Consider the following 57,671-nt stretch of genomic DNA (forward strand, 5'->3'; position numbering starts at 1 on the left):
TGCCGTGCTGGCGGGCGATCGCTGCGAGCGTACGGTCGTCCTTGACCCGCCCTTTGGCGATCGGCGTGTGCGCGACGACCGCGAGACCCAGGCGGCGGCACGCATCAAGCAGCTTGGTCTGATCAAGGTACGGGTGATACTCGACTTGGTCGCACACGAGCGGCTCGCGTGAGAGTGCGACCGCCTGTTCAATCAACGCGACCGTGAAATTCGAGATGCCGATGTGTCTGGTCATGCCCGCCTGCTTGGCCGAGGCAAGCGCATCCAGCGTCTCGTTCAGCGGCACGCGCGTACTCGGCCAATGCAGCAGTAGCAGATCGACCTCGGTCAGCCGCAGCTTCGCGAGACTGTCCTTGACCGAGCGGATGAGCTCGTTCGGCGCAAAGTGCGTCGGCCATATCTTGGTGGTGAGGAAGATCTCGCCGCGCGCGATGCCGGAGGCGCGCATGCCGTCACCCACGTCGCGCTCGTTGTCGTACATCTGCGCTGTATCGAGATGCCGATAGCCGAGCCGCAGCGCTTGCTCGACCACGCGCGCACAGGTGCGGCCGCGCAGCTCCCAGGTACCGAGCCCGATCGCCGGAATACGCGCGCCGTTCGCTTCGATCATCTGCATGACGATGTTCCCTGCCATCAGCCAGGCTCAAAGCATAGGCCGGCGGTCGCCCCGGCGTAGCAGGATCGCTCAGCACCCGGCGCAACCGACCTGTCTGCAAACGTCGATGTCAGTGCGCCGACGACGCCTTGGCAAGCAATGCGAACGTCAGATCGGGCGCCCGCGCGATCAGTGTCAGCAGCGCTCTGGCCGGCCCCCGCGGCTCCCGCTTGCCCTGCTCCCAGTTGCGAATGGTCTCGAGCGGCACACCGAGCCGCGCAGCGAACTCGACCTGAGTCAGCTGCGAGCGGCTGCGCAAGGCGCGAACGTCCAACGCAGGTGTGGTGAGATCCGCACCGGGAGGAATGGCTGGCGCAAGCGGCGCTTCGTGGCCATCCTGGATTTCGACGATACGCCCGTCAGCTTTCAACCTTAGTCGCAGCATGGGGATCTCTCCGATTCGTCCCATGCTCGGAATTTATGGTTAACAGATGGTTAATGGGCATATCGAGACTAGGAGAGCCCAAACCAGAGCGTGGCGATACCAAGAAACGACAGGAAGCCGACGACATCGGTCACCGTGGTCACGAACGGCCCGGAGGAGACCGCCGGATCGACGCCGAGCCGGTTCAAAAGCAACGGGATCATCAGCCCCCCGAACGCGGCGCTCGTTAGCACCGTCACCATGGCAAGTCCGATCACGACGCCCAATTGGGCGATNTCGNATGCCGTCTNCTGCNTNAAACCNANAATGCAGGCGAAGCCGATCCCGTTGAGCATGCCGACCAGCAATTCGCGCCGAAGCACCCGCCCGGTGTTGGCGCGGCCGAGTTCCCGCGTCGCCAGCGCGCGCACCGCGACCGTCATGGTCTGCGTGCCGGCGTTGCCGCCCATGCTCGCCACCACCGGCATCAGCACCGCCAGCGCAACCATCTTCTCCAACGAGCCCTCGAACCGGCTGATCACGAACGCCGAAAGGCATGCGGTCAACATGTTGATGAAGAGCCACGGAAAGCGCCCTTTGGCGATGGTCCAGACACTGTCCGACAGCTCTTCGTCGGTGGTGACGCCACCGAGCGCCTTCAGGTCCTCCTCGGCCTCCTCCTCGATCACGTCGACCACATCGTCGATGGTGATCACGCCGACCAGCCGGTCGCGCGCATCGACCACGGGCGCTGCCACCAGATTGTACTTGCCGAACAGGCGGGCGACCACCTCCTGGTCGTCGGTGGCGAGGACCCTGCGCCGCTCTTCGTCCACGAGGTCCGCGATCGGGACGGGGCGACGCGCCCGCAGCAGCTGATCAAGGGCCACCGAACCACGGAGCTGCCGCTCACCGCCGACCACATAGAGTTCGTAGAACCGCTCCGGCAGATCAGGCGTCTCGCGCATGTAGTCGATCGCTTGCCCAACCGTCCAACCCGGCGGGATCGCGATCAGATCGGTCTGCATCCGCCGTCCGGCGGAATTCTCGGGATAGAGCAGCCCGCGCTCGATCGGCAGGCGTTCCAGCACCGGAATGCGCTCGAGAATTTCCTCCTTGTTCTCGTCGGGCAGATCCTGCAGCAGTTCGATGGCGTCGTCGGATTCCAGTTCACGGACGCCCTCGGCCACCGTTTCGGGCGGCAGCTCCTCCAGGATTTCCTCGCGCACCGAATCGTCGACTTCGTTCAGGGCGGCGAAATCGAAATCACTGCCTGCAAGCTCGATCAGGCGCGGCCGCAGCTCCGGCTCAAGCGCCTCGATCAGATCGCCGAGATCGGCCTCGTGCAGTTCACCGACCAGCGAGCGCAGGAACGCGGCGTTGCCGGCGGCGATACAGCGGGCCACCTCCTCGACGAACGGCTCACGAAGGCCCCCCTCGTCATCACGCATCGGCACGCGGTCGAGGAAGGCTTCGCCTTCATTCGGTACGGGCGCGTTCGCCAGGTCCTGATTGTCGGCCATCGCCTGCGCCCGCAGCTTTCGTGTTGTCCTGCGACCGCCATACCCAATCGATACGCGTCGTGGCAACATCAAACATCAACGCGCGCGACGCGCTCGCGTTTCGCTCACGCGCTGGTGGCGAACTGCCATGCGCACAAGCACGTCTGGGTGCCGAAATCCGGAGCGAGGTTGGCGGGGGAACAAGCAATGACATCGCCGCGCGGCTCGCCGATGAGGAGCGACGTTCCAGAGGCGATCGGTGGCCCGATCAAGGGATCTGCGCAATCTGCCCGACGGCCGACTGCGCAAACAAGCCGGATCAGCTTAGGCGGCCCGTACCGTCGCCAGGAACTTCTCCACTTCGCCCCGCAACTGATCGGACTGGCGAGCCAATTCGCTTGCGGACGACAGCACCTGTGAAGCGGCGGCACCGGTCTGGTCGGCAGCCTGGGTGACCCCCGAGATGTTGGAGGAGACCTCGCTGGTGCCCTTCGACGCCTGCTGGATATTGCGCGCGATCTCCGTCGTCGCGGCGCCCTGCTCCTCAACCGCGGCGGCGATGCCCGTGGCGATCTCGTTCATCGACTTGATGACGGTCGTGATGTTGCTGATTGCGCCCACCGAGTCGCTGGTGGACGCCTGGATACGGCCGATCTGCGTGCTGATCTCCTCGGTCGCCTTCGCAGTCTGCGCGGCCAGCGCTTTGACCTCGGTCGCCACCACCGCAAATCCCTTGCCCGCATCACCGGCGCGAGCGGCCTCGATGGTGGCGTTCAGCGCCAGCAGGTTGGTCTGGCTGGCGATATTGTTGATCAGGTCGACCACGGTGCCGATCTTCTGCGCGCCTTCGGCCAGTTCTTGAACCTTCTGACCGCTGGCGGCGGCATTCTGCACCGCTTCGGCAGCGATCCGCGCGGAGTCGTTGACCTGCCTGGAGATTTCGGTGATCGACTGCGTCAGCTGCTCGGTCGCGGAGGCGACCGACTGAACGTTGACCGAGGCTTCGCCCGAAGCCGTCGCCGCCGCGTTCGACTGGCTCGCCGTCTCTTCGGCCGCCGCGGTCATGGTCTGTGCTGCCTTCTGCAGGTCCGCAGCCGCCGACGATACGACATTGACGACCGTGCCGATCGCCTTCTCGAAATCGCCTGCGATCCGCACCAGCGTTGTCTGCCGCTCGCGTTTGCCGGCTTCGAGGTAGACGGCGATGGCAAAATCCATGTCCAGCATTGCCGCCTTGACGACGGCCTGCTGCAATTCGAGTTTACGGTGGGCTCCGGTCCGATCGAATTTCGAGACGGGCAAATGATAGGCGATCGCCTCGATCACGCCCGAAACCAGGAAGTTGTAGCCTCCGATGTACCAACGCGGCTCCAAGCCGAGCCGGCTGTGCACTTCGCCGATCTTCGTGACGGAGGCTTCATAACTCTCGTCGAAGTGCCCCTCGGTGATCAGCGCCCAGTGGTTGAGCTGCATCTTCTTGGCATGCATCATGTGATCGCGGCTCTTGAAGAAGGCCGCCGTTTCGCTGAACTTCGCCACGTGATCGTAGAACTTGTCGAGCACCGTCGGCAGCACTTGGAGCACGAAATCCTTGTTCGCTCGCAGTGTCGCGGCCGTCTCCCGATCGATTGTGTTGAAGGCCAGACGAGCCGGTGCTTTGATTGGTCATGAAAATCCCCTGCCAAGAGACTGAATAAGAACGCCGCGCTCGCCGCACGACTTGATTGCGCGTTGGGGCTGAGCTGTGCGTTCACTGCCGGCCGCCCAAACCGACCTGGTGACGTACAAATCAGTCGCGCATGGAAACCGGTGATGCTGTGCCGCCCCGCTCGACACGAATCGTCCTGGAACTATCCAAAACCTAAGGACGATGAGTAAACGAATTCAACCACAGATGGATAATGCGCTAGGGTGACACCATTGCGTGCCGCTGGCACGGCCGACCTGCGCAAGCCCGAAGACACTGCTGCGGCGGCCCGGGTATTTTAGGAATCGATATCCGACGCCTACCTAGGACGGCCAGCGCGGAGAGGCGAGATCGGCAAGACACTCGTTCGCCCTCCTCGAGAAGCGATAGGAGCCTGTGTCGTCAAAGCCGCAACGCGAATCGCCGGCGCGACCACGGCCGACGGGGTCGAAGAGCCTCAGAATCGTGGTGTCGAAGTATCCTAGCGCCAAGCCAGCACGAAGGCGTCCCGGCACCGAGCGTCACCTCGACCGCTTGGGGAATCGCGCCCATATCTGCGAGCGGATGAGAGACCGAATCAGCGACTGCACGCGTCGCGGCGCACATGCCCGGTCAGGGCACCTGCCAAGCACCTCGAAAACCTTGACCCAACGCGTTGATTTGTCAGATGATTTTCAAGTGGTGCGGCCGAGAGGACTCGAACCTCCACGAGTTGCCCCACTAGCACCTCAAGCTAGCGCGTCTACCAATTCCGCCACGGCCGCAGGGGGATAGCACCAATCGCGAGATCGGCGCCTGAGCAACGGCGCCCATGTAACAAATCGCCTTGGCAGGGACAAGACCCCGGGAACGACTTACTTCTGACCATTCTCGCGGGGCAGCATGCGCTTGACTTCCACGCCGATCCGGTTGCGGTTCACGACCACCGAGCCTGAGGCAATCGGCATATTGTTGGCCAGCACCTTCACTTCGTCCTGCTCGGTCGCATCGAGTTCGATGATGGCGCCGCGGCTCAGGCGAAGCACCTGATGGATCGGCATCGAGGTGGTGCCGAGCACCACCATCAGATTGACGGAAACTTTGTCGAGGGTCGGCACGAGCACTCCGGCGCGGTTCTGGCGCAAGACTTGAAGCAAGACGGGAAACAAAGACTCGAAAACAGATGCTGGAGTGACGTCACCACGGTATGGTGAACCAATGGTTAACACGCGCGATACCCTCGACCTGACACTTGCCCGGCCTAACGACGATGACGGCGTCGAATGGCGGATCGAAGAGCAACCGGTGGGCTACGATGAGGCGGTGGCCGCGATGGAGGCACGGGCTGCCGCCATTGCCGCCGGCGAAGCGCGCGAACTCGTCTGGCTGCTCGAACATCCCCCGCTCTATACCGCCGGCACCAGCGCCAAGGCCGCGGACCTGCTGAGCCCGCGCTTCCCCGTTTTTCAGACCGGGCGCGGCGGGCAACTGACGTATCACGGACCCGGCCAGCGGATTGCTTACGCGATGCTGAACCTCAAGCAGCGCAAGCCGGACGTGCGCGCTTATGTGGCGGGCTTGGAGGAATGGATCATCCGCACGCTGGATGCCTTCAACGTGCGCGGCATGCGCCGTGAGGATCGGGTCGGCGTCTGGGTTGCGCGGCCGGACAAAGGTCCCGGCTGCGAGGACAAGATCGCCGCAATCGGCGTTCGGCTGAAGCGCTGGGTGTCGTTGCACGGCATCGCCATCAATGTCGAGCCCGACCTGACGCATTTCGACGGCATCGTCCCCTGCGGCGTGGCCGATCCGCGCTATGGCGTCACCAGCCTGGTCGATCTCGGCCTGCCGGTGACGATGCTCGATCTCGACGTCGCACTGCAGCGCGCGTTCGACGAGGTGTTCTGACTTAAGCTGGCAGCCTCCCTCGTTCGGGACGAAGGGATGGCAGGCTCAAATCGCCTCCCGGCAACCCATTTGCTCAGCGCTTCAGGCCGAGGAACTCGGTGCTCCGGCGCTGTACGTCAGCGTTGCGCATATAGCGATCGACGAACTCCGAGGATGGCAGTCCCTTCAGGTCCTTGCGCGACTTGCCCTCGCGCAGACCTTTCAACGTCTCATGGATCGCCTGCGCGGCGGCCATGAACGGCAAATGCCCCTGCCCGCAGATCCGGACGCGGTGGGCGTTGAGCAATGCATCGTCCGCGACCTCACCATCGACCTGCCCCAGCATGATCGGCAGCTTGGTCGCCGACGCGATCGCCGCCAGCTCATCGCGCGTCTTGACGCCGGTCATGAACAGCACATCGACGCCGGTCGCCTCGTAGGCCTGGGCGCGTTTGATCGCATCCTCCAGCCCGTTCACGGCCAGCGTCGTCCGGGCAAAGATCACCAGCGCCGGGTCGATGCGCGCATCCACCGCTGCCTTCATCTTGCCGATGCCCTCCTCGATCGGGATCAGCTGCGGCTTTGCCTGTCCAAACGCTTGCGGCAGCAGCGTGTCCTCAATGGTGACCCCGGCAGCGCCGGCCGTCTCCATCTCCTCGATCGTGCGCCGCACGTTCAGCGCATTACCAAAGCCATGATCGGCATCGACCATGACCGGCAGCTTTCCCGCCCGGGTGATGCGCCGAACCGTCTCGGTCAGCTCCGAAAGCGTGATCAGCATCAGGTCAGGATCGCCCAGCACCGTCAGCGACGCCGTGGAGCCGCCCAGGATGCCGAACTCGTAGCCGATGTCCTCGGCAATGCGCGCAGAAACGGCATCCCAGACCGAGGCAGGCCGGATGCAGACCTTGCCCGAAAGAATTGCGCGTAGGGTCGCGCGCTGCCGGCTCCATTGCATCGCAGCCTCCTTCGGCCATGTTGTTGCTTCAAGCGAACTCCAGGATCGGCGCATCGACGGCGAGCGTGGCACCGGCCTTGGCGTGGATGGTCTTGACCACCCCATCGCGCTCCGCCCGCAGCACGTTCTGCATCTTCATCGCCTCGACCACCGCGAGCGTTTCGCCCGCCTTGACCTCCTGCCCTTCGCTGACGTCGATCGACACCACGAGGCCCGGCATCGGGCACAGGAGCTTCTTGCCGGTATCGGCCTTGACCTCCAGCGGCATCAACCGCGCTGCCTGCGCCTCGAACTCGGTGAACACGTAGGCGGCGACCTCCACTCCCTGGTGCGCTAGGCGGAAGCCATTGGCGAACGGGCGGACCTGCACGGCGACCGGCTGACCGCCGATCGTCCCATGCCAGGTCGGGTCCCCGGGCTTCCATGACGACACCAGCGTCGCACCGACACCCGGCTCGCCATTGGCCTCGATGAAGCGAACGGCGATGCCGTCCCCATCGCGAGCCACCTCGAGCGGGATTTCGACGCGATCGAGCCAGACAGCCCGTCGGCGTTCGCGCGTCACCGGCCGGCCGATCATCTGGCCGGAGATGCGACGCTTGCGCTCGCCGATGACGTGATCGATCGCCGCCGCAACAGCGGCGATACAGCGGGCGACCTCCCCCTCCGGGGCACGCGGCGCAAAGCCTCCAGGAAACTCCTCGGCGATGAAACCGGTGGAGAGCCGTCCTTCCTTCCAGCGCGGATGCTGCATCACCGCCGACAGGAACGGAACGTTGTGGCGGATGCCGTCGATATAGAACGCATCCAGCGCGCGCGACTGCGCCTCGATCGCCGCAGCCCGGGACGGGCCATGCGTCACCAGCTTGGCGATCATCGGGTCGTAGAACATCGAGATCTCGCCGCCCTCCTGCACACCCGTATCATTGCGCACGGTGACGCTCTCGCTCACACCCTCGGCCGGTGGCCGATACTTCACGAGGCGGCCGATCGACGGCAGGAAGTTGCGGAACGGGTCTTCCGCATAGACGCGCGATTCAACCGCCCAGCCGGTCAGCGTCACGTCCTTCTGCGCGATGCCGAGCTTCTCGCCCGCGGCAACACGGATCATCTGCTCGACCAGATCGATGCCGGTGACGAGTTCGGTCACCGGATGCTCGACCTGCAGGCGGGNATTCATCTCCAGGAAGTAAAAGCTCTTATCCTGACCGGCGACGAACTCCACGGTGCCCGCGGAATCGTAGTTGACGGCCTTCGCCAGCGCCACCGCCTGTTCGCCCATCTTGCGCCGCGTCACCTCATCGAGCAGCGGCGACGGCGCCTCTTCCACGACCTTCTGGTTGCGGCGCTGAATCGAGCATTCGCGCTCGCCGAGATAGATGACGTTGCCGTGCTTGTCGCCGAGCACCTGGATTTCGATGTGCCGCGGATCGACAATGAACTTCTCGATGAAGACGCGGTCGTCGCCGAACGACGCCTTGGCCTCGGCGCGCGCGAGCTTGAACCCCTCAGCCACTTCGGCCGAATTGGCGGCGATGCGCATGCCCTTGCCGCCACCGCCGGCCGACGCCTTGATCATCACCGGATAGCCGATCTCCTCGGCGATCGCGACTGCACGCTTGTCGTCCTCGATCACGCCGAGATGGCCGGGCACAGTGGACACGCCCGCCTTGGCGGCAGCCTTCTTGGATTCGATCTTGTCGCCCATCGCGGCGATGGCGCCGGCATTCGGCCCGATGAAGACGAGTCCGGCGTCGCTCAGCGCCTTTGGGAAGGCCTCGCGCTCGGACAGAAAGCCGTACCCCGGATGCACGGCCTGGGCGCCGGTCTTCTTGCAGGCGTCGATGATCTTGTCGATCAGCAGATAGGACTCCGCGGCCGCCGGCGGCCCGATGAAGACGGCCTCGTCGGCCATCTCCACATGCAGCGCATCCTTATCGGCTTCGGAATAAACCGCGACGGTCTCGATCCCCATCCGCCGCGCGGTCTTCATGATCCGGCAGGCGATCTCCCCCCGGTTGGCAATCAAAATTCGTTTGAACATGCACGCCCGACATCGCTGAATTGACTGCCCCAGCCTTTGCGGGTTGGCCGGAAAAAGTCAATGTTCAGCGACGCATGGCCTGTGCGGTTGCAGCAACAATCAAGCGGGGTCGAGGCGACCAGGCGGGACCGCTTTCGGCACCTTCCTAGCCCTTTCGGGAGGGTCACATACCGAGGTCGGCGAGTTGCGGCAGCGAATGAACCAGCGGGGCGGCCGCACCGAACAGAACCGCCAGGATCGTCATCAGGGTCCGGCTGGAACGCCGCTTGCCACGCATCTCCGCAGCGATCCATTCGAGCACTTCGACGTTGATGTCGTTGGAGCGCGCAGGCGCCCAGCTTTCGATCGACGTTTCCGGGGCCAGAGCCACCGTCCGCGACGGGACGGACAGGCCGGAAGCCGAGACCGCGTGGTGCAGGATCGCCTTGGCGAACAGGTCATCGAACTTGCCGCCGTCGCTCCGTTCAGCTGCCGCCTCGTTGATCTGGAACAGGGCTTGCGCCTCCTGCCGGCTCACGGCGGTCTCGTTGACGCCGCGTGCGGTCAGAATGCGGGCGCACCACTCGGCATCGCGAACGTCGAGCGATCGCGAGAAATGGACGCGCCCGGCGGTGGTCGGCCCCTCGCCTGTGATGACGCCATCGCGGACGAAGGCGAGCGCTTCGGCGGCCTGCTCTCCGGTGGCGATGGATGAAGACTCGATGGCGGCGATCAGCTCGGCCAAGGAACGTTTCGGGCGTGCAACGGCGGTCAACATCGTCAGTCTCTGTGTCTTTCTTTCACTATCTCAGCACCTGGCTGAACAACTCATGAATCACGACCAGCCGGCTCCAACGCTCTCTAGGCGGATGGTATCCGATGTGTCGTGACCTGCGTCACATAGGTTCGATGAGTTCGCACGCGCCCTGGGCAAGCGTTAGGCTGCGTCCAGGCAAATTCGCGGCAAACTATTAAGAGGCCGTAAACTTAACAGGAGCGTCCGAACAAACACCTGCGCGTCCTCGTTGTGGAGGAGAAGCAAGCAACTGCTGTGGCGGCTGGATTTGGAAGATCCTTCCAATCTTCCGTCGACACATTCCGTTCCCTGGCTAGGTCGCTATATCAATTGCGCAATTTCTGTGACGAGGAGGACGATATGACCCTACAAATCGGCGCGACTGCCCCGGATTTCGAGGCCAACACCACCGAGGGCCGCATCAAGTTTCATGACTGGATCGGCGACAGCTGGGCCGTCCTGTTCTCCCATCCCAAGGACTTCACCCCGGTCTGCACCACCGAACTCGGTACCCTTGCGCGGCTGAAGCCGGAATTCGACAAGCGCGGCGTCAAGCTGATCGGGCTTTCGGTCGATCCGGTGGACAAGCATTCGTTGTGGGCGGACGACATCAAAGAAACACAAGGATACGCACCGAACTATCCGATGATCGGCGATACCGATTTCAACGTATCGAAACTCTACAACATGCTGCCGGCCACGACGGGGGGCGATGTCGCCGCCCGCACGGCCGCCGACAACGCCACCGTCCGCACGGTGTTCGTGATCGGCCCCGACAAGAAGATCAAACTCGCCCTTGCCTATCCAATGACCACAGGCCGCAATTTCAATGAGATCCTGCGGGTGATCGACTCGCTGCAACTGACCGCCAAGCATCGCGTGGCGACGCCCGCCGACTGGCAGCAGGGCGAGGACGTGATCATCGCCGGCTCGGTGAGCGACGAGGAGGCCAAGACGATCTATCCGAACGGCTGGAAGACGCCGAAACCCTACATCCGGATCGTGCCACAGCCGCGCTGAAGCGTTTACATCCCGCGTACCTTGCGAGGTGATGACGGGGCGTCATACGACGCCTCGTTCATTGCGAGCATGATCCGATCCGGCCGGGACCTCCATGTCTGTGTCATGCTCAGCGCCGGTTCACCAGCAGCACGCCTGCAGCGCACACAACCATGCCGGCGATCGAGAGAGCATCCAGCCGTTCGTCGAACAGGATGTAAGCCATCAGCGCCGTCACGCCGGGCACGAGATAGAACAGGCTCGCCACCTGCGTCGCCGCCGACTTGCGGATCAGCCAGTACAGCAGACCGATCGATCCCACTGACAGCACGACCGCAAGCCAGCCCACCGAGAGCACGAATGTCGGCGTCCAGTGAACGACGCGACTCTCGAACAGAAACGCGCCGACGGCGAAGAAAATCGCGACCGTGACGAACTGGATGAGGTTTCCTGCGCGCCAATCGATGTGGCTGCAGAAGCGTTTCTGATAAAGCGTGCCGATGGTGATGCTGACCAGCGACACGCCGGAGGCGAGCCAGCCGATCGCCGACTGGCCCTCGAACGACCGGTTGTGCAGCACCAGCATCACACCGCCGAGCCCCAGCAACAAGCCGAGCCACTGCGTCGGCGTGACCTTTTCGCCAAGGAAGCGGTTCGCCAGCGTCGAGGTCAGCACCGGTTGCAGGCCCGGAATCAGCGCCGACAGTCCCGCCGGAACCGCGTGCGAAATCGCCACCGCCGTTCCGCCGAGGTAAAAGCCGTGCACCAGGATGCTGGCGACAATGCTGTGCATGACGCCTGCCCGATCCGGCCAGGCCGGGCGCACGATCATGGCGAACACACCGAGCAGAACGACCACGCTGACCATGCGCACGGTCTGCATGGTGAAGGGCTCGGCCCCTTCCAACGCGTATTTCGTGCCGATGAAGCCGGTGCTCCACAACAACACGAACAGCGCCGGCGCGGCACGCGCTGCCATCATATCCAATCGTTTGCTCATTTGCGGCGCTGCTTGCCCGAACGTATGATGACCCGCAATCGGCAATTCGTCGGCCCTGTCCTGCGCCGACACGGAAAGTCTAAGGAGCCTCGTATGGATGTTCGCGCCGCTGTCGCATTTCAGGCCGGAAAGCCGCTGGAAATCACCACGGTCAAGCTCGACGGCCCCAAGGCCGGCGAGGTTCTCGTCGAAATCAAGGCGACTGGCGTCTGTCACACCGATGAGTTCACGCTGTCGGGCGCCGACCCCGAGGGCATTTTCCCCGCCATTCTCGGCCATGAAGGCGCAGGCATCGTCGTCGATGTCGGCCCCGGCGTCACCAGCCTGAAGAAGGGCGATCACGTCATTCCGCTCTACACGCCCGAATGCCGCGAATGCTATTCCTGCCGCTCGCGCAAGACCAACCTCTGCACCAAGATCCGCGCGACCCAGGGCCAGGGTCTGATGCCGGATGGCACCTCCCGCTTCTCCTGCGATGGCCAGGTCGTGCATCACTACATGGGCACCTCGACCTTCGCGAATTACACGGTGCTGCCGGAAATCGCGGTGGCGAAGATTCGCGAGGACGCGCCCTTCGACAAAGTCTGCTACATCGGCTGCGGCGTCACCACCGGCATCGGCGCCGTGCTGAATACCGCCAAGGTGGAGGTCGGCGCCAAGGCGATCGTGTTCGGCCTCGGCGGCATCGGCTTGAACGTGATCCAGGGCCTGCGCCTTGCGGGCGCCGACATGATCATCGGCGTTGACCTCAATGACGATCGCAAATCTTGGGGCGAACGCTTCGGCATGACCCATTTCGTCAACCCGAAGGATGCGGGCAAGGATCTCGTCGCGCACCTCGTCAACATGACGAAATCCGGCGACGACCAGATCGGCGGCGCCGATTACACCTTCGACTGCACCGGCAACGTCACGGTGATGCGGCAGGCGCTCGAATCCTGCCACCGCGGCTGGGGCCAGTCGATCATCATCGGCGTTGCCGCGGCCGGCGCCGAAATCGCCACCCGTCCGTTCCAGCTCGTCACCGGCCGGCAGTGGAAAGGCACGGCCTTCGGCGGTGCGCGCGGCCGCACCGACGTTCCGAAGATCGTCGACTGGTATATGGAAGGCAAAATCCAGATCGACCCGATGATTACTCATGTGATGCCGCTCGCCGATATCAACAAGGCGTTCGACCTGATGCATCAGGGCAAGTCGATCCGCAGCGTCGTGACCTTCTGAGATCGCGTGACGACGGGGCGGCGCGCCTGACGGGAACCGCCGCCGCCCCTGTTCCGTTGTAGGAGGCAGACGACAGGGAGCCTGGCCACCGCGTCGGGCACCCTGAACTCCAGCCCACGGAGGTCTGCCATGAAGGTCAAGGACGTGATGCACAAGGGCGTCGATTGGGTCAGCCCCGATACCCCAATTGTGGAAATCGCCAAGCTGATGCGAGCCCATGATATCGGCTGCATCCCGATCGGCGAGGACGACAAGCTGGTCGGAATGGTCACGGACCGCGACATCGTCTGCAACGGAATAGCGGTCAACAGTTTCGACGCCCGCAAGACAATGGCCCGCGACGTGATGACCGACGGCATTCATTGCTGCCGGGAAGATGACGATCTGGCGAAAGCGCTTCATCACATGGAGACGCTGAAGGTCCGCCGGCTGCCGGTGATCAACAAGAACAAGCGGATGGTCGGCATGCTCAGCCTGGGCGACCTCGGTCATGTGGCCGCACCAGAGATGCTGTCCGGCTGGGTCAAGAGCGTCTCGGCTCACCATCACTGATGCGGCCATCGCGTCATCCTGCTCTGCGATCGTCCGGTGCCCACTGCGGCGCCAGACGATGTGCATCGTGTCGGATCAACCGCAGCACGTCGTTGGTCGGGGACATCAAGATCCGGCCCCCCGCCCTGATCATGCCCTAGCATTCTCCGCCGCAATCAGTATGGTGGCGGCACGCACTCGTAGCTCAGCTGGATAGAGCATCGGATTTCGATTCCGAGGGTCGGGAGTTCGAATCTCTCCGAGTGCGCCATTAGAAAGTCACCCTAAACGTACCCCTCTTTCTGCGCATCCTGTGGTTCCTTACCGGCGGCGCAAGCTGTGCGCGCATCGACAATCGGTTATCGGCAAATCTGACGGCCACCACTTGCGACTCGCTGGCTTCGCGCGGAATGCTGAGCCTCATCGGGGACTTGGGACGTGCAATGATGTCCGGCGAAACGCCGACGGCTGGTCGAGACTCAATCCAGACAGGGACGGTACTGGCGTTGTGCGCGCTGGCAGGCGCGCTCGTCCGCGCCAACGTCGTCGCGCCACATACGCTCGCCGAACACCTCGAACGGACGCTCGAGGAGATGCAACTGGTCTCCACCAACGAGGCCGAGTTCGCGGCCCTCAAAGCGCTCACAGCCTATCTCCGGAATCTCTGGCCGGATGGCCCGGATGTCTTCTGGATCGACAGTAGGCCATGAGTTGGCCCTACGATTTGGCTCCAGACTCCAGACTTGGCTCGCAGCCTGATCCGACCCATCCCTCGACGGACAACGCCGGTGATGTGACCTCGATCACAATCATGCATCATGCAGCTGATCTACACTGCGGCATGCCTTTTCAACCTGGTGATCGCGTCCGGCTGTCAGAGCTCGGCAGAGAAAGAAGCCCGCGGATTCCGCGAACCGTCGGCATCGTCGTAAGCCGTGCCAAGGGCGGTCGTGTCTACTTCGTCCTGATGGACGGGGCGAAAACGCCAACGCGCCTTCATGAAACGTATCTGGAGCTGATGGAAGACTGAAACGCCATCGAGGGAATATCGCGGCCTTCGCTTGGGTTCGAAGGCCCACGTCACGCGATCATCCCTGACCGCCGTAGCCACGCCTCATACCATCCCGGCCAATCGGCGGTCGGCGAACCCGGCTGCCCCATGCCGAAGCCATGGCCACCACTCGGCAGGCGGTGGCATTCGACCGGCACACCGGCCTGCTCGCAGGTACGCGCCATGATCACGGTATTCTCCGGATTGGAAATCGGGTCGTCGGCGGCCTGGACCAGGAAGACCGGTGGATTTCCGGCACGGACATGAGTCTCGACCGACCATTCGGCGCTTGCAGCGGGATCAGGATGACGGCCGATCAGGACGCGGCGCGCGGACGTGCGGTCATAGGGCGGTTGCAGCGTGATCACCGGATAGATCAGAGCCGCGACAGCAGGCCGCGCGGACAGGGTATCGAGCTCATCGACCGGATCATACGAGCGGAAAGATGATCGCGTCGCCGCCAGGCCCATGAGATGCCCGCCGGCCGAAAAGCCGAGCACACCGATGCGCACCGGATCAAGATGATCCTGCGCAGCCCGCGAGCGGATAACGCGAAGCGCACGCTGCGCATCCTGCAACGGAGCAAGCGCCCCGGCATTCCAGCCCTCACCCGGCAGGCGATAGCTCAGCATGAAGGCCGTAATGCCGCGATCCGCAAGCCAGCGGGCCGCCGGCTGGGCTTCCTTCCCCATCTGGATGCGTTTGTATCCGCCGCCTGCGGCGACCAGCATCGCCGCGCCGTTCGGACGATCGGGTTGGATCACCTCCAACGCGGGCATCGCGATCTGGCTCACAGCACCGGTCTTGCTAACCTGCGTTGGTCCTGCCGGACCGCCGCCGCCGGGCGGCTTCGCTGGCCACAATGACAGGCTGGTGGAAGCCGATCCGGAAACTTGCGCGGTGGCCCCCTTTGCGAGCATCGCCGCGCCAGCACCCAGCAGCAGGGTCCTGCGTGTGATCATGGCCTGACGATCCTTCGGAGCGATCCCGATCGCGAACACCGTCTCATAGAGAGAGCCGATTATAGGCGGGATCAGCAACGCTGACCTAGTGGTTCGATTCCAACATTTGCATCTTCGTGGAGTTTTGGATTTGACATTCGCAGGCGCGCCAGCGGCTAAGTGGGATGCGAATGTCAAATCCGCTCCATTCGTGTTTTGCACGCATGATTGCGATCACATCTTCGAAAGCGCGACGATGGCGTTCGCGATTTTATATCGGCAGTGCCGCCAGCATGGCGTACGCCTCTCGCGTTTTCCCAGCGAAAGCCTGTCCCAGACTTGGCTTGGGATGGCATCGGCTCACGTCAAGAAAACGCGTCAAACGTGAAGCTCTAGCTCCATCCCGCTCCGCTCACTTGATTCGCGCCATACGGGCATTGGCGCCTATCAACAATCGCGAAGTCTGTGGATCAATCGCCAACGATGCTTGATCTGCGGAACGCTCACCCCTTCGTCACGTTAAGGACAATCCTGCGTTCTTTCTCACAGGATCTCGCCCCACCATCGATCTATCTAAAACAAAAATGGGAGTGCAAAACGATGGCTGCGCTGTTTGAAGCGTTTCCTGATCCGCTGGACAACTGGATCGTCTGGGATACACGGCGAGACGATTTCGCCATGCTCGGATCGACAGCCGCCTATAACCTATCAAAAGAAGATGCTATCGCTGCGTGCAGCCTGTTGAACAAGATCGCAGCGGGGCAGCTTGAGGATGGAGCAGCCACCGCAGCATAGCATCGTAAGACGGCTGGCGAACCGCCAGGATAGGCCCATGCGTGTGTCTGACGACGAATGGAATGCCATCGCAAGGCGCTATCGTCGTTTCGCGGCGTCAGAAGCTCACGATGTATCACCGCTCTACGAGCAGCTCGCGCTGAAGATCGCCGAATCCACGGCCCTCCTCGCCTTTCTGCAAACCCTGCCGGACGAACGACGGCAGCCCAACCTCTTTCTCGCCGCGATCCGCGACGCGGCGGGCGGGATACTGACACCGGACGATCTCGAACCGAGCGTCCGCCGGTTTGCCACGCGCATCCGCGACATCATGGTGACGCGGACCACGCAAACCAATGAACCTGCGCGCTGTGCGGTCCTGCTTCCCGCCCTGGCTCGACTGCAACAACCGCTGGCACTGTTGGAAATCGGCGCATCGGCCGGTCTTTGCCTGCTGCCGGACCGCTACGGCTATGACTACGGGCGGCATCGAATCGCGCCGCCGTCCGATAGCGCACCCGTCTTCAATTGCGTCGCGAATGCTGCGACGCCGCTCCCGCATCGGCAGCCGGACATCGCATGGCGTTGCGGCCTCGACCTCAACCCGCTGGATGTAAAGTCGCCAACCGATATGGCCTGGCTGGAGACGCTGGTCTGGCCCGGTCAGGAACAACGCGCCGTCAACCTGCATGCGGCGATCGAGGTCGCGCGCACCGACCCGCCTACCATTCGCCAGGGCAATCTCCTGACGGACCTCGCCAGGGTCCTTGCCGACGCGCCGGAGAATATCCCGCGCGTGGTTTTCCACACAGCTGTATTGGCCTACATCCCATCCCAAGCCGATCGCGATGCATTCGCGCAGGCCATGCTGGCAAGCGATGCCATCTGGATCAGCAACGAGGCACCATCGGTGTTTCCCCAGTTCGCCAAGGATGCACCGCCGCCCCCGGGAGTGCGGCACTTCCTGCTTGCCATGAATGGAAAGCCGCTCGCCTGGACCGATCCGCACGGCCGATCGATTGATTGGTTCGCTGCGTAGCGTTCGCGCCCCGGTTCCTCGCACCGCGGGCCCTCAAAATTGGTGCTTGCTTGGCGGCATCATTGCAGGTTCATTGCCAGCCATGGACCCGGAACCTGCACGGCTCGCTTGCCGCCCGAGCGACGAGATGTTTTCACCGAAACCATCCCGTCGATGATCGATGGATAGCATTGCGCCCGCGACGATCGTCAGCGGCAAAATGCCGGCCGACGACAGCAAGCCCCCTTACCGCGAAGACATCGATGGCCTGCGGGCAATCGCCGTGCTGCTGGTCGTCGCTTTTCACGCGTTTCCGGCCCTGCTTCCGGGCGGCTTTGTCGGCGTCGATGTCTTCTTCGTGATTTCCGGTTTCCTGATCACTGACCTGATCGCAAAGGAGATCGACGGCCATCGGTTCAGCCTTCTCCGCTTCTATGGCCGCCGCGCGCGACGGATTTTCCCGGCGCTGTTCCTGGTTCTGGCGGTGTGCCTCGTCGTCGGCTGGATATTGCTGCTGCCAACCGACTACCGCAACCTCGGCGCCGACAGCGCGTGGTCGGCCGCGTTCGCCGCCAATATCGCCCTCTACCTGCAGACGGGCTACTTCGACGCTGCCGCAGAAATGAAGCCGCTGCTGCATCTCTGGTCGCTCGGCATCGAGGAACAGTTCTACCTGGTCTGGCCGCTGCTGTTGATGCTGGCGGCGCGCCGCAGGTGGATGTGGCAAGCTGCGTCCTGCGTGTTGATCGCATCGCTGGCCTGCAACCTCTGGCTCACCGCCGTCAATCCAAACGCGGCATTCTACCTGCCGTTCTCGCGCGTCTGGGAACTCGCGGTTGGGGCGCTGCTCGCATTGATGCGCGCGCGGCAAAGCCCCTCGGGCGCAAAGACGACCCGTCCGTTGGAGCACCTCTACGCCACCCACCACGCACGCATTCATACGGCGGCGGCATGGATCGGCTTGGCCCTGCTGCTAGCCACAGCATTCCTGATCGATCGCGATCAGCCGTTCCCCGGCTGGCGCGCCTTGCTCCCCACCATCGCCACAGCGCTGTTGATCTTCGCCGGCCCCCATTCCGTGATCAACCAGAAGCTCCTGAGCCAAGGCGCCCTCGTCGCGATCGGCCTCATCAGCTATCCGCTCTATCTGTGGCACTGGCCGCTGCTAGTGTTTGCACGGATCGCACGCTTCGGCAGCGAGCCGACCATCCTGATGAAGCTCGCTCTGGTCGCTCTCGCCTTCGTGCTTGCGGCCGTGACGTATCGCTGGCTGGAGCGGCCCTTCCGCTTCGGTCGGCCCGCCGCTTGGAAACCTGTCGGCGCAACGCTTGGGCTTGCAGCCGCCGCCTGCTTCGGCATCGCGGTGTGGGCGAGCGCTGGAATGCCGGGACGGTTCCCGGAGGGGCTGCAGCATCTCTTGCGTGATTTCGAACCGGAAACGAGGTTCGCTTATCGCAGCGGCTCCTGCTTCCTGGAGGACACTCAGGATTCCACGTCTTTCGCCGAGGACTGTCTCGACCAGGACCCTGCCGCAGCGCCGCTGGTCCTGCTATGGGGCGACTCCTATGCCGCCCACCTGTTTCCGGGCCTCGCAGAGCATCGCCGCAGAACGATGTCCATGCGACTGGCCGAATACACCGCCTCGGGCTGTCCGCCGATCCTCGGGTTTTCCAACGCGCAGCGCCCGAACTGCGCCGAGGTGAACGACGACATTGCTGGCAGGATCGCAACGCTCAAGCCGGAGACGGTGATCCTCGCCGGCCGCTGGAGCCTCTATGACGGCCGCGAAGGCTGGGGCAGCCTTGATGCCGATCAGATCCGCCAGACCATCGCCGCGCTCAAGGCCAGCGGCGTGCAACGAATCGTCGTCGTCGGGCAATTTCCTATCTGGTCGCTGCCGCCGCAGATGATCCTCACCCGCGACTACCAGATCGACATGATGGCGTTTCGCGCAAGCCCGTCCCGGCCGTTGCCGCGCGACAGCATCAGGTATCTCGATGTTGCCGCACTGGCCGCAGAGCCCCAGGTCAGGCAGCTCTGGTCGGACCCGGATGTCCTGTTCGTCTCACCGAAAGATACGCTGTGCAGCAACGCCCGCTGCCTGCTGCTGACGCCGGGAAGCGACGCCCCCATCGCCTGGGATCAAGGCCACCTGACGACCGCCGGCTCGATCTATTTCGTGCAGGCCAATGCCGGGCAACTGCTGGGCTCCTCGCCGAATCGATGACTTCTTCTGCAAACCGTCATCGAGAAGCCACGATTGTTGATCCATCGATGGTGACCGCACATAGTCCCAGCCGATGAACAAGATTCCCGATATCCAACCGATTGCGTCCGACAGTATTACCGCTCCGCTGCGTTTTCCGATCTTCCGCCGGATCTGGTTCGCCGGCCTCCTGACCAATCTCGGACTGCTGATCCAGGGCGTCGGTGCGGCCTGGGCGATGACGCTGATGACGTCGTCGCCCGACATGGTGGCGCTGGTTCAGACGGCGGCAATGATGCCGACGATGCTGATCTCCATCGCCGCCGGCGCGATCGCCGACATGCACGACCGGCGTATCGTCGCCCTGGTCGGCCTCTCGATTGCACTCGCCTCTGCCGTTACCCTCAGCCTGCTGGCGCATTTCGGCCTGATCTCGCCCTATATCCTGCTCGCCTTCAGCTTCCTGATCGGCACCGGCATGGCGCTGTTCCAGCCCGCCTGGCAGGCCTCGGTGAACGAGCAGGTGCCGCCGGAAGCGCTGCCGCAGGCGGTCGCTCTGAACGGCATCAGCTTCAACATCGCCCGCAGTTTCGGCCCGGCGATCGGCGGCGTCATCGTCGCTGCCGCGGGCGCGGTGGCCGCCTTCGTCTGCAACGCGTTGTTCTACATCCCGCTCATCATCGTACTGTTGTTGTGGCGCCGCGAGGTCGAGCCGTCGCGTCTGCCGCCCGAACGGCTGACCCGAGCCATCGTCTCCGGCGTGCGCTATGTGATCCACTCGCCAAACGTGAGGATCGTGCTAACCCGGACCTTGCTGTTCGGCGTCATCGGCGGCTCAGTCTCCGCACTGATGCCGCTGCTGGCCCGCGACCTGCTCCACGGCGACGCGCGGCTCTATGGCATCATGCTCGGCGCCTTCGGTGTCGGCGCGGTGGTCGGCGCCTTGAACGTCGCCACCGTGCGCCGCCGCTTTGGCTCCGAGCTAGCGGTGCGTGCGTCGTCGGTGATCATGGGGCTGGCGGTCGTGGTCATCGCCATCAGCCGCTCGCCGGTCCTGACGGCTGCCGCCCTCGTCGTTGCCGGCGCCGTCTGGATGCTGGCCATCGCCTTGTTCAACATCGGCGTGCAGCTTTCGGCGCCGCGCTGGGTCGCCGGACGCGCGCTCGCGGCGTTCCAAGCGGCCATCGCAGGCGGCATCGCGGTCGGAAGCTGGGGCTGGGGCCACGTCGCAAACGGCGTCGGTGTCGGCGATACCTTGCTGATCTCCGGCATCGCCATGCTCGTCTCGCCTCTGATCGGCTTCTGGCTCGCCATGCCGCCGGCCGGCGATCCGACCGATACGGCCATCGAAGCCCTCGCCGATCCTGAAGTGCACATGCCGCTCACCGCGCGCAGTGGCCCGATCGTGATCGAGATCGTCTATCGGATCGATCTCAAGCGCGCACGCGAGTTCTACGGCGTCATGCAGCAGGTCCAGCTCTCACGCCAGCGCAATGGTGCATATGGCTGGTCGATCGCTCGCGACATCGCCGATCCCGAGGTATGGACCGAGCGCTATCACTGCCCGACCTGGCTCGACTATCTGCGCCAGCGCAATCGCCCGACCCAGGCGGAACGAACGCTCACGCAAAGCGCGGCGGAATTTCATATCGGACCGGAGCCTGTCCAGGTTCGGCGGATGCTCGAGCGGCCGTTCGGATCCGTCCGCTGGAAGGACGAAACACCCGACCGTGCGGCAAAAGATGTGCTGCGGATTCCCGTTGATCCGACCAGCGGAACGTAATCGTCCGCCTTCGCTGGTGATCGCATCCGGCCTGCGGTAGACTTCCCGGCAATCGCGATCCTCAATCAACGAGCCGTGCCGTGCAGCTTCTTCTTGCAAAATCCGCATTCGATCGTATCGCTCCGCGCCTGAAAGTCACCGCCCCCGATCTCGACGTCATCACCATCACCGCTCCGGATGCCTTTGCGCGCGACGGGCAGAGCGTGCCCGCAGATCAGGTCGATCCCGACCTGATCTGGATCAGCGCCGACGGCATGCGAGCGGGCCTGCTGCCCACCTATTTCGGCACGGCGCTGAAGGGAACGACGGCCAAATGGGCGCAGCTGTTCGTGGCCGGCCTCGACAATCCCGCATTCAAGCAACTGATGGCGAAGGGCATTCGTCTGACCAAGAGCACCGCGCAATCGGTTGCGATCGCCGAGTACGTCACGGGTCACGCCTTCAGCCTGATCGTGCCGATCGATGCGCAGCGCGAGGCACAGCAGAAGAAGGAATGGAAGCCCACCCAATACCGCGAAATCAGTCAGACACGCTGGACGCTGGTCGGCTTCGGCGCCATCGGCGGGGAGATCGCCAAGCGCGTGAAGCCGTTTGGCGCGCACCTGACGGTCGTGCGGCGCCAGTCCGACAACCGCGGCCTCGCCGACGCGGTGATCCCGCTGACCGATCTGACGAAGGTTCTGCCGCAGACCGACGTGGTCGTGCTGGCCTGCGCGCTGAACGACGAAACCCGGCACCTCGCCAACGATGCCTTCTTCGGCGCATTGAAGAAGGATGCGATCCTGATCAACATCGGCCGCGGTGGATTGGTCGATTCGGAAGCCCTGCGGCGGGGCCTCGATCGCGACCAGCCCGGGAAAGCCGTACTCGACGTTTTCGACAAGGAGCCGCTGCCGACTGACGACTGGATGTGGGACCATCCGAAAATCCGCGTCAGCGCCCATACCTCGCACTTCGGCATGGGAACGATGGGCCGCGGCGACGACCTGTTCCTGGAGAACCTGAGGCGCTATCTGGCTGGCGACAAGCTGCTGAACGAAGCGACGAAGGCCGACGTGGGGCTCTGAGGCATAGAGCTTTCTAGCCCCTGACCTCGCTCATGTCGAAGACAGCGCCGTCATAGCCGGCGTTCGCCGGAATGCGAAGCTGGCGGCCGGTTTCGTAACGCACGACTTCCGGCAGCACGGTGACAACCGGTTCCTTGCGCGCGTGCGCGATGGTGTCGGCGATCGATGCATAACGGGCGAGCTTGATCAGATTGCGCTCGGTCGCGAACACCAGCTTGAACTTCCCGGTCTTGGCCCCTTCCACGGCCGCCGCCGGCCGCACCCAGACCGAGTCCACCGACTCCGATCCATCGTGTGCGCCGACCTGGTCGGCCGGCGCGACCGCGAGATAAAAATGGGTGTCGAAGCGCTTCGGCATGCCGACAGGCGTGATCCAGTGGGCGTATGGCACCAGCAGATCGAGGGCGAGCACCAAACCTTCCGCGATCAGGATCTGCGAGAATGTCGTCTTGCCCTCGTTGAGCGCCGTTCGATGCGCCGCGGCAACTTTGTCAGCGCGCGCGGCCGAAACCAGCTGCTCCGATCCGTTCTCGCGCGCCAGCAGAATGCCACACTCCTCGAAGGTTTCGCGCGCGGCCCCGACCCGGAACGCCAGCGCCGCCGCATCAAGTCCATCGCTGCCCGAGAGCAGCGCCGGCGATGCGGCGACCACATGATCACCCGCATCGATGCTGCCGCCCGGAAACACCAGCGCGCCGGAAGCGAAGTCGATCTGGTGATGTCGCACGACCATGAACACCTCCATGCCGGCCTCGCCGTCACGAAGCAGCAACATGGTGGAGGCTGGGCGGACGGCGGCGGCGGCTTGGGTGTTCATCGGAGCCTCATGCAACGTTCAAACGGTCGGCGAGATCGGCGCGCTTGTCTGTCCGCGCCAAGCGCGCAAGCAGGTAATCGACCTCAGCGCGCGCGGCTGCCGTCAGCGATGCCGCAGGCTTGCGCTGCGCGTCGCTTGCGATCATCCCACGGCGCTTCATCACGTACTTGCGCACCGCGAGGCCGACGCCCTGCTGCTGCTCATAGCGGATCAGCGGCAGATGCGCGTCGAACAGATCATGGGCCGCATCACGCTGGCCCGCCTTCGACAGCCGCACCACGTCAACCAGCATGTCGGGGAAGGCGTAGCCGGTCATGGCGCCGTCCGCGCCCCGCTCCATCTCGAAATCGAGGAACAGCCCGCCGTTGCCAGTCAGGATCGACAGTGGTCGCAACGAGCCGTCCTTCTGGAAACCGCGCAGCGCGCTGATCTTCTCCAGTCCAGGCCAGTCCTCGTGCTTCAACATCACGCAGGAGGGATTATCCATGACGATGCGCCGGATGACTTGCGGCGTCATCACCACCGTCAGCGTCAACGGATAGTCCTGCAACACCCAGGGGATGTCGTTGCCGATCACCTCGACCGCCTGCTTGAAATAGCCGACGATCTGATCATCGGTGCGCAAATGCGGCGGCGGAGCGATCATAACCCCTGCGGCGCCCGCATCCATGGCACTGCGCGCAAGCGAACGCATCGCCGCAAATCCCGGCGCGGACACACCGACCACGATCGACATGTTCTTGGCGCGGCGGATGAAACGCGCCGCCACCGCAATCGCCTCTTGGCCATCCAGCTTCGGCGCCTCGCCCATGATGCCGAGCACGGTGATACCGCTACATCCGACCTTCCCATAGAAATCCGTCAGCCGATCGATCGAGGTCTCGTCGATCCGGCCATCCTCGTGAAACGGCGTCGGTGCGATCGCAAACGTGCCTGAGGCTTCGTGCGTGAGGGCCAAATCTCGTTCTCCACTGTCATCCCGCAGCCGGCTCGCAAACGAGCGGGAACCGGCGTTCCCGCCTCTTATAACCAAGCCGTCCCAGGCCGTCATCTGCGGTTCCGCGTGGAGGTACAAGCGGATTGCGGGGCAGCCCCGCAAAGGGCGCCGCTTGGATGATGCGGCACCCTGAAGGAGTTCAGACCACCTTGGCGTCGTCCTTGAAGAAGATCTTGTCGGCGTGCTTGACGATGTCCTGCGCCGTCCAGGGACCCGTCGGTGTCCAGCCTTCGGCCTGGAAGATCTTGATCTCGCGCACGCCCCGCTGCGACGAGACGCCGAGTATCTTGTTGGTCTGGTCACCGGACAGGTCGCTGACCATGTACAGCATGCCGGGCGCGATCATGTCCGGCGGGAACGGCGCATAACCCGAACCGCGGCGCTCCTGCAGATCCTCGGTCATGCGAGTCAGCGCGCCGGGCGACATGGTCCAGACGCGAATGTTGTACCTGCGGCCCTCGAGGGCGAGGACGCGAGTGAAGCCGGCGATGCCAGCCTTCGCAGCACCATAGTTGGTCTGGCCGAAATTGCCGATCAGCCCAGATGTGGACGACGTGTTGACGATCACACCGCCGCCATTGTCCTTCATGAACTTGAACACCGGCAATGTCGCGCAGAACGTGCCTTTCAAGTGGACGCGGATCACCTGATCCCAGTTGGCTTCCGTCATCTTGGCAAAGGTGCCGTCGCGAAGAATGCCGGCGTTGTTGACCAGAATATCGACTCTGCCGAACGCTTTGATCGCGTCGTCGAAAAGCTGCTGACCACCCTCCATCGTACCGACATCGGAGCCATTGGCGACGGCCTTGCCGCCCTCCTTGACGATCGCGTCGGCAACCTTCTGCGCCATCGACGCATCCTTGCCCGAACCGTCCCGCGGACCGCCAAGATCGTTGACGACGACAGACGCCCCTTCCCGTGCGAACAGCTTGGCGTAGGCCTCGCCCAGCCCGCCGCCGGCACCGGTGATGATCGCAACTTTCTTGTCCAGCAAACCCATTTCGCGTTCTCCCGCTTGTTTGTCGTTGCCTGGCTCAGAATCCGAGCCGAGACCGTTCTCAGGCGAGTTCGGTCCGCCCGTTTTTCACCACCGTCACGTTGCGCGCTTTCACCCGCGCCTCAAACGAAACGACGTTTCCGTCCTTCCACAGGTCCATGGTGATCGTCTCGCCCGGATACACCGGTGAGGAGAAGCGGACGGCGTGACGGCGGAAGGCTGTCGGGTCGTAGTCGGCATAGGTCTGCAGCACGCCGCGGCAGGTGATGCCGTAGGTACACATGCCATGCAGGATCGGCATCTTGAATCCCGCCCGGCTGGCGAACTCCGGATCGCTATGCAGTGGATTGCGGTCGCCTGAGAGGCGATAGAGCAGCGCCTGATCGGGACGCGTCGTGATGTCGACACTCAGGTCCGGCGCGCGCGTCGGCACCTGGTGCGGCTCCGGCTGCCCCTCGGTCGGTCCGCCGAATCCGCCATCTCCACGCGCAAAGGTCGAAGACAGAATGGTGACCAGCTTCTCGCCTGAAGCCGCATCCTTCACCACCGTCTGGCGCTGCACGACAGCCCCCTTCTCCTTGCCCTTGTCGAACACGCCAGCGACGGTCGAGTCGGCGGTCACCTTCGCGGTGACCGGCATCGGCTGATGGAAAATGATATCGCGCTCGGCATCGACCACCATCACGCGATTGAGGTCGATCGGGCCGGGACTCGCGCCCCAGGTGCATACCGAAGCGAAAGTCGGCACCACCTTGAGCGGCTTCTTGGTGAAATAGCCTTCGTTGACGAACAACAGCTCCTTCTCGTTGAGCGGATCGTTGCCCATGCCGATGCCGAGCGCATAGAGCATCACCTCGCGGTCGGACCAGGCATACGGCACGCCCTCGGTCTTGAGGCTCATCACTTCAGGATACTTGATCGGCATGCTCCCCTCCCGCTTCGTAAGTCATTTTTGCTTTGCGCGACAGAATGGGACAAGCACGTTCCCATCTGATCGACTGACGTGGGTTGATCCGGCCGCCGCGCACGAACGACGGCCGGATCTATCGCTTAGATGCCGAGCAGCCGTGCGTAGCGCTCGCGGTGATAGGCAGAGCTTCCGAACGATGCCTCCAGCACGCGCGCGCGCTTGATGTAGAATCCGGCATCATGGGCATCGGTCATGCCGATACCGCCGTGGAGCTGGATCATCTCACGCGTGGCATAGTTGACGAAGTCGTTCGCCGTCGCCTTGGCCAGCGACACCAGCTCCGACACATCATCTGCGTCATCGTCGATCGCCTGCAAGGCCGCATCGACGGTCGGTCGCGCGAGCTGCATCGCCGTGAACAGATAGGCTGCGCGGTGCTGCAAGGCCTGGAACGAGCCGATGAGCTGACCGAACTGGACGCGGGTCTTCATGTACTCGACGGTGGTCTCGAACGCCTGCTGTGCCAACCCCATCTGCTCCGCGGCCGCCGCAGCGGTCGCCCGGTCGAGCACCTTGTCCAGCAGCGGCTTGCCGGCATCGGCCTGCCCGATCACGGCATCAGCGCCCACCTCGACGTCTTTGAACGTCAGGTCGGCATAGCCGCGCGAATCCATCAGCTCCCGACGCGAGCGGCTGAGACCCTTCGCATCGGCCGGAACGAGGAACAAGGTGATGCCCTTGTCGTCGCCGGGCTTGCCGCTGGTGCGCGCCGCAACGACGAACACGTTCGCCGCCATGCCCTCATGGACGAAGGTCTTGCCGCCGGAAAGCGCGTAACCGTTGCCCTTCTTGGCCGCCGCAAGCGCGATCTTCTCCGGCGCATAGCGCGGGCCTTCGTCGATCGCGAGCGCGGCAATCGCGGTGCCTTCGGCGATCTTGGGCAGCCACGCCTTCTTCTGGGCCTCGGTGCCGCCCAGGATCAAGGCACTGGCTGCGCCGACCGCCGAACCGATCAGCGGAGCAGCCACGACCTTACGGCCGAGTTCCTCCAGCACGACACCGATGCTGCGGTAGCCGAACTCCGAGCCGCCATAGGCCTCCGGAATGACGACGCCGGTCCACCCCATCTCAGCAATGCTCTTGAAGGTCGCGTCATCGAAGCCCTTCGCATTGCCGCTATCGCGCATCTTGCGGAATGCGCTGACGGGCGCATTCGCCTGGACCCAGCCCCGCGCGCTGTCGCGGAGCATGACTTGTTCTTCGGTCAACAGTGACATGATGCTCTCCCGATACGCTTCTTATTGATGATCCAGCAGGCCGAGCATCCGCTTGGCGATGATGTTGTTCTGAACTTCGGTGGTGCCCGAGAAGATCGTCATGGCCTTGTTCGAGAAGAAGGCCCGCGTCGTATCGAGTTCGATCTGCTTGTACTTGTCGCCATTGCTGGTGCCCCAGCCGAGACCCTGCTGGCCGAAGATTTCGATCAGCAACTCCTCGCGTTCCTGCTGAATGCGCGCGCGCGCATTCTTGGCAACCGAGGTGAACTCGCTCGGCCCCTGCCCGGCCTTGGTCTCGTCCAGCATGCGCTGCTGCATCAGCTTCAACGCCCGGAACTCCATCATATGCCGGACGATGCGCTGGCGCAGGTCCGGATCGGCGATCCGGCCCTTCTCGTCCACGCCGAGATACTCCTTGGCAATCTCGTCCATCGGACGGGTGTCGCCAGCGAGTTGGCGGCGGCGGGTGTCGGTCGCATTGCGCTCGAACTGCAGCAGGCGCTTGGCAATCGTCCAACCCTTGTTGAGCTGGCCCACCAGGTTCTCCTTCGGAACCTTCACGTCGGTAAAGAACACCTCCGAGAACGGAGACTCGCCGGAAATTGTCTTGATCGGGCGAACCTCGACCCCAGGCGTTTTCATATCGATCAGCAGGAAGCTAATGCCCTCCTGCTTGACCTTGGGATCGGTCCGCACCAGGCAGAAACACCAGTTGGCGAAGCGGCTGCCCGAGGTCCAGATCTTCTGACCGTTGACGAGGTAGTGGTCTCCCTTGTCCTCAGCCTTGGTCTGGAGACCGGCGAGATCCGAACCCGCCCCCGGTTCGGAATAGCCCTGGCACCAAACCACCTCACCACGCGACACGCGCGTCAGGTGCAGCTTCTTCTGCTCTTCATTGCCGTGCTCCAACAACGTCGGTCCGAGCAGCGACGTGCCCATGCCCGTCATCGGATTGAAAGCGCCGCAGGCAACGAATGCCTGCTGAACGATGCGCGCCTCAACCGTCGACAGGCCGCCGCCGCCATAAGCCTTCGGCCAGCCCGGCGTGCCCCAACCCTTGTCCCGCACCCGCTCCTTCCAGAGCGCCCAGTCCGCCCCGTCCGGATAGCGAGGCATGTTCTGATAGTATTCTTCGAGCTTGGACTTCAGGGACTCCGGAAAGTTCGCCTTGATCCAGGCATTCGCCTCCTCGCGAAAAGCTTCCAGTTTCCTGGTGTCTTCGACCTCAGCCAGTACATTCATGGCGTTTCTCCCTGATCTGCCGATCTCATGATTGTATTCAATGAATTGAATCGCGAAGCTGCGCTCATCCGCACGAGACAAGTGCTTCCAAGACACGAACCCAGGTCACAGGTTGATGTGAAACGTGTCGAAATGAAGCGGGAGAGATGCCGCTGCCGATCCCGCCGCATTGTGCTTGGTGCGATGCAACAAGTCGCCATCCGTTAGCGGGTGCACGTCTTGCGCTGCACCCAGTCTCCCCTCGCGAGTTTCTTGTCCTTAACGTCCAGTCTAGTGCGCTGCGCTACGCGAGCAACATCTCTCACGTTCTAAGCACCAAGCCCCGTGCTGCTGCAACCGCGCAAATTTCATTGGACCTATTCTGGTATAGAGGGCCAGCGTGGCACGCAGATGAAAACCAATCATGACGCATTGCCATTGGCCTGCGGATTTGCTTTGCCTTGTGCAGTTGGCCGGACGCCATGCCGGCAACACAGTCGACAGACAATCAAACATCTCAAGACGAGAAACAACGAGGTTACGCCGATGGACGCCCCGTCCACTTTCACTTCCGCTTCGACGACCTGGTCGCCCGCTCCGAGCGCGAGCGACGTGGTCAAGAGCATTCATGCGATGCTGCACCCGCGCAACATCGTGGTCGTCGGCGCGACCGACAAGCCAGGCAATTATGCCGAGCGCATCTGGAACAACCTCGTCAAGTACAAGTACGAAGGCGGGATGTTTCCGATCAACGCACGCCGCGACACCATCTGGGGCGTGAAGTGCTACAAGGATTTCAACGACCTGCCTGAAAAGCCGGACCATGTCCTGGTGCTGGTCCCGGCGCGCTTCGCCGTTCAGGTGATCCGCGATGCGGCCGCGGCCGGCGCACGCAGCGCCACCATCGTCACGTCCGGCTTCAGCGAACTGCAGGACGAGGAAAGCCAACGCCTCGCCGTTGAACTCCAGGAGGCGATCGACGAGACCGGCCTCGCCGTCACCGGTCCGAACTGCCTCGGCAACCTGTCCGCAGGCGAACGCATCTTCACCAACATCGACGAGCGGCCGGTCGAAATGGTCGCAGGCCCCGTCGCCGTGGCCGGCCAGTCCGGCGCGGTGGTGATGCAGATCCGCCAGGCGCTGGAGGATCGCGGCATCCCGGTCGGCTACATGGTCACCACCGGCAACGAGGCAGGCCTCGAGACGCCGGACTTCATGGCTTACTTCGCGGCCGATCCGAGCATCCGCGTCATCGTCGTCTATCTCGAAGGCGTGCGGAATACGAAGTCCTTCCGCGACGCCTGTAAGGCCGCCCGCGCCGCGGGCAAGCCGATCATCGCGCTGAAGCTCGGCGCCTCCGAGGGCGGCCGGGCCGCCGCGATGGCCCACACCGGCGCATTGGCCGGTTCGATCGAGACCTTCGACGCGATCTCGACCCGTGAGGGCGTGATCCGCGTGCGCGGCCTCGATGAGCTGATCGAAACCACCGAATGCTTCACCCACGTCAAGCCGCCGAAGGGGGACCGCCTCGCCGCCGTCACCCTCTCCGGTGGCAAGCGCGGCCTGATGATCGATGCCTTCTCGTCGGCAGGATTGAACTTCAAACCGCTGAGCAAGAGCGCCACCGAGAAGCTCGCCAAGATGCTCGGCCCCGGCAGCATCGTCGGCAACCCGCTGGACGCAGGCTTTGCCGCCGTGGTTGATCCGACCGTCTACATGCAGTCGATCAAGATCATGATCGAGGACCCCGATACCGACATCGTCATGATCGACGCCGAGTTCCCGAAGGCACCGCACGAGCTGCGCGAACGCAACATCCGCCTGGTCAACGATATGGCTGCGGCGGCCGCCAAGCCGGTCGTCTACATCAGCGCCCTTTCGGTCGGCTTCACCGAATTCACCAAAGAATTCCGCAAGTCCGTGCCGAACGTCGCGGTGATGCAAGGGACCGATCGCGCGGTCAGCGCCATCCGCAACCTGATCAACTACGCCCGGCTTCGCAAGAACGTGCCCGACGTGCAGTCGTCGTCCAGCGCTGCCGCTAAGTCAGCGTTGGAGAAGGCGCTGAAGGCCGCCAAGGGCGCAGCGCTTGACGAAGTTGCCTCGAAGAAGCTGCTGAAGGCCTACGGCATCCCGGTCTCGAAGGAAGAGATCGCCACCACGGCGAACGATGCCGCAAAGATCGCCAAGAAGATCGGCTTCCCGGTCGTCGCCAAGGTGGTCAGCGAGCAGATCCTGCACAAGTCGGACGTCGGCGGCGTGGTGCTGAACCTGAAGACCGCCGCGGAGGTGAAGAAGGCCTTCAACGACATCATGGCACGGATGAAGAAGATCAAGGGCAAGCCCGTCATCGAGGGCATCCTGATCGCCCAGCAGGTGAAAGCCGAGCTCGAGCTCGTGGTTGGCGGATCACTGGATGCGGAAATGGGTCCCGTGGTGCTGTTCGGCACCGGCGGCGTCGACATCGAACTGATGAAGGACGTGGCACTGGCCGGCGCACCCTTGGATGCCGACGACGCCAAGGAGCTGATCAACCGCACCAAGGCGGGCGTAAAGCTGAAGGGCTATCGCGGCAAGCCCGCACTGCACGAGCCGTCAGTGGTCAAGGCGCTGGTCGGGTTGTCAAACCTGATGGCGGACGCCAACGGCCGCATCGCCTCCATCGATGTCAATCCGTTCCTGATCAACACCAAAACCGGTGTCGCGGTGGATGGGTTGATCGTGCTGAACAACGAGGCCGCGAAGAAGAGCGCCGGCCACCACTAAACGAACCGAGATTGCAGGGCTCGAAATGAAAAACGCGGGGTTCAGGCCCCGCGTTTTTTGTTTCCGCTGTCTATTCCGCAGCGATCGATGGCGCGACCAGCGGCGGCGGATTGGCGAGCTCCTTGCGCAATTCGTCGCGCTTGATCTTCGCCTGCGCGACCGCCTTCTCCTTCACCGGGCCATAGCCGCGGATATCCTCCGGTAGCGACAGCAGCGCGAGAGCAATCTGTGCAGTGCGCACCGACAGATTGTCCAGCACGGCTCCGACATCGTCCTCATAGTCCTTGATCAGCCTTCGTTCGATGCGCCGATCCTTGCCATAGCCAAAGATGTCGAGCGGCGTGCCGCGCAATCCCTTCAGCTTGGCGAGAATTCTGAAGCCCGTCGTCATCGACGGCCCAAAGGTCCGCTTCCGCGGTCGCCCTGCCCCGTCGTCGGCGCCTGGCAGAAGCGGCGGCGCCAGATGATAGCTCAGCTTCACGTCGCCCTCGAACTGGTCGCGAAGCTGAGCCTCGAAGCTCCCGTCCGTATAGAGCCGCGCGACCTCGTATTCGTCCTTGTAAGCGAGCAGCTTCGCATAGCCGAGGGCCGCCGCGCGCGGAATACTTTCGCCGAGCCCCTTCATTCGCGCCGCAGAGCGCACGCGATCGATCAGCTTGCGGTAACGTTCGGCAAGCGCCGCATTCTGATAGGCGGTCAGATGCTTCACCCGATGGGCGATCAATTCGTCGAGGCTCATATCGCCCTGCGTCTTCGCAGGCGCTTCATCTTCATGCAGCATTGCAGCCAACCGCGCCGGGTCGGCTGCCGCAAGGCGACCGAGCCGAAACGCCAGCGTGTTCATCTTGATCGACACGCCGTTGAGTTCGATCGCCCGTTCGATCGCCTGCGCCGAGACCGGCAATTGCCCAGTCTGACAGGCAAAGCCGAGCATCATGATGTTGGTGGCGATGGCATCGCCCAGCAGGTTTTCCGCCGCATGGGTGAAGTCGAAGAAGGACGCGCCATGCCGCACCGACTGTTCGAGCACGGCATTCACCCGGCCGCGCTGGAAATCGAAATCGCGGTTCTTCACGAAATCGGCGATAGGAATGAGATGCGTATTGACGATGGCCTGCGTGCGATCCGGAGCACAGAGCGTGATCGTATCCTTGGCGACCGACACCACCTCATCTGCAGCAATCAACAGATCCGCCGTCCCCGTGACGATGCGGGCGCATTTCACCTCGTCCGGATTGGAGGACAGCCGCACATGGCTGAGCACGGCGCCGCCCTTTTGGGCAAGGCCAGACATATCGAGAATAAGGCTCGCCTTGCCCTCGATATGCGCAGCCATGCCAAGCAAAGCCCCGATGGTCAGAACGCCGGTGCCGCCAACACCGGCGACCGCCACGTTGTAGGCGCGATCAAGCGAGGCCTGTGAGGCCGGCTCCGGCAGATCGCCGATCGCCTCAAGCTCGAGCGGCGCGCGCTTGCGCAGCGTCCCACCTTCCACTGTCACGAACGATGGGCAGAAACCCTTCAGGCAGGAGAAATCCTTGTTGCAACTCGACTGGTTGATTGTCCGCTTGCGGCCGAACTCGGTCTCCAGCGGCTCCACCGAGATGCAGTTGGACTGCACCGAGCAATCACCGCACCCCTCGCAGACCGCAGCATTGATCACCACGCGACGCTGCGGATCCTCCAGAATGCCGCGCTTGCGACGGCGGCGCTTCTCGGCCGCGCAGGTCTGTACGAAGACGATGGCCGTGCAGCCTGGTGTGTCGCGCAGCGTCGTCATCACCGCTTCGAGATTATCGCGATGCTCGAGCACCACACCTGGCGCGAGCTCGCCCGCCGAGTAGGTGTCCGGGTTCTCCGAGACCAGATAAATCTTCTTCACACCCTCATGATAAAGCTGGTGGGTGATCTGCTGTGGCGAGAGTTGGCCATCGACATGCTGGCCGCCGGTCATCGCCACCGCGTCATTGTAGAGAATCTTGTAGGTAAGATTGGCGCCCGAAGCGACAGCCTGTCGGATTGCCAGCAGGCCGGAGTGGAAGTACGTTCCGTCGCCGAGATTGACGAAGATGTGCTTCTCCTTGGTGAACGGCGCGATGCCGACCCAAGGTGCGCCCTCGCCGCCCATCTGCGTGAAGGTGTCGGTGTTGCGGTCCATCCACAACACCATGAAGTGACAGCCGATGCCGGCCATCGCGCGGCTGCCTTCCGGAACCTTGGTCGAGGTGTTGTGCGGGCAGCCCGAGCAAAAATAAGGCGTGCGAACCATCGGGGCGGCTGCACGCTTGAGCATCTCGTCGCGCTCCTTGAACCAGGCAAGCTTGGCGCGGAGCATGCTCGCAATCTGCGGATCAAGGTCCAGCTTGAGCAACCGCTCGGCGATGGCGATCGCCACCGTCGAAACCGTCAGCTCCTCGGTGAAGGTCAGGAAGCGCCTGTCATGCTCGTCCATCTTGCCGACGATGCGCGGGCGTACGTCATCGCGCCAGTTGAACAGCTCCTGCTTGACCTGGTTCTCGACGATCTCTCGGCGCTCCTCGACGATGAGGATTTCCTCCAGTCCCACCGCGAACTGGCGCACGCCGACCGGCTCCAGCGGCCAAGGCATGCCGACCTTGTAAAGACGCAACCCGATGCGCTGCGCGACCGGGCCATCGATGCCGAGTTCACGCAACGCCTGCTTCACGTCCTCATAGCTCTTGCCGGAAGCCATGATGCCGTAACGGGCGTTCGGCGTGTCCAGCGTTACGCGGTCGATCTTGTTGGCGCGGGCAAACGCGATTGCCGCGAAGCCCTTGTAATCCTGCAAGCGCCGATCCTGAGTGAAGCGATCGTCCGGCCAGCGCAGGTTCAGCCCACCCGGCGGCATCTCGAAGTCTTCCGGCAGCAGGAACGGTTTCATCTCGTCGGTGAGGTCGATCTCACCCGTGGTCTCCACCGTCTCGGTGATCACCTTCATCCCGACCCAGCAGCCGGAGTAGCGAGACATGGCGATCCCGAGCAACCCCATCTCGATGAATTCGTGGATGCTGGATGGATAGAGATACGGCATCAGTGCCGACATGAAGGCGTGATCGGATTGATGCGGAACGGTCGAGGACTTGGCGCCGTGATCGTCGCCGGCGAGACACAGCACCCCGCCGTGACGCGCCGAGCCAGCAGCATTGCCATGCCGGAACACGTCGCCTGAGCGATCGACGCCGGGTCCCTTCCCGTACCAGATGCCAACGACGCCATCGCGCTCGGCACCGGGCGAGAGGTTGACCTGCTGGCTGCCCCACACAGCCGTCGCGGCCAGATCCTCGTTCACACCAGGCTGGAAAACGACGTCGTGGGCGGCGAGATGCTTCTTCGCCGCCATCAGCTGCTGGTCATACCCGCCGAGTGGCGAGCCCCGGTAGCCGGAAATAAATGCAGCGGTCTTCAATCCATTGGCGCGATCGCGCCGGATTTGCGCCATCGGCAGACGGACCAACGCCTGGATGCCGGTGAGAAAGATGCGCCCCGTGCCCTGGGTGTATTTCTGCTCGAGACTGATCGGGCCTTGGTTGATTCCCATGTCCGCCTCTGATGTCTGTCACCGGCGCAGTTGCACGGCCCGGATTGTCGGAATGCTCTCGTTCTTTGAAGCAATCTAAATATGTTTCCGCAGCGAAAGCATCAAGATTCTGAAAGCCATAGACAGGTGTTGGAAGGCTCTCGCGATGACGCAATTTCATGGCGGGAACGCAGGCGAAATGGATGCGTTGCTGCGGGAAGCGCCGTCTGGCTGGCAATAAACTGACGACTGCGTGATGCAGCGCAAAATGCTCAATGCCGCGCCGAAAGCAGCGCCCGTCGCCCGTGTAGACGAATTTCCGGGCATCTCCCATGGAAGCGAATCGCCAGCAGGCGAAACGTCAGCTCGACCACGAAGGTTGCGGACACGATAGAGTCCGCGTTGAGGCCGCTGCGCAGCCCCGCAAATAGACGAACCTAGTTACGACCGAGACGCTGGCGTAAGCTCACGTCGCAACAGAAGCGGGACCTCGTTACAGACACTATCGCAAACACCGCCGACGCAGCCGGTGTTCATCTCCGACAGAATGACGATCGTGAGTGGCCCTTTCATCAACAACGCCATGTCGCATCCGGCGATCGCAAACACGATCCATCCGATCGCATCAAGCACCAGGAACAAGGCTTCGAAGCGATGAATCAGACGCGCCCAGCGCAATTGCCTCGGCAGCACCGCCACTCGTCAACAGCAGCAATCACGGCTCAGACGAGCGGGTACTGGCCGAGCAAAATACGTCGCGCACTGATCCACCACCCCAATGCCATGATACTGCCGACGAGACCAACGCAAAGCCGGTCCATGCTGCAACACCCCGCTGCAAGAACCGCGATCACGGATTGCGCGGCGTCAGCGACGATGGAGAGAGCCAGCAAGCCGTTTGACCAACGAGCATCGAACATCCATCCTGCGACCCTCGATATTCCTGCAGCGCAGAGCTGCCTCGGGTGCATGAAGCCCCTCGGCGCGAGTAGGATTCAAGCGAACGGACCACTCGTGAACAGGAAGATCATCGGCTGCCTCGGCGCGTAGTCTTTGTTGTTGCTGATGATTTTACGGACAAGGGCTTCAAACAAATCTCCTGCCCTTCGCCCTTGCGCCTTCTCACCTCTCTCCCTTCGACGGTCTCGGCCATCAAGTCGCAGCGAACGCGCGGGGAACTCCTGCCGGCGTCCGACGGTTAAACCGCAGGAGAATCTGACCGAATTTCATCGGCCTGCCCGCCGCTTTCGTTGTTGTTCGTGGGGCGCGATCTCCGGGCTTCAGGTTCTGGATCGCATGCCTTGAGGAGAACCGAGATGGCCTATCGCTCCGACCAGCACGACCGGTTCCTGACACCCGCGCATCAGGATCAGGCCCACAACGACGATCCGGCGGCATCACTGCGACGCTTCGAAGACGAAAGCGCCACCAGCGGGAGGCGTGTCGCGATCTATGCCGTCGCCGTCATCGCGCTCGTTGCTGCCCTCATTTACGGCATGACGACCGACACCGGCACGAACACTACTGCGCAAAAGACCCCGGGTAGCATCACCGCGCAACGCGTCGCAGTCCCGCCGGCTCCGATCCGCGACGTCACCCCGCGCAGCAACAGCGAGCCCGGCATGACCACCGGGGCTGCCCCGGTACACGAGCCGGCGATGGCGCCTGCGGAAACCTCGCCGAATTCGAACTGACGCAATTTTCTCCTGAGCAAGTTCGCAATTGGCGCGGCCGCTCACTGCGCCAATTGCAGGCATCCCGTACCGCCGCCGAGAGCCAAGCTTATTGGATCTCAACCTTGATGCCCGCGTCTTTGACCACCTTGCCCCAGCGGGCCACCTCTGCCGTGACGAACTTACCGAAATCGGCCCCCATCAAGGTCGGAATCGGTGAGCCGTTCTTCTGCCAAGCTTCTCGAACGATATCCGATGCCAACGCCTTGCGCAGTTCGGACGACATCCGCTCGACCGCTTCGGCCGGCGTCCCCTTCGGCGCCCACAGCGCGTACCATGTGGACACCTCATATCCACTCAGGCCGGCTTCCGCCGCCGTCGGCACATCGGGGATCGCCGGCGAACGCTGCGGCGCCGCGACCGCAAGCGCCCGAAGCTGCCCGCCCTGGATCTGCGCCGCCGACGAGCCGAGCCCGTCGAACATCGCATGCACATGGCCCGCGACGAGGTCCTGCATCGCAGGCCCGGCCCCGCGATAAGGCACATGATTCATCTTGGTTTGGGCAAGAATGTTGAACAGCTCGCCCGCAAGCTGATGCGTGGTCCCGAGGCCCGCCGAAGCGTAGTCGATCTTGCTCGGATTAGCCTTCGCATAGGCGATGAACTCGGCCAAAGTCTTGGCCTCGACCTTGCTCGGATTGACCACCACCACCTGCGGCGGCGTGGCGATCAGGCCAATCGGGATGAAATCCTTCTCAATGTCATAGTCCAGCTTCGGATAAAGCGAGGGCGCAATGGCGTGGTGCGCCGCACCGACAAAGAACGTGTAGCCATTCGGCTCCGCCTTCGCCGCGGCGCTCGCGCCCAACGTGCCACCCGCGCCGCCCCGATTGTCGATCAAAAAGCGCTGGTTGAGCTGCTTCTCCAGTTGCGCCGAGAGCGGCCGTGCGAACGCATCCGTTCCGCCGCCGGCTGGAAACGGAACGATCAGCGTGACCGGCCGCTGCGGCCAGCTCTGGGCCACCGCCGGCAACGCCGACACCAGGACGGCCCCGGCTGCCGCCATCACGCAGCCGGCCCCACGCATTCGCTTCAGAAAGCTAGGCATTCCTTCCCCCGATTATTGTTTGCGCCATGGACTGGCGCCAGTTGAGACCAATTACCGCATCAGCCGTCATCCTTGGCAAGCACGTCTTTGGTCGTTGCAGGTCGTTCAGGGCTCCGGACGCCGTGACAATCCCCTGTCATGCGGTGATGCTTCAAGAAACGGCAGACAACCGAGGGAGAACCGGCCGATGATCCGATCCATATCCACGACCGCTCTGGCCCTGGCATTGGCCTGCCTTCTATCTGCGCTCCATACGGCGATTGCCCAGGATGCGATGGCGCCGCAGCTCGGTCCCCGCCCCTTCTATCTGGTCGACACCATGAAGGACGGTCCCTTGAAGACGGCGCTGAAGCAGTGCACCGGCCCATTCCGCAAGACCGACTTTTCGATCGCCCATCGCGGCGCGCCGCTGCAGTTCCCCGAACACACCAGGGAATCCTACGAGGCTGCCGCGCGCATGGGCGCAGGTGTGATCGAATGCGATGTCACCTTCACCAAGGACCGCCAGCTCGTCTGCCGGCATGCGCAATGCGACCTGCACACCACCACCAACATTCTGGCGAAGCCCGAGCTTGCGGCGAAGTGCAGTGAGCCTTTCACCCCGGCCAACGGCGCGACCGGCAGGAAGGCCTCCGCCAAGTGCTGTACCAGTGACATCACCCTGGCGGAATTCCGCACCCTGCGCGGCAAAATGGACGCGGCGAACGTGAATGCAATCACTGTTGCCGACTACATGAAAGCCACGCCGTCGTGGCGGACTGATCTGTACGCCGCCAATGGCACGCTAATGACCCACAAGGAGAGCATCGCACTGATCAAGAGCCTCGGCGCCAAGTTTACGCCGGAATTGAAAGCGCCGGAGGTGCCGATGCCGTTCGGCGGCGACTACACCCAGGAGCAATATGCTCAGCAGATGATCGACGATTACAAGCAAGCGGGCATCGATCCGAACCAGGTGTTCGCCCAGAGCTTCAACTATGCCGACATCCTGTACTGGCTCAAGGCCGAGCCTGCCTTCGGCGCGCAGGCCGTATTCCTCGACGGCCGCTACGAGCAGCCGGGTTTCGATCACACCAGGCCGGAGGCGCTGAAACCCAGCATGAAGGAGATCGCTGGCGATGGCATCAAGATTCTCGCCCCGCCGATCTTCATGCTGCTGGCGCTGAATGAGCGGAACGAGATCGTTCCCTCGTCCTACGCCAAAGCCGCCAAGGATGCTGGGCTTGACTTGATCGCGTGGTCGCTCGAGCGCGACGGTCCGCTGGACAAGGGCGGCGGCTTCTATCATCGCTCGATCAAGGCTGCGATTGACCGCGACGGCGACACGCTGACCGTGCTCGACGTGCTGGCGAAGCAGGTCGGCATCCGCGGCATGTTCTCGGACTGGCCCGCGACGACGACGTTCTACGCAAGCTGCATGGGCATGAAATAGTCGCGACGCCGCGAACAATGCGCCGTGGGTGATGTCTGCACCGCACTTTGCTGACTAACTGGCCTCAGCTTCTGACCAAAGAGCGATCAACGTTTGCACGCCTACTCTCAAGTCTACTCTAACGGATTGAACAACGACTCACGTTTCGCCATGGCCGCGCTCGACACGGCCATGACGGGTTCACTCATAAAAGCCTCATTGAGTGGACTGCTTTTGAGTCAGCCTTTCATATCTCAATAGTAGTAGACCCGGCGGCGGCGACGCCAGTAGCGCCGGCGCCAATAGCGAGGCCGCCAGTAATATCGGCGGTACCGGCGATAACGGCGGCGGCGCCATCCCCACTGCACCTGCTCCGGGCGAACGGCATCGACTTCGTCCTGATTGGTGACGGCGGGTTCCGGACCAATGGCCGGCGGTTGGGCAGCGAGATGTCCCGTAGACGGCATCAATGGCGCGGCTTGCGCCGAAGCAGCGGTTGCGGCGACGGCGCCGGCAGCCGCAGTGAAGCCAAGCGTCAGCTTGAGAAATTCGCGTCTCTCCATTGGCTATCTCCCGATATGATGTAAGCCTTGACGATCTGCGCCCCCTTTGACTGCGCAAGCGACCGATCACGCAAGCGCTCTCGCAGGGTGAGCGCATGCGAATGAACTGGTCATGAATGAGCCACCACCAAGTTCCAGAGACCGCTTCGGACAAGGTCAGAGTCAACCTTCGGAACCGACGACCATGCGCAGAGCCAACAAGTTAGCCACCGTAATCCCCCTCCTGTTCACCATCGCCGCCCCCGCCTTCGCAGAGCAAATTCCAGCGCTTTGCGGTCAGGAGTCTAACCAGGCTGCCATGACGCAATGCGCAAGCGAAGCTCTCAAGAAGGCTGACGCTGAGATGGAAAAGGCCCTACAGGGCCTGCTTGAAGCGACCGACGCGAACAGCCGCGCCTTCGTCACTGAGGCACAGGCAGCGTGGTCTCTCTATCGCGACAAGGAGTGCACCGCCCGCATTGGTGGTAGCCCGAACCGCGGCGGAACCATCTGGCCGATGCTGAATCTCGAATGCCGCGCGGGCCTTGCCACGCTCCGCACCAAAGACCTGAAGGAACAAGCCGCCTGTCCCGGTGGACGGCTGGATTGCTAAAGCATGATCCGGAACAATGTGAAGCGGTTTCCGAAGAGGTTTGTCTTGGGCTCAACCCGAGGATCATGCCTAAACAATGAGCTAAAGCGCGAGGACAATTCACCCAAATCTGATCGCGCTTTAGCAGATTGGATTGTTCAAAAGAAAAGCGCCCCGGATTGCATCCGGGGCGCTCTTGCCTGTCCAATTCGAACACACCGCTTACAGCGGCAGATTGTCGTGCTTGCGCGCGGGCCATTCGACCTTCTTTTCGCGCAGCATCGCCAGCGCCCTGGCGATGCGCTTGCGGGTCGAGTGTGGCATGATCACGTCATCGACGTAGCCGCGCTCGGCGGCGATGAATGGCGACAGGAAGCGGTCCTCGTATTCCTTCGTGCGCGCGGCGATCTTGTCGGGATCGTTCATATCCTGCCGGAAGATGATCTCCACGGCGCCTTTGGCGCCCATCACCGCGATCTGCGCCGTCGGCCAGGCGTAGTTGATGTCGGCGCCGATTTCCTTGGCTGCCATGACGTCGAACGCGCCACCATAGGCCTTGCGCGTGATGATGGTGACCAGTGGCACCGAGCACTGCGAATAAGCAAACAAGAGCTTCGCACCGTGCTTGATCAATCCGCCATACTCCTGCGCGGTGCCGGGAAGGAAGCCCGGCACATCGACGAAGGTGACGATCGGAATGTTGAAGGCGTCGCAGAAGCGCACGAAGCGTGCGGCCTTGCGCGAGGCATCGCTATCGAGCACGCCCGCAAGCACCATCGGCTGATTGGCGACGAAACCGACCGTGCGGCCGGCCACGCGGCCGAAGCCGGTGACGATGTTCTTCGCAAAGCTTTCGGCAAGCTCGAAGAAATCTCCCTCGTCCACCACCTTCAGGATCAGTTCCTTGATGTCGTAGGGCTTGTTCGGATTGTCCGGAACGAGCGTATCGAGCGACATCTCGACCCGCTCGATGTCGTCGAAGCTCGGCCATTCCGGCACGCCATCGGTGTTGTTGGACGGCAGGAAATCGATCAGCCGGCGCATCTGCAGCAGCGTCTCGACGTCGTTGTCGTAAGCCCCGTCCGCGATCGAGGACTTGGTGGCATGGACCGATGCACCGCCAAGCTCCTCCGCCGTCACCACCTCGTTGGTGACCGTCTTCACCACGTCCGGCCCAGTGACGAACATGTAGCTCGTGTTCTTCACCATGAAGATGAAGTCGGTCATCGCCGGCGAGTACACGTCGCCGCCCGCGCACGGCCCCATGATGACGCTGATCTGCGGGATCACCCCGGAGGCGATAACGTTGCGGCGGAAGACGTGGCTGTAACCGGCCAGCGCCGCTACGCCCTCCTGAATGCGCGCGCCGCCTGCATCGTACAAACCGATGATCGGCGCCCGCGCCTTCAGCGCCATGTCCTGCAGCTTGGTGATCTTCTGCGCGTGCGTTTCCGACAGCGAGCCGCCGAACACGGTGAAGTCCTTGGCGAAGACAAAGATCTTGCGGCCATTCACCGTGCCCCAGCCGGTGATGACGCCGTCACCCGGGATCTTGGTCTTCTCCATGCCGAACTCGCTCGAACGATGCTCGACGAACATGTCGAACTCCTCGAACGAGCCCCGGTCGAGCAAAAGCTCGATGCGCTCTCGGGCCGTCAGCTTACCGCGTTCATGCTGGGTGGCGATCCGCTTCTCGCCGCCGCCGAGCTTGGCATTGGCACGGCGTTCGTCGAGCGCTTCGAGAATATGCTTCATGACTAACCTTGATGATTTCCTACCCCTAGAAACAGCGCCGGCAGGCCCGACAGGCGCCCGCCAGCCCCGATACGTGGGAAATGTCCTAGCATGCGGCTTTGCGTTCGGAAAATGGGTGTTTAGAGTGAATTTTCAGGTCCCTAAGCCAGCATTTTCAATGAGATCAATGGGGGAAACATTGACGGCCGCGTTCAAGGACATCGCCCAGCGCATCGAACTGCATAGCATCCCTTCGCTGACCCTCACCGACCAACAGTTCCTGACCGGATCCGGCGATGGCAAGCCGGCGACCGTTTGCGGGGAATTCCGCATCGCCCAGGGGGCCGGCCGGTTGCCCGTCATCGTGCTGATGCACGGCTCCGGCGGCATGGGACCGGGGCTTCAGACCTGGATCTCACATTTCAATGGGCTCGGCATCTCCACCTTCGCCATCGACGGTTTCACGGGCCGGGGCCTCACCAGCGTCGGCAACGATCAGGCCCTGCTCGGCCGGTTGAACCTGATCGTCGACATTTTCCGCAGTCTCGAAATCCTGGAGAAGCATCCGGCAGTCGATACGAGCCGCATCATCCTGATGGGGTTCTCGCGCGGCGGACAGGCGGCGGTCTATGCCGCCGTCGAGCGCTTCCGGACGATGTGGAAGAAGGCCACCGCCGACTTCGCCGCCTACATTCCGGTCTATCCCGACTGCGGCACCACCTATCTCGACGATACAAAGGTGACCGCACAGCCGATTCGTATCCACCACGGCGCTGCGGACGACTACAACTCGCTCGCCAACGCCAAGCGTTATGCGGAGCGCCTGCGGAAAGCCGGCGCCGACGTTGAGCTGTTCGAATACGCCGACGCGCATCATGGCTACGATAACCCGCTGAATTTCGGCAAGGTCATCGAGGCGACAGGCTCGCAGGCGGTCTGCGGCTGCGACATCCGCGAGGTCGAAGGCGGGACGCTGATCAACGCCGCCACCGGCAAGCCGTTCAACTACACCGACCCTTGCGTCAACCTGAAGCCGCATGTCGGTGGCCACGAGCAAGCCACCATCGCCACGCGCACAGCGGTCACGGCATTTGTGAAAACGACATTCGGGCTGGCGTGATTTTGTAGCCGCGACGGCACGCCGCCCAGCTGCCGCCACGAAGTGCTGCGAGGGAAGCGCCTCCCTCGCCCCTCACGCCTTCGGCAGCATCACCATGCTTCACGTATCAAAGCACTTTCCCGCGCTCCTCACCGCCGCCGCCTGCGCGTTGTCCGCGCCGCAGGCCCATGCCGCATCACCGCCCCCCGTCCTTGCCTGTACCGTCATCCTTGACGCGGCGTCCGGCAAGACGCTGTTGCGCAAGGGCACCTGCGACCAAGGCGTGAGCCCCGCGTCGACCTTCAAGGTACCGCTGGCGGTGATGGGTTACGACGCAGGCGTTCTGAAGGACGAGCACTCGCCGGTCTGGGACTACAAGGCGGAGTTCAACGCGCTGAAGAAGGATCAGAAAAGCGTCGATCCCACCATCTGGGAGAAGGATTCAATCGTATGGTTCTCGCGGCAGATCACACGCCAGCTCGGAGCGGACGCATTCGCCAGCTACGTGACGAAGTTCGGTTACGGCAACAAGGACGTGACCGGCGATGCAGGCAAGAACAATGGTCTGACGAATGCATGGCTCGCCTCATCGCTGAAGATCTCGCCGGACGAACAGGTCCAGTTCGTCCGCCGTCTCCTCGCCGGCACCTTGCCGGCCTCCGAGAAGGCACACGCGATGACAAGGGCCATCCTTCCCGTGTTCAAATCAGGCGACAGCTGGACAGTCCACGGCAAGACCGGAAGCATCTGGCTGCGCGACAAGTCCGGTGCGTTCGACAAGAACCGTCCGATCGGCTGGTTCGTCGGCTGGGCCGAGAGTGGCGACCGCCGGATCGTCTTTGCACGCCTGGAAATCGGCAGCGAGGAAACCAACGTTCCGAAGAGCTTCCAGGTGCGCGATAGTCTCCTGAAGGACCTGCCGGAGCTGATGAAGCAGGCCCAACAATAGATCCAAGGCAACTTGCGATGCGGGCCGCGTCACGGTCAGCTGCGATGAGGACTCCATTGAATCCTCATCGCACGTTAGCGCACGAACGACGGCTCGATCATCATCTCGCATGTCAGCGAGTTGGCGATGAAGCACATCTTATGCGCTTCGGCATGTAGTGCCCTTGCCTTCTGCTCGTCTGACGCAGCATCGAGCGTCACACGCGGCCGCAGCACGATCTGCGTGAACGCACCACTGCCGTTCGCCTGTTCAACCATGATCCCCTCGGGCTCGTCCCGGTAGTCGAGCACGATCACGCGGTTCACTGCGCAGAGGTGCAGATACCAGAGCATGTGACAGGCGGACGCGGAGGCGACCAGCATGTCTTCCGGATTCCAGCGCGCCGGGTCGCCACGAAAGCTCGGATCGGACGAACCTGCAATGTCGGCCTTGCCCGGCGCGCTGATGACATGCGCCCGCTCATAGGCCTTGTAGCCTGTCGTCCCGCTGCCAGTGTTGCCAGTCCACACCACCGTCGGATGATAATGATGCTGCTTGCCTGCCATGGCCGGCCTCCGGTTCGATGGACGACAATCTCATGATTTCTCGGCGTTTGCACCACCGCTTCGACAGCGGTGCTTGCAAATGAGGAATCACGGAATCATGAGCGCGCACTGCCCGAGAGACGCAGCACGAAAACCAGAACTTCGGCGACCGCCTTGTAGAGCTCTTGCGGGATTTCGTCACCGAGGTCGACATTCGAGAGCGCCCCGGCCAGCACCTCGTTCTCCTCGATCGGAACGTCGTTCGCCTTCGCGATCTCGATGATCTTCTCGCCGATCGTCCCCCTGCCCTTGGCGACGACGCGGGGCGCTCCCTTCTTGTCGTATTCGAGCGCGATAGCAAGCTGCGGATCGGCCGCGATGCTCATGTGGCGCGGTCCAGGAAATATCCGGCCCGCCTGGCCGGGCGTGGCGGCGCGCCCTCGCCGACGATGATATCGCCCGGCTCCAGCTCTGCTTGGCGAAGCGCCAATCCCAGCGCGTCGGTGCTGGCGCGCAATTGCGTCGCCGTTTCCGGCCGCTCCGCCCACATCCGCACGGCGGTCTTGTCGCCGACCAGCGAGATCAGCGCATGCACCGGACCCGCCGGCTCCACATCCAGGCTGAAGCGTGCACGCCAGACTCGCGATGAGGATGCCCCCTCATCGCTCTCCTTGCCGCCGTCGCGGGCGATCTCGAATTGAGCGACGGCCGTGCCCTGCGGCATCGCAAAGGGAATTTCGAAACTCCAGCGCTGCGCGGCCACCGTCTGGTTCGGGTTGGCGAATTCCGGCCGGTCCGGCAAGGAGGCAATTTGCAGAAGTGTTTGCCTCGCGATGGCGGCATCGGTCTGATCGAGCAGTTGCCGCCCCATGCTGACGGACGGCATGTCGCTATCAATCGACGGGCGGGCCACAGGTTGGGCCGATGGGGCAGCGCCACGAAACGGCGGCGCCGGTTCGGTGGCCTGGAGATCGGCCGCCGTATTGCGCGACATCGCAGCCGTTTCCGGCTGCCGCGGCGGCGGCGCATTGCCGATATCCTGCAACGTCCGCGCCGTCGCGTTGCGAAGTGCGGTCTCGATCTCACGCATCAGGCCCGGCGTGTTCTGCTGGAGAACCGCATCTGTTAGCGCGGCAGCAGCAGGCGCAAGCGGCGGTGCGGCCATACGCAGCGCGTCGGCCGCCATTCCTTGCGGCGTGGCTTGCGGCACGGGCGCGTTCGCCGGTGCTGCCTGCCCAAGCCAGTTCGACAGCACCTGCCGCAAAACGATCAAGCCGGCTTTCAGATCCGGCATCCCGGATGGCATCGTCCCGCCTCGCGCCAGCGAAGATTCCAGGAACAGGCCGGACTTCTGGAAAGCCTGCCGCACATCATCGCCGGTCAGCGTCGTGTCGAGTTGCAACCGCGCACCAAGCAACTGTGCTGCCGCGCTCTGCACCGGCTGCGGCAAACTCTCAGAGGCGACGATCACCGGAAGATTGGCAAACAGTGGCGAAAGCCCGGCCTGTTTCGGTGCTGCAGCTTGCACCGCGCGCGCAAGCGCTGCGCTCTCCATTGCACTGGGCAAGCCTTGCGCCATCTGTGCCGTCCTGGGCTGATCGGCGATCGCTCCCGACGCGATCGTTGCAGGCCCATGCGGAGCGCCCGCGCCGTCAGCGGCTTGCGCCTGCGAGACGATCGTCAGGCGGACGCCATCCGTGGCCTGCGACACCGCAAGTTTCAGGCTGGCGCCGGGCTGCAGCATCACCTCCGACAGGACATCGATGGCGAGCCCCTCGATCGCGATCCGCACCATGTTGGCGCTGCGCATCGCGAGCACGCGCGCGTCGATCACAGTCCCCGGTACCAACGCGAGGTCAGGCGCAGCGGCACCGGCAGCTTGGGAGACTGGAATGAGCAGCGGGCTCGAGATCGACGGCATGGGACGAATGACGTGGCCCGAAAGCGACGGGCGTCCTTTCAGGCGGCTACGCTAGTCCAGCGTCCTAAACGGGCTGTTAACCGTTTCAACGGTCGGGCTCGAATCTAGAGCTGAGCCATCACGCTTCCCAACCCGATAATATGTGCCAGCATGCGAAGCTCCCGCTTCTGCTCGGCGCTGAGCTGGGCAAAGAACGGACCCGCCGCAGCCTTCAATTGCACGAATTCGGCACTATCCGGCCGCAGGTCGGAGGCCCCGCCGGATTTCTTCGCCTCGTGCAGCCGCACCGCCAGTGTCCGCAGCGCGGTTTCGACCGCGGGCCAGGATTTTTCCTGCGCCGGAGTCAGCTTCAACCTCGTCTTGATCGCATCGATCTGCAGATCGCTCAGCAGCGTGTAGGACGACTGCTGCCGCCGCAGAATGCTGCCTTTGGGCCGCGGGCGCGGTATCGGCGGCGGCTCAGTCAACGGCTGCGGATCGCCGAGGGGCTGCGGCAGCGCGTTGATCGAGTCCGCAGCAGCATAGCTCTGCCGCAGCGAGTCTCCACGAGAGAACAACAACGGATCGGACGTGAGCTGAGGCAGATCAAGGTGCAGCCGGTCGCGCTTGTTCTCGCGGTTCGACGACGGATAAGCCGCCTCGGTTTGCGAGATCTCCGTCCGGCCCGCAAATTCGAGCCACGGAAAACCGTCCAAACCCATGGCAAAGTAGCCAGCGGCAATCCCGCCGGCGATCGCCGCGCAAGCCAAAATCGGTCCTGCAGCCCTCATCCTTGCGACGGCCTCCGGCCGTCCCTCGCTCCGCGATCCTCAGATGTGCTCGCAAATGCTGATTAATAGTGTCTTAACCATGCGCGGATTGCGGCGGAGTGAAGGCCTTCGCCTTAGCAGCTCGGCAACGTTAACGTCGCCCTAACCACACGGCGCAATTGTCCGGAACGTCGGCCCAGATGCTGGTTTAATCGGGGCATGACCCGAACGCCGAGCCGATTTGCCGAGATGGTTTCGGCAGCCGCTGCACGCCTTGAGGCACGGCGCAGCCGCGCGCTGGTTCCGTTGCCGCAGGAAACGCCCGCAACCGAATTCGACAAATTCAGCGGTCTTGGCGCGACCTTCATCGCGCATCTAATTGCAATGCGCGACCGCGCCCCGCAAATGCGCAAGCGCCAGCGGATCTCCGCAGGCGAAGCCAGCGCCTCCTATGAGCAAGCCGCCCCGCACGACGAGAGCACCATCCCGATCAAGGAATCTTAGGGCTGGCGATCCGGCTCGAACGCTTTCGGCCTGTGCATCAGCGGGTTAAGCGCCCCCGTGATCAAGGAGGCGAAAGCCCTTCGTGTCGAGCATGAATTGCTTCAAGCACGACACCCACGGCGCTACGAGCCCATTGCTTTCAGCACCAGCGCCGCCGCTTTGAACTCGGTCTCCCGCGCCGCGCGCCGCGCGGCGGCAAGGTCGTCGAACCCCCACGTCTCCAGATTCCAATCCTCATCCAGATGCGCAGCCGACCAGATCGCGGCACCGTCGCAAACGTCATGCATCAACGCCAGCGACAACAGTGCCGAGCCAGTCAAGCTCGTCACCGAGTGCAACGCGCCCACACGCCATGGATCGGATGGCATGGCTTTGCGCGCCGCGGTCAACGCATGATCGGGCTGTGCGACGTGAACAACGCCCTGCGCCAAGACGAACCGGGCGCCAAGTTCATCGGCGGCCCAGCGGACGATCGGATCCCAGGCTGCCGCTTGCCGCGCAACCAACCCATCCGGTCCTTCGGCGCGGTAGAACAGCAGATCGGAGCCGAGGTACTTGATCACATCGGCGGCGACCTCCTCGCACCGGTCCGTCACACCATCGATAATGCTGTTGACCAGCCGGCTTAGCGGCATCCGCGACGGATCGATGACGTCCGTCTGCGCATCCCATTCGTCGCGGAGGGCCTCGGCGATCGGCCTGCGCGGCACGGCGAGCGCGCGGCGCGCCGGGGTCCGCAACGTCTTGCCGTCGAGGCTGATCGCAAATCCCTCAGGCACCTCAGCAACCTCGACCATCTTGTAGAAGCGGTTGCGCAGGATCGGTCGCGCGGCCTTGCGGGCCAGTTCGTTAGGATCGCCCGGCTGTTCGCCACTATCGTCTTCAAACAATTCACGCATCCGACGCTCTTAACCCGCTTCAGCCTTTGAGGTTTGTGCGTTGCAGCACAAATTCCGCAACGGAATCAAGCAGAAATGACTTCCCATGCTTGCTTCGCTCATATTGAATAGTTCTAATTCAAAACTTGGAATCGACCGAAAGAAATAACGACAACCGCTTTGGCGGGCTTGAGGAAACTAGACCACGCGGCGGCGTTCATGACTGCGTGGAAGAGGTAGGAATGAAACCGACGAATATCGCGGCCCCCGACTACTTCCACAAAGTGGTCGATTGCCAATGGGCTTGTCCGGCGCATACTCCAGTTCCCGAATACATCAGATTGATCGCGGCCGGGCGTTACACCGACGCCTACATGATCAATTGGAAATCCAACGTCTTCCCCGGAATTCTCGGACGCACCTGTGATCGTCCTTGCGAACCGGCTTGTCGCCGGGTCCGCGTCGAGGAGGAACCGGTCGCGATCTGCCGACTGAAGCGCGTCGCCGCTGACTATAAAGACGACGTGAAGCTGCGGATGCCACCGCCGGCCAAGGCGAAGAACGGCAAGCGTATCGCCCTGGTCGGTGCTGGCCCCTCCTCGCTCACCGTTGCCCGCGATCTCGCCCCGCTCGGTTATGAATGCATGGTGTTCGACGGCGACAAGCGCGCCGGCGGCATGATCCGCTCGCAGATTCCGAAGTTCCGCTTGCCCGACAGCGTCATCGACGAGGAGACCGGCTATATCCTCGACCTCGGCGTCGAGTTCCGGGGCGGCGAATACGTCAGCAGCATGAAAGCGCTGCTCGCGGAGGGTTTCGATGCGGTCTTCGTCGGCTCCGGCGCCCCGCGCGGTCGCGATCTCGACCTTCCGGGACGGAAGGAAGCCGCCGCCAACATCCATATCGGCATCGACTGGCTATCGAACATCTCGTTTGGCCACCTGAGCACGATCGGCAAGCGCGTCATCGTGCTTGGCGGCGGCAACACCGCGATGGACTGCTGCCGCTCCGCCCGCCGCCTCGGCGGCGAAGACGTGAAGGTGATCGTGCGCTCCGGCTTCGACGAGATGAAAGCGTCGCCCTGGGAGAAGGAAGACGCCGCCCGCGAAGGCATTCCGATCCATAACTTCCTGGTGCCGAAGGCCTTCCTGCACGAGAACGGCAAGCTCGTCGGCATGACCTTCGAGAAGGTGAAGGCGGAGTACGATGCCAAGGGCCGCCGCAAGCTGGTGAATGCCGGCGAACCGGACCAGACCTTCGCATGCGACGACGTGCTGGTCGCCGTCGGCCAGGAGAACGCGTTCCCCTGGATCGAGCGCGATATCGGCATCGATTTCGACGAATGGGGTATGCCGGTCGTCAACGAGACCACGTTCCGTTCCTCGCATCCGAAGGTCTTCTTCGGTGGCGACGCCGCATTCGGGCCGAAGAACATCATCTGGGCGGTCGCGCACGGCCACGAGGCCGCGGTCTCGATCGACAAGATGCTGAACGGCGAGGACATGACCCACCGTCCCCTCCCCGCTACCACACTGGTCAGCCAGAAGATGGGCATCCACGAGTGGTCCTATAAGAACGAGGTGATGCTCGACGAGCGCTATGCGGTGCCGCATCGCGAAAACAAGATCGCGCTGGCCGACATCAAGGCGGAGGTCGAGCTGGGCTTCGATCCCAAGCTGGCGCTCGCGGAAGCAGGCCGCTGCCTGAACTGCGACGTGCAGACCGTGTTCACCGCGCCCTTGTGCATCGAGTGCGACGCCTGCGTCGATATCTGCCCGATGGATTGCATCACCTTCACCAAGGACGGCGATGAGGACGACCTGCGGACGCGCTTGCGCGCGCCTGCGAACAACACGCACCAGGCGCTCTACCTCGCCGACGGTCTGAAGACCGGCCGGGTGATGGTGAAGGACGAGGACGTCTGCCTGCACTGCGGCTTGTGCGCGGAACGGTGCCCCACCGGCGCATGGGACATGAACAAATTCTATCTCGAAATGACTCACGCAGGCCCGGCATGCCGATAGAAGCAGTCAACGATTTCGTCATCCGCTTCGCCAACGTTAACGGCTCGGGCTCCGCGTCCGCCAACGAGATGTTCGCACGCGCAATCATGCGCATGGGCGTGACGGTGGCGCCACGCAACGTGTTCCCGTCCAACATCCAGGGGCTGCCGACGTGGTACGAGATCCGTGTCTCGGGCAAGGGCTACTTGGGCGCCCGCGGCGGCACCGACTTCATGGTGGCGATGAACCCGCAAACGTTCAACGCCGACGTCGCGTCGATCGAGCCGGACGGCTATCTGCTCTACGACAACACCCGCGCCATGCCACCGGGCAAGATGCGCACCGACATCAACGTAATTGGGGTTCCGCTCACGGAGATCTGCAACAAGGAATACACCGACCCCCGCCAGCGGCAGCTGTTCAAGAACATCATCTGCCTCGGCGTCTTGACCCAACTGTTCGGCATGGACTTCGCCGAAGTCGAAAAGCTGATCGGTGAACAGTATCGCGGAAAGGACAAGCTGATCCCGCCCAACGTCCATGCGTTGCATCTTGGCAAGGACTGGGCGCAGGCGAACCTCAAGCCGATCGGTCTGCGTATCGAGCGTGCGAACGACGTCGGTGATCGCATCCTGCTCGAAGGCAATGCCGCCGCCGCGCTCGGCGCAGTCTATGGCGGTGCGACGGTGTGCGGCTGGTATCCGATCACGCCCTCCTCCTCGCTGGCGGAAGCCTTCGCCACTTACTGCAAGAAGTTCCGGCACGATCCGGAAAACAAGCAGGCGAAGTATGCCATCGTTCAGGCGGAGGACGAACTCGCCTCGATCGGCATGGTGATCGGCGCGGCCTGGAACGGCGCCCGTGCCTTCACCGCGACCTCCGGCCCTGGCATCTCGCTGATGCAGGAGTTTCTGGGCTTCGCCTATTTCGCGGAAATTCCAGCCGTCGTTTTCGACGTGCAGCGCGCCGGCCCCTCGACCGGTATGCCGACGCGGACGCAGCAGTGCGACATCCTCTCGTGCGCCTATGCATCCCACGGCGACACCAAGCATGTGCTGGTGATCCCCGAAGACCCCGCGGAGACATTCGATTTCGCCGCCGACGCCTTCGACTTCGCCGATCGACTGCAGACGCCGGTGTTCGTGATGATCGATCTCGATATCGGCATGAACCATCGGTTGTGCCGGCCGCTCGCCTGGGACGACAAGCGCCAATATGACCGCGGCAAGGTGCTGTCGGCGGAGGATCTGGAAAAGGCGAAGGATTTCGGCCGTTACATGGACGTGGACGGCGACGGCATCCCCTTCCGCACATATCCCGGCACCCACGCCCAGAAGGGCGCATTCTTCACCCGCGGCACGTCGCACGACAGCCGCGCGCGGTACAGCGAACAGGGGTCGACCTATGTCGACGGCATGCAGCGGCTGCTGCGCAAGCTCGATAGCGCCAAGGAGATCCTGCCGAAGCCGCTGCGCAAGAATGCCAATGAGGCCACACGCTACGGCGTGATCTATTACGGCTCCACGTCGCCGGCGATGAACGAGGCTGCCGAGACACTGGCCGAGAACGGCCACCATCTCAACATGCTGCGTGTCCGCGCCTTCCCGTTCCACCAGGACGTCGCGAGCTTCATCGCCGACCACGACTTCGTGTTCATCGTCGAGCAGAACCGCGATTCGCAGATGCGATCGCTGATCGTCAACGAGCTCGGCATCGATCCGGTCCGCCTCGTTCCGATCCTGCACTATGACGGCACGCCGATCACGGCCCGCTTCATCGCCGGCGCCATCGGCGACCGCCTCGACACGCTCAAGGTTCGCCCGCTTCGCAAGGCTGTCTCATGACCTATCTGACCAAGCCGAAGTTCCACCATCCCTCGCTGCCGACCAACAAGCTCGGCTTCACCCGCCGCGATTACGAGGCATCGACATCGACGCTGTGCGCCGGTTGCGGCCATGACTCGATCTCGGCCGCCATTATCGAAGCCTGCTTCGAGCTGTCGATCGAGCCGCATCGCGTGGCGAAGATTTCCGGCATCGGCTGCTCGTCGAAGACGCCGGACTACTTCCTCGGCCAGTCGCACGGCTTCAACTCCGTCCATGGCCGCATGCCATCGGTGCTGACCGGCGCCAACCTCGCCAATCGCGACCTGATCTATCTCGGCGTCTCGGGCGATGGCGACTCCGCCTCGATCGGCTTCGGCCAGTTCGGTCATGCGATGCGCCGCGGCGTCAACATGACCTACATCGTCGAGAACAACGGCGTATACGGACTGACCAAGGGGCAGTTCTCGGCCACCGCCGATCGCGGCTCGAAATCCAAGAAGGGCGTGCTGAACAGCGATTCCTCGATCGACCTCGTCGCCATTGCCCTGCAGCTCGGCGCGACGTTCGTCGCCCGTAGCTTCTCCGGCGACAAGACGCAGCTGGTGCCGCTGATCAAGGCAGCGATCCAGCATCAGGGCGCCTCGTTCATCGACGTGATCTCGCCCTGCATCGCGTTCAACAACCATGCCGGCTCGACCAAGAGCTTCGACTATGTGCGCGAGCATAACGAGGCGGTCAACGCGCTCGACATCATGATCGGCCGGGCCGCCATCACGGTCGATTACGAGCCGGGCAAGACCGTCAGCGTGCAACAGCACGACGGCTCGACGCTCCGCCTGCGCAAGCTCAACGACGATTATGATCCGACCGATCGCCTCGCTGCCCAGAACTTCCTGCAGCGCCATGCTGCCAAGGGCGAAGTGGTGACCGGGCTCCTGTACATCGAGCCCGATGCGGACGACTTGCATGCGAGCTTCGACACCGTCAAGACGCCGCTGAATCAGCTCAATACCAAAGACCTGTGCCCAGGGCAGAGCGAGCTCGACAGGCTCAACGCCACCTTGCGGTAAACGACCGTGCGAAACAAGACGGCCGCGATTCACGATCGCGGCCGCTTCTCATGTGTCGATGATCTTTTATCGATAGATCACTGGTTGGCGCACGCGCGCGAATAGGCCGCCCGCTCATTGGGGCCAAGCCCCATCGCGGCTCCCTCGTCGATACACCGGCTGATGCGCTGCTTGAACGACGAGCGCCGTGGCAGCGCCGCTCGCGGCGGCGGCGGTATCTCGTCCATTTGTGGCACCCGCGGCACCTCGATCCGCGGAGGGGGTGGTGGCGGCGGTGGTGCCGGCGGCAGGATGACCGGCGGAGGTGACGAGAGGTCCTGCGCTTGTGCCGGTAACATCGTCAAAGCACCGCTTGCCGCACCAGCGACGGCAAGACCGGTCAGGAATGCAGCAATCCTCGTCATCAGCTTCATATCGTCATTGACTTGAGCCCAGACAAGGACGGCAACGCTTCCCTATTCCTTGCCTACTCCTCAGGCGCGTCTTCGATCGGGTCGAACCGGGCTGCATCGAGCCCGAGCAAATTCCACGACTGCTGCATGTGCTGCGGCAGCGGCGCGGTCGCGTCGATGACCCCGCCCCTCGGATGCGGAATCACGATCCGCCGCGCCAGCAGATGCAGCCGGTTCTGAATCCCACCCGGCAGCTTCCAGTTCTCGATATCGAAGTACTTCGGATCTCCAATAATCGGATGGCCGATATGTTCCATATGCGCGCGGAGCTGGTGGGTGCGGCCCGTCACCGGCTTGAGCGAGACCCAGGCAAGCGTCTGTGCGGAGGTCTCCACGACTGCATAATAGGTCACCGCGTGGCTCGCCCCCTCATCGCCATGCTCGGCGATCCGCATGAAGGAATCGTCCTCGCGCTCTTCTTTGGCGAGATAGGTCGAGATGCGTCCCTGCTTCGGCTTCGGAACGCCGGCGACGATCGCCCAGTAAATCTTGCGTGCCGACCGCGACCGAAACGCGCCGGTCAACATCGAAGCCGCAAACCGCGTCTTGGCCACCAACAGGCAGCCGGCCGTTTCCTTGTCGAGGCGATGCACCAGACGCGGCTTCTGCCCCTTTGAATCGCGCATGACTTCCAGCATGCGGTCCACATGATGCGTGGTGCCGGACCCTCCCTGCACGGCCAACCCGGCGGGCTTGTTCAGCACGAGCACATCATCGTCTTCAAACAGGGTCATATCTTTCAACGTCGCGAGCGTCTTCTCATCCGCTTCGCTGAGACCTGAGGATTTCTTCGGCGCTTCGAGATGCAACGGAGGCACCCGGATGCTCTGGCCAGCCTTCAGGCGGTCCTTGCTATCGGCGCGTTTGCCGTCGACGCGCAGTTCGCCTTTGCGAACGATGCGCTGGATATGCGAGTAGCTCAGCCCGGGGAAGCGGGCTTCGAGAAAACGATCGACGCGCATGTCGGCCTCGTCACCCGTTACCGTAACGGTCTGTACCTTGGTCGGCAGCAGGGCCGGATGTGCCGCGCGTTTCTCCGGCGGCTCGCGCATAGGCTTGTCAGGTCGCGGGGCGACCCGTTTGCGCTCCACAGCGTCTCCAGCAAAACGTTCTCGTGGCGCGTCAGGGCGACGGCGCGGCTCCTGCCCCCGGCTCGCCTCGCGCGGACGATCGCTGGCCGGTCGTTTGACACGGCGCTGCAGTTTCTGCTTGGGAGCGCCGCGCTTCGGCCCTCTGTCGCGACGGCTCATGATGTCTTCCCGCTGCGCAGTCTGGCCCAATAGTCCAGCCGCTTCCTGATTTCGCGTTCGAATCCCCGTTCCGGCGGATCATAAAAGGTCTGACGTCCGAGTGCTTCGGGGAAGTAGTCCTGCCCCGAGAACCCCTCCGGCGTATCGTGGTCGTAGGCGTAACCGGCGCCGTAGCCTTCCGACTGCATCAGCCGGGTCGGCGCGTTCAGAATATGCTTCGGCGGCAACAACGAGCCGTTGTCCTTCGCCACGCGCTTTGCGGCGCCGAACGCCATATACGCCGCATTCGATTTCGGCGCCGTTGCAACGTAGATCACGGCCTGCGCAATCGCCAACTCGCCTTCCGGAGAGCCGAGAAAGTCGTAGGCGTCCTTGGCAGCGTTGGCGACAACCAACGCCTGAGGATCGGCAAGGCCGATATCTTCGACGGCCATGCGCACGATCCGCCGCGCGAGGAATAGCGGGTCTTCGCCCGCGTCCAGCATCCGCGCCAGATAATACAGCGCTGCATCCGGATCGGAGCCACGCACCGACTTATGCAGCGCCGAGATCAGATTGTAATGCCCATCGGCAGACTTGTCGTAAATCGGTGCGCGCCGTTGTAGCACACCCTGCAACTGTTCCGCATTGAAGACCTCGCCCGTCCGCGCCGCCCGCCAGACCTCCTCGACCAGCGTCAGCGCCGCACGACCATCGCCATCCGCCATGCGGACCAGCGACGCCCGCGCCTCGTGATCCAGCGGCAGCTTGCGGCCCTCTACCTCCTCCGCCCGCGCGAACAGCTTCTCGACCGCCGCCTCGTCCAGCGACTGGAAGACCAAGACGCGAGCACGCGACAGAAGAGCGGCATTCAATTCGAACGACGGATTCTCGGTGGTCGCTCCGACCAGCACCACCGTTCCGTCTTCCATCACCGGCAAGAATGAATCCTGCTGCGCGCGATTGAAACGGTGCACCTCGTCGACGAACAGCAGTGTTCCCTTGCCCATTTCCCGGCGGGCGCGCGCGGCCTCGAACGCCTTCTTGAGATCGGCGACGCCGGAAAACACTGCTGATATCTGCTCGAACTCCAGTTCGGTTGCGTCCGCCAGAAGCCTTGCCACCGTGGTCTTGCCCGTGCCCGGCGGTCCCCAGAAGATCAACGAGCCAAGCGAGCGTGTTTCCAACATGCGCGTCAGGGCGCCGTCGGGCCCCAGAATCCGGTCCTGCCCGACCACTTCCCCCAGGGTGCGCGGGCGCAGCCGGTCGGCGAGCGGACGCGGTGCATCCTGTTCGAGCCCGGCGGCCGCAAACAGCGATTGCCCCTTCTGCTCGGTCCCCTGTTTGCGCTTCGCGTTCATGAACGTCGTTTTCCCAAACGCGTGAAGGAGGGCCGCGCAGGCTCCTTGTCCAGCGGACTATCGCGCGAGACGCACCGAAAGCTGCTGACCGCCACGCAAAACGTTGATCTCCCAGAACCGCTTCGTGTCGCGCGCCGCGCGCTCGAGGTCCGCAGTCTTGGTCACCTTCTGGTTGTTGACCGAGAGGATGACGTCTCCCTTCTGAAAACCGACGCTCTGTGCTGCTCCGTCGTCGTCGAGGCCGACGATCACGACGCCTTCGATGTTCGAATCGAGCCGCAGTTCGTCGGCAACCGCCGGCGAGATGTTCGACACCCGCGCGCCTTGGAATGGCGATTGCGTCTTGATGACGATCTCGTCGCGGCCGGTGTCGGGCGCGACTTCGAGCGCCACGGAGAGCCGCTGTGGCTTGCCCGCACGCATGATGTCGATCGTCGCGGTACCGCCAAGCGGCCGCGTGGCGAAGCGATAATCGAACGCGTTGGGATCGTCGACCGTCTGTCCATCAATCGCCGTGATCAAATCGCTGAGCCGGAGTCCGGCACGCGCTGCCGGGCTGGTCGGCGTTACATTGGTGACGAGCGCGCCGGATGGGCGCTTCAGGCCAATCGACTCGGCAATCTCCGGCGTCACCGCCTGCAACTTGGCGCCGAGCCACGGCCGCCGCACGGCAGTCCCGCCACCCTTGGCCGATGCCACGACCACGCGAACCATGTTGGTCGGAATCGCAAAGCCGATGCCTTGCGAACCGCCCGAACGCGAGAAGATCGCGGTGTTGATGCCGACCAGCTTACCTGTCAGATCGACCAGCGCGCCGCCTGAGTTGCCGGGATTGATCGCCGCGTCGGTCTGGATGAAGAATTGATAGTCGGTGATGCCAACCTGGGTCCGCGCCAGCGCCGAGACGATGCCGTGCGTCACGGTCTGACCGACACCGAATGGATTTCCGATCGCCAACACCACGTCGCCGACGAGAAGCTCGTCGGAGTTCGACAGCTCCATGGCCGGAAATCGCTCGCCGGGAGCCTTGAGCCGGAGCACGGCAAGATCGGTGCGGCTATCCTTCAGGACGATCTCGGCC

Annotated in this window: 51 protein-coding genes and 2 tRNA genes (2 of these 53 running past the window's edge); 22 read left to right on the forward strand and 31 right to left on the reverse strand. The window is 63.2% G+C overall.

All coding sequences use genetic code 11. The annotated features are described in order from the left end of the window. From X566_RS21850 to X566_RS21875, 6 genes are all read right to left on the reverse strand, one after another. Positions 1–616, reverse strand: partial view of an aldo/keto reductase gene (locus X566_RS21850; protein WP_034471532.1) — the 5' portion only. 203 nt of this gene lie to the left of the window's left edge; 616 of the gene's 819 nt are visible here — the first part of the coding sequence; its start codon is at positions 614–616; its stop codon lies beyond the left edge, outside the window. A gap of 109 nt (positions 617–725) precedes the next feature. Further along, a complete protein-coding gene (locus X566_RS21855; RefSeq protein ID WP_034471535.1) occupies positions 726–1,040 on the reverse strand; it encodes a DNA-binding transcriptional regulator in 315 nt (104 codons plus the stop codon). A 68-nt stretch (positions 1,041–1,108) separates the two neighbouring features. Beyond that, entirely contained in the window at positions 1,109–2,542 is a 1,434-nt protein-coding gene (gene mgtE, locus X566_RS21860; protein ID WP_034471538.1) for a magnesium transporter, read from the reverse strand. Positions 2,543–2,845: 303 nt separating this feature from the next. Further along, positions 2,846–4,183 (reverse strand): globin-coupled sensor protein, encoded by a 1,338-nt coding sequence (locus X566_RS21865; RefSeq protein WP_034471542.1) that lies wholly within the window; start codon positions 4,181–4,183, stop codon positions 2,846–2,848. Between the two features lie 704 nt (positions 4,184–4,887). Further along, positions 4,888–4,972: transfer RNA gene (locus X566_RS21870), tRNA-Leu, on the reverse strand. A 90-nt stretch (positions 4,973–5,062) separates the two neighbouring features. Next, a complete protein-coding gene (locus X566_RS21875; RefSeq protein ID WP_034472738.1) occupies positions 5,063–5,305 on the reverse strand; it encodes a FliM/FliN family flagellar motor switch protein in 243 nt (80 codons plus the stop codon). 100 nt (positions 5,306–5,405) lie between these two features. Between X566_RS21875 and lipB the strand changes: the two genes are divergently transcribed. Next, entirely contained in the window at positions 5,406–6,095 is a 690-nt protein-coding gene (lipB, locus tag X566_RS21880; protein ID WP_034471544.1) for a lipoyl(octanoyl) transferase LipB, read from the forward strand. A 73-nt stretch (positions 6,096–6,168) separates the two neighbouring features. Here lipB and X566_RS21885 read toward each other — a convergent pair whose 3' ends face one another. The 3 genes from X566_RS21885 to X566_RS21895 form a co-directional block, all read right to left on the reverse strand. After that, the gene (locus tag X566_RS21885; RefSeq protein WP_034472741.1) at positions 6,169–7,032 is read right to left on the reverse strand and encodes an oxaloacetate decarboxylase; all 864 of its coding nucleotides are present in this window, start codon (positions 7,030–7,032) and stop codon (positions 6,169–6,171) included. Positions 7,033–7,060: 28 nt separating this feature from the next. Then, entirely contained in the window at positions 7,061–9,076 is a 2,016-nt protein-coding gene (locus tag X566_RS21890; protein ID WP_034471546.1) for an acetyl/propionyl/methylcrotonyl-CoA carboxylase subunit alpha, read from the reverse strand. Positions 9,077–9,239: 163 nt separating this feature from the next. Further along, complete coding sequence (locus tag X566_RS21895; protein ID WP_034471549.1) at positions 9,240–9,833, reverse strand: hypothetical protein; 594 nt, start codon at positions 9,831–9,833, stop codon at positions 9,240–9,242. A gap of 378 nt (positions 9,834–10,211) precedes the next feature. On the opposite strand from X566_RS21895, the gene X566_RS21900 reads away from it, so the two are divergent. Then, positions 10,212–10,871: a peroxiredoxin gene (locus tag X566_RS21900; protein ID WP_034472744.1), complete on the forward strand. Its 660-nt coding sequence runs from the start codon at positions 10,212–10,214 to the stop codon at positions 10,869–10,871. Between the two features lie 109 nt (positions 10,872–10,980). Here the strand turns inward: X566_RS21900 and X566_RS21905 are convergent, their stop codons facing one another. Beyond that, the gene (locus X566_RS21905) at positions 10,981–11,850 is read right to left on the reverse strand and encodes a DMT family transporter (RefSeq protein WP_034472747.1); all 870 of its coding nucleotides are present in this window, start codon (positions 11,848–11,850) and stop codon (positions 10,981–10,983) included. A gap of 93 nt (positions 11,851–11,943) precedes the next feature. On the opposite strand from X566_RS21905, the gene X566_RS21910 reads away from it, so the two are divergent. The 5 genes from X566_RS21910 to X566_RS24865 all read left to right on the forward strand — a co-directional run bounded on the left by X566_RS21910 (position 11,944) and on the right by X566_RS24865 (position 14,632). After that, the gene (locus X566_RS21910) at positions 11,944–13,071 is read left to right on the forward strand and encodes an S-(hydroxymethyl)glutathione dehydrogenase/class III alcohol dehydrogenase (protein WP_034471552.1); all 1,128 of its coding nucleotides are present in this window, start codon (positions 11,944–11,946) and stop codon (positions 13,069–13,071) included. 129 nt (positions 13,072–13,200) lie between these two features. Next, a complete protein-coding gene (locus X566_RS21915; protein WP_034471555.1) occupies positions 13,201–13,623 on the forward strand; it encodes a CBS domain-containing protein in 423 nt (140 codons plus the stop codon). A 173-nt stretch (positions 13,624–13,796) separates the two neighbouring features. Further along, positions 13,797–13,873, forward strand: a tRNA-Arg gene (locus X566_RS21920). Between the two features lie 172 nt (positions 13,874–14,045). Then, complete coding sequence (locus tag X566_RS21925) at positions 14,046–14,312, forward strand: hypothetical protein (RefSeq protein ID WP_152540017.1); 267 nt, start codon at positions 14,046–14,048, stop codon at positions 14,310–14,312. Continuing rightward, positions 14,309–14,632, forward strand: coding sequence for a hypothetical protein (locus X566_RS24865; RefSeq protein ID WP_152540018.1), 324 nt, complete (start codon positions 14,309–14,311; stop codon positions 14,630–14,632). Before X566_RS21925 ends, X566_RS24865 begins: the two co-directional genes overlap by 4 nt. Before the next feature lie 50 nt (positions 14,633–14,682). Here the strand turns inward: X566_RS24865 and X566_RS21930 are convergent, their stop codons facing one another. Further along, entirely contained in the window at positions 14,683–15,615 is a 933-nt protein-coding gene (locus tag X566_RS21930; RefSeq protein ID WP_034472750.1) for an alpha/beta hydrolase, read from the reverse strand. A gap of 462 nt (positions 15,616–16,077) precedes the next feature. On the opposite strand from X566_RS21930, the gene X566_RS24870 reads away from it, so the two are divergent. From X566_RS24870 to X566_RS21955, 5 genes are all read left to right on the forward strand, one after another. Further along, positions 16,078–16,389, forward strand: coding sequence for a hypothetical protein (locus tag X566_RS24870; RefSeq protein ID WP_152540019.1), 312 nt, complete (start codon positions 16,078–16,080; stop codon positions 16,387–16,389). A 43-nt stretch (positions 16,390–16,432) separates the two neighbouring features. After that, positions 16,433–17,407, forward strand: a complete 975-nt coding sequence (locus tag X566_RS21940; RefSeq protein ID WP_244434852.1) for a DUF2332 domain-containing protein — start codon at positions 16,433–16,435, stop codon at positions 17,405–17,407. A gap of 160 nt (positions 17,408–17,567) precedes the next feature. Next, positions 17,568–19,613 carry an acyltransferase family protein gene (locus X566_RS21945; protein ID WP_051444422.1) on the forward strand — a complete coding sequence of 682 codons (2,046 nt, stop codon included), beginning with the start codon at positions 17,568–17,570 and terminating at the stop codon, positions 19,611–19,613. 73 nt (positions 19,614–19,686) lie between these two features. Next, positions 19,687–21,375: an MFS transporter gene (locus tag X566_RS21950; RefSeq protein ID WP_034471563.1), complete on the forward strand. Its 1,689-nt coding sequence runs from the start codon at positions 19,687–19,689 to the stop codon at positions 21,373–21,375. A gap of 80 nt (positions 21,376–21,455) precedes the next feature. Then, positions 21,456–22,442, forward strand: coding sequence for an NAD(P)-dependent oxidoreductase (locus X566_RS21955; protein WP_034471565.1), 987 nt, complete (start codon positions 21,456–21,458; stop codon positions 22,440–22,442). 13 nt (positions 22,443–22,455) lie between these two features. On the opposite strand, the gene X566_RS21960 is transcribed toward X566_RS21955, so the two are convergent. The 6 genes from X566_RS21960 to X566_RS21985 form a co-directional block, all read right to left on the reverse strand. Continuing rightward, positions 22,456–23,259, reverse strand: coding sequence for an NUDIX hydrolase (locus X566_RS21960; protein WP_034471567.1), 804 nt, complete (start codon positions 23,257–23,259; stop codon positions 22,456–22,458). Between the two features lie 7 nt (positions 23,260–23,266). Continuing rightward, positions 23,267–24,217 carry a dihydrodipicolinate synthase family protein gene (locus X566_RS21965; RefSeq protein WP_034471569.1) on the reverse strand — a complete coding sequence of 317 codons (951 nt, stop codon included), beginning with the start codon at positions 24,215–24,217 and terminating at the stop codon, positions 23,267–23,269. A gap of 178 nt (positions 24,218–24,395) precedes the next feature. Beyond that, entirely contained in the window at positions 24,396–25,256 is an 861-nt protein-coding gene (locus X566_RS21970; protein ID WP_034471571.1) for an SDR family NAD(P)-dependent oxidoreductase, read from the reverse strand. A 58-nt stretch (positions 25,257–25,314) separates the two neighbouring features. Beyond that, positions 25,315–26,178 carry a MaoC family dehydratase gene (locus tag X566_RS21975; RefSeq protein WP_034471574.1) on the reverse strand — a complete coding sequence of 288 codons (864 nt, stop codon included), beginning with the start codon at positions 26,176–26,178 and terminating at the stop codon, positions 25,315–25,317. 125 nt (positions 26,179–26,303) lie between these two features. Continuing rightward, positions 26,304–27,440, reverse strand: a complete 1,137-nt coding sequence (locus X566_RS21980) for an acyl-CoA dehydrogenase family protein (RefSeq protein ID WP_034471577.1) — start codon at positions 27,438–27,440, stop codon at positions 26,304–26,306. A gap of 21 nt (positions 27,441–27,461) precedes the next feature. Continuing rightward, complete coding sequence (locus X566_RS21985) at positions 27,462–28,682, reverse strand: acyl-CoA dehydrogenase family protein (RefSeq protein ID WP_034471579.1); 1,221 nt, start codon at positions 28,680–28,682, stop codon at positions 27,462–27,464. Between the two features lie 525 nt (positions 28,683–29,207). Between X566_RS21985 and X566_RS21990 the strand changes: the two genes are divergently transcribed. Beyond that, the gene (locus tag X566_RS21990) at positions 29,208–31,427 is read left to right on the forward strand and encodes an acetate--CoA ligase family protein (RefSeq protein ID WP_034471581.1); all 2,220 of its coding nucleotides are present in this window, start codon (positions 29,208–29,210) and stop codon (positions 31,425–31,427) included. 70 nt (positions 31,428–31,497) lie between these two features. Here X566_RS21990 and X566_RS21995 read toward each other — a convergent pair whose 3' ends face one another. Beyond that, entirely contained in the window at positions 31,498–34,986 is a 3,489-nt protein-coding gene (locus X566_RS21995) for an indolepyruvate ferredoxin oxidoreductase family protein (RefSeq protein WP_034471583.1), read from the reverse strand. Positions 34,987–35,406: 420 nt separating this feature from the next. Continuing rightward, positions 35,407–35,550 carry a hypothetical protein gene (locus X566_RS25385; protein WP_343213152.1) on the reverse strand — a complete coding sequence of 48 codons (144 nt, stop codon included), beginning with the start codon at positions 35,548–35,550 and terminating at the stop codon, positions 35,407–35,409. Between the two features lie 731 nt (positions 35,551–36,281). Here X566_RS25385 and X566_RS24120 point away from each other — a divergent pair. Then, positions 36,282–36,659 (forward strand): hypothetical protein, encoded by a 378-nt coding sequence (locus tag X566_RS24120; protein WP_051444423.1) that lies wholly within the window; start codon positions 36,282–36,284, stop codon positions 36,657–36,659. A gap of 88 nt (positions 36,660–36,747) precedes the next feature. Here the strand turns inward: X566_RS24120 and X566_RS22010 are convergent, their stop codons facing one another. Then, positions 36,748–37,746, reverse strand: a complete 999-nt coding sequence (locus tag X566_RS22010) for a tripartite tricarboxylate transporter substrate binding protein (protein WP_034471585.1) — start codon at positions 37,744–37,746, stop codon at positions 36,748–36,750. A 187-nt stretch (positions 37,747–37,933) separates the two neighbouring features. Between X566_RS22010 and X566_RS22015 the strand changes: the two genes are divergently transcribed. Next, positions 37,934–39,178 (forward strand): glycerophosphodiester phosphodiesterase family protein, encoded by a 1,245-nt coding sequence (locus tag X566_RS22015; RefSeq protein ID WP_034471587.1) that lies wholly within the window; start codon positions 37,934–37,936, stop codon positions 39,176–39,178. Positions 39,179–39,411: 233 nt separating this feature from the next. Here X566_RS22015 and X566_RS22020 read toward each other — a convergent pair whose 3' ends face one another. Then, positions 39,412–39,720 carry a hypothetical protein gene (locus X566_RS22020; RefSeq protein WP_034471589.1) on the reverse strand — a complete coding sequence of 103 codons (309 nt, stop codon included), beginning with the start codon at positions 39,718–39,720 and terminating at the stop codon, positions 39,412–39,414. Between the two features lie 184 nt (positions 39,721–39,904). On the opposite strand from X566_RS22020, the gene X566_RS22025 reads away from it, so the two are divergent. Continuing rightward, on the forward strand, positions 39,905–40,312 hold the full coding sequence (locus tag X566_RS22025) for a lysozyme inhibitor LprI family protein (RefSeq protein ID WP_034471591.1): 408 nt from the start codon (positions 39,905–39,907) through the stop codon (positions 40,310–40,312). Positions 40,313–40,513: 201 nt separating this feature from the next. Here the strand turns inward: X566_RS22025 and X566_RS22030 are convergent, their stop codons facing one another. Further along, positions 40,514–42,046 carry an acyl-CoA carboxylase subunit beta gene (locus X566_RS22030; protein WP_034471593.1) on the reverse strand — a complete coding sequence of 511 codons (1,533 nt, stop codon included), beginning with the start codon at positions 42,044–42,046 and terminating at the stop codon, positions 40,514–40,516. Positions 42,047–42,212: 166 nt separating this feature from the next. On the opposite strand from X566_RS22030, the gene X566_RS22035 reads away from it, so the two are divergent. Next, on the forward strand, positions 42,213–43,145 hold the full coding sequence (locus X566_RS22035) for a dienelactone hydrolase family protein (RefSeq protein ID WP_160170512.1): 933 nt from the start codon (positions 42,213–42,215) through the stop codon (positions 43,143–43,145). A 94-nt stretch (positions 43,146–43,239) separates the two neighbouring features. Beyond that, positions 43,240–44,073, forward strand: coding sequence for a class D beta-lactamase (gene blaOXA, locus X566_RS22040; RefSeq protein ID WP_081740412.1), 834 nt, complete (start codon positions 43,240–43,242; stop codon positions 44,071–44,073). 74 nt (positions 44,074–44,147) lie between these two features. Here the strand turns inward: blaOXA and X566_RS22045 are convergent, their stop codons facing one another. From X566_RS22045 to X566_RS22060, 4 genes are all read right to left on the reverse strand, one after another. Beyond that, positions 44,148–44,618 carry an OsmC family protein gene (locus tag X566_RS22045; RefSeq protein ID WP_034471597.1) on the reverse strand — a complete coding sequence of 157 codons (471 nt, stop codon included), beginning with the start codon at positions 44,616–44,618 and terminating at the stop codon, positions 44,148–44,150. A gap of 95 nt (positions 44,619–44,713) precedes the next feature. Beyond that, entirely contained in the window at positions 44,714–44,983 is a 270-nt protein-coding gene (locus tag X566_RS22050) for an EscU/YscU/HrcU family type III secretion system export apparatus switch protein (protein WP_034471599.1), read from the reverse strand. Further along, positions 44,980–46,518, reverse strand: coding sequence for a flagellar hook-length control protein FliK (locus X566_RS22055; protein WP_034471602.1), 1,539 nt, complete (start codon positions 46,516–46,518; stop codon positions 44,980–44,982). The genes X566_RS22050 and X566_RS22055 overlap by 4 nt, the downstream gene beginning before the upstream one ends. Positions 46,519–46,622: 104 nt before the next feature. Then, positions 46,623–47,288, reverse strand: a complete 666-nt coding sequence (locus X566_RS22060; RefSeq protein ID WP_152540021.1) for a hypothetical protein — start codon at positions 47,286–47,288, stop codon at positions 46,623–46,625. A gap of 198 nt (positions 47,289–47,486) precedes the next feature. On the opposite strand from X566_RS22060, the gene X566_RS22065 reads away from it, so the two are divergent. Continuing rightward, complete coding sequence (locus X566_RS22065) at positions 47,487–47,771, forward strand: hypothetical protein (RefSeq protein WP_206538719.1); 285 nt, start codon at positions 47,487–47,489, stop codon at positions 47,769–47,771. A 122-nt stretch (positions 47,772–47,893) separates the two neighbouring features. Here the strand turns inward: X566_RS22065 and X566_RS22070 are convergent, their stop codons facing one another. Further along, on the reverse strand, positions 47,894–48,670 hold the full coding sequence (locus X566_RS22070) for an ATP12 family chaperone protein (RefSeq protein WP_034471608.1): 777 nt from the start codon (positions 48,668–48,670) through the stop codon (positions 47,894–47,896). 221 nt (positions 48,671–48,891) lie between these two features. On the opposite strand from X566_RS22070, the gene X566_RS22075 reads away from it, so the two are divergent. Genes X566_RS22075 through X566_RS22085 form a run of 3 tightly spaced genes read left to right on the forward strand, consistent with a single transcriptional unit; the run spans position 48,892 to position 53,548 of the window. After that, complete coding sequence (locus X566_RS22075; protein WP_034471611.1) at positions 48,892–50,673, forward strand: FAD-dependent oxidoreductase; 1,782 nt, start codon at positions 48,892–48,894, stop codon at positions 50,671–50,673. Further along, positions 50,664–52,496, forward strand: a complete 1,833-nt coding sequence (locus tag X566_RS22080; protein WP_034471614.1) for a 2-oxoacid:acceptor oxidoreductase subunit alpha — start codon at positions 50,664–50,666, stop codon at positions 52,494–52,496. Before X566_RS22075 ends, X566_RS22080 begins: the two co-directional genes overlap by 10 nt. Further along, positions 52,493–53,548 (forward strand): 2-oxoacid:ferredoxin oxidoreductase subunit beta, encoded by a 1,056-nt coding sequence (locus X566_RS22085; RefSeq protein WP_034471617.1) that lies wholly within the window; start codon positions 52,493–52,495, stop codon positions 53,546–53,548. The genes X566_RS22080 and X566_RS22085 overlap by 4 nt, the downstream gene beginning before the upstream one ends. 77 nt (positions 53,549–53,625) lie before the next feature. On the opposite strand, the gene X566_RS22090 is transcribed toward X566_RS22085, so the two are convergent. From X566_RS22090 to X566_RS22105, 4 genes are all read right to left on the reverse strand, one after another. Continuing rightward, positions 53,626–53,952 carry a hypothetical protein gene (locus tag X566_RS22090; RefSeq protein ID WP_051444491.1) on the reverse strand — a complete coding sequence of 109 codons (327 nt, stop codon included), beginning with the start codon at positions 53,950–53,952 and terminating at the stop codon, positions 53,626–53,628. Between the two features lie 62 nt (positions 53,953–54,014). After that, complete coding sequence (locus X566_RS22095) at positions 54,015–55,250, reverse strand: RluA family pseudouridine synthase (protein ID WP_034472775.1); 1,236 nt, start codon at positions 55,248–55,250, stop codon at positions 54,015–54,017. Then, a complete protein-coding gene (locus X566_RS22100) occupies positions 55,247–56,590 on the reverse strand; it encodes a replication-associated recombination protein A (protein ID WP_034471622.1) in 1,344 nt (447 codons plus the stop codon). The genes X566_RS22095 and X566_RS22100 overlap by 4 nt, the downstream gene beginning before the upstream one ends. A 57-nt stretch (positions 56,591–56,647) precedes the next feature. Continuing rightward, positions 56,648–57,671, reverse strand: the 3' portion of a protein-coding gene (locus X566_RS22105) for a DegQ family serine endoprotease (protein ID WP_034471625.1). 377 nt of this gene lie beyond the right edge of the window; the window shows 1,024 of its 1,401 coding nt (coding positions 378–1,401); the start codon falls outside the window, past its right edge — the gene reads right to left on this strand; its stop codon occupies positions 56,648–56,650.

This window comes from Afipia sp. P52-10 (genome assembly GCF_000516555.1).
Lineage (GTDB): Bacteria > Pseudomonadota > Alphaproteobacteria > Rhizobiales > Xanthobacteraceae > P52-10.

Coding starts and splice junctions, on each gene's coding strand:
- X566_RS21855 (WP_034471535.1), bottom strand. CDS start 1,040: ATGCTGCGACTAAGGTTGAAAGCTGACGGGCGTATCGTCGAAATCCAG.
- lipB (WP_034471544.1), top strand. CDS start 5,406: ATGGTTAACACGCGCGATACCCTCGACCTGACACTTGCCCGGCCTAAC.
- X566_RS21885 (WP_034472741.1), bottom strand. CDS start 7,032: ATGCAATGGAGCCGGCAGCGCGCGACCCTACGCGCAATTCTTTCGGGC.
- X566_RS21895 (WP_034471549.1), bottom strand. CDS start 9,833: ATGTTGACCGCCGTTGCACGCCCGAAACGTTCCTTGGCCGAGCTGATC.
- X566_RS21900 (WP_034472744.1), top strand. CDS start 10,212: ATGACCCTACAAATCGGCGCGACTGCCCCGGATTTCGAGGCCAACACC.
- X566_RS21905 (WP_034472747.1), bottom strand. CDS start 11,850: ATGAGCAAACGATTGGATATGATGGCAGCGCGTGCCGCGCCGGCGCTG.
- X566_RS21910 (WP_034471552.1), top strand. CDS start 11,944: ATGGATGTTCGCGCCGCTGTCGCATTTCAGGCCGGAAAGCCGCTGGAA.
- X566_RS21915 (WP_034471555.1), top strand. CDS start 13,201: ATGAAGGTCAAGGACGTGATGCACAAGGGCGTCGATTGGGTCAGCCCC.
- X566_RS21925 (WP_152540017.1), top strand. CDS start 14,046: ATGATGTCCGGCGAAACGCCGACGGCTGGTCGAGACTCAATCCAGACA.
- X566_RS24865 (WP_152540018.1), top strand. CDS start 14,309: ATGAGTTGGCCCTACGATTTGGCTCCAGACTCCAGACTTGGCTCGCAG.
- X566_RS21930 (WP_034472750.1), bottom strand. CDS start 15,615: ATGATCACACGCAGGACCCTGCTGCTGGGTGCTGGCGCGGCGATGCTC.
- X566_RS24870 (WP_152540019.1), top strand. CDS start 16,078: ATGCTTGATCTGCGGAACGCTCACCCCTTCGTCACGTTAAGGACAATC.
- X566_RS21945 (WP_051444422.1), top strand. CDS start 17,568: ATGGATAGCATTGCGCCCGCGACGATCGTCAGCGGCAAAATGCCGGCC.
- X566_RS21950 (WP_034471563.1), top strand. CDS start 19,687: ATGAACAAGATTCCCGATATCCAACCGATTGCGTCCGACAGTATTACC.
- X566_RS21960 (WP_034471567.1), bottom strand. CDS start 23,259: ATGAACACCCAAGCCGCCGCCGCCGTCCGCCCAGCCTCCACCATGTTG.
- X566_RS21970 (WP_034471571.1), bottom strand. CDS start 25,256: ATGGGTTTGCTGGACAAGAAAGTTGCGATCATCACCGGTGCCGGCGGC.
- X566_RS21975 (WP_034471574.1), bottom strand. CDS start 26,178: ATGCCGATCAAGTATCCTGAAGTGATGAGCCTCAAGACCGAGGGCGTG.
- X566_RS21980 (WP_034471577.1), bottom strand. CDS start 27,440: ATGTCACTGTTGACCGAAGAACAAGTCATGCTCCGCGACAGCGCGCGG.
- X566_RS21985 (WP_034471579.1), bottom strand. CDS start 28,682: ATGAATGTACTGGCTGAGGTCGAAGACACCAGGAAACTGGAAGCTTTT.
- X566_RS21990 (WP_034471581.1), top strand. CDS start 29,208: ATGGACGCCCCGTCCACTTTCACTTCCGCTTCGACGACCTGGTCGCCC.
- X566_RS21995 (WP_034471583.1), bottom strand. CDS start 34,986: ATGGGAATCAACCAAGGCCCGATCAGTCTCGAGCAGAAATACACCCAG.
- X566_RS25385 (WP_343213152.1), bottom strand. CDS start 35,550: ATGGCGTTGTTGATGAAAGGGCCACTCACGATCGTCATTCTGTCGGAG.
- X566_RS24120 (WP_051444423.1), top strand. CDS start 36,282: ATGGCCTATCGCTCCGACCAGCACGACCGGTTCCTGACACCCGCGCAT.
- X566_RS22010 (WP_034471585.1), bottom strand. CDS start 37,746: ATGCCTAGCTTTCTGAAGCGAATGCGTGGGGCCGGCTGCGTGATGGCG.
- X566_RS22015 (WP_034471587.1), top strand. CDS start 37,934: ATGATCCGATCCATATCCACGACCGCTCTGGCCCTGGCATTGGCCTGC.
- X566_RS22020 (WP_034471589.1), bottom strand. CDS start 39,720: ATGGAGAGACGCGAATTTCTCAAGCTGACGCTTGGCTTCACTGCGGCT.
- X566_RS22025 (WP_034471591.1), top strand. CDS start 39,905: ATGCGCAGAGCCAACAAGTTAGCCACCGTAATCCCCCTCCTGTTCACC.
- X566_RS22030 (WP_034471593.1), bottom strand. CDS start 42,046: ATGAAGCATATTCTCGAAGCGCTCGACGAACGCCGTGCCAATGCCAAG.
- X566_RS22035 (WP_160170512.1), top strand. CDS start 42,213: ATGGGGGAAACATTGACGGCCGCGTTCAAGGACATCGCCCAGCGCATC.
- blaOXA (WP_081740412.1), top strand. CDS start 43,240: ATGCTTCACGTATCAAAGCACTTTCCCGCGCTCCTCACCGCCGCCGCC.
- X566_RS22045 (WP_034471597.1), bottom strand. CDS start 44,618: ATGGCAGGCAAGCAGCATCATTATCATCCGACGGTGGTGTGGACTGGC.
- X566_RS22050 (WP_034471599.1), bottom strand. CDS start 44,983: ATGAGCATCGCGGCCGATCCGCAGCTTGCTATCGCGCTCGAATACGAC.
- X566_RS22055 (WP_034471602.1), bottom strand. CDS start 46,518: ATGCCGTCGATCTCGAGCCCGCTGCTCATTCCAGTCTCCCAAGCTGCC.
- X566_RS22060 (WP_152540021.1), bottom strand. CDS start 47,288: ATGAGGGCTGCAGGACCGATTTTGGCTTGCGCGGCGATCGCCGGCGGG.
- X566_RS22065 (WP_206538719.1), top strand. CDS start 47,487: ATGACCCGAACGCCGAGCCGATTTGCCGAGATGGTTTCGGCAGCCGCT.
- X566_RS22070 (WP_034471608.1), bottom strand. CDS start 48,670: ATGCGTGAATTGTTTGAAGACGATAGTGGCGAACAGCCGGGCGATCCT.
- X566_RS22075 (WP_034471611.1), top strand. CDS start 48,892: ATGAAACCGACGAATATCGCGGCCCCCGACTACTTCCACAAAGTGGTC.
- X566_RS22080 (WP_034471614.1), top strand. CDS start 50,664: ATGCCGATAGAAGCAGTCAACGATTTCGTCATCCGCTTCGCCAACGTT.
- X566_RS22085 (WP_034471617.1), top strand. CDS start 52,493: ATGACCTATCTGACCAAGCCGAAGTTCCACCATCCCTCGCTGCCGACC.
- X566_RS22090 (WP_051444491.1), bottom strand. CDS start 53,952: ATGACGAGGATTGCTGCATTCCTGACCGGTCTTGCCGTCGCTGGTGCG.
- X566_RS22095 (WP_034472775.1), bottom strand. CDS start 55,250: ATGAGCCGTCGCGACAGAGGGCCGAAGCGCGGCGCTCCCAAGCAGAAA.
- X566_RS22100 (WP_034471622.1), bottom strand. CDS start 56,590: ATGAACGCGAAGCGCAAACAGGGGACCGAGCAGAAGGGGCAATCGCTG.